We start from the raw sequence: 57,671 nt of genomic DNA, 5'->3' as shown, positions 1-57,671 counted from the left end.
CTGGCGAATGGCATTACTGGTGAAATTACCTACGTGGACGCAGGCTTCAACACGACGGTAGGGGCGGACTTAAGCTGAGGCAGCAGGCTTCATCAACACATCGATAGATAGGTATCGAAAGAATGCTCATCAAGTATCTGGCAATCGTAGGGCTCTTTTTTACTGCTATTGGAACTATCCTTCTTTGGCAGTCTAGCCCTGCTGGCTATAGTCCTGGTTCTTTTTGGCTTGATGAAGAAGCAACTAAAGAAGTTGTAAAGAACAACAATCATATGGCTCGTGGCCAAAAAATTGCCATTGTTCTCATTCTGGCCGGTAGTGCTTTGCAAATTCCGTCTGTAATTTATGGTTGAGCACATACCTAACATGGCGCTCAACTCGGACGCTCTTCATACCGCTTCACGGCATTTCGGGCGTCGGTTAGCTCTACGATAGGCTGTCCTGGCTGCGCAGGCTTAGATCAAAAGCCTAATTCAGCCAGGAGACGCTACCCGCTTATTCGGCAACCTTATCCAGACTCGCTGAACGTATCTCGATCTTGGCCTTGCTCTGTAAGCTAGCCAGATAGGCGGTAAAATCCGCCTGGGCTGTCAACTGTGACAGTTGGCCTTGCAAGGCTTTGATTTTGGCAGCATCCGCCGGAGGCGGCGCGATAACCCGAGTAACACGAGCCAGGGTGTAGCTGCCATCTGCGTCTTCAGCGCCAGCATATGCGGGGAAATTTTGTTCCGCTGCGCTGAATACCGGTTCAAGCAACGCCGGGGATAATCCAGTAGCTTGCTGCCGGGTAATAAGCTGAAATGCACTCCACTTCACGCCAGGTTCCTTACCTGCACGCAATTCCACCAAATTCTGCTTGCCTTGTTTTTCTGCCAGCGCAACTGCCTGGCTGCGCTTGAGTTGCTGCTCAATGGCAGCATGTACGGTATTCAGCGGCTGCAATGCGGCAGGTTTGTATTCAAGCAAGCGCGCTGACACCAATGTATTCGGAGAGACTTCAATCGCTTCAGTATTGCGCTTGTTTTTCAGCACGTCACCAGAAAACAGTGCTTGCAGCATTTTTGGATTGCCCAGCAATCCATTATTGCCACCTCCTTTACGGCTTATCCAGCCTGAATCCGTAATCTGTAATTTAAGCGCATCGGAAACCGGTTTGAGGCTGTCAGATTGTTCATAAACCCGATTGCTGAATGTCTCTGCCGCATCGGCAAAACGTTTACCGGCCTTTTGTTCTTGCAAGCTACGCTCTATTTCCGTTTTCACTTCTTCAAGACTGCGTGTGCGACCCGGCTTGATGCCAGTCAATTCGATGATGTGATAACCAAATTCGCTTAAAACCGGCTGGCTGATAGCACCATTACGCATTGCAAACGCAGCATCTGCAAAAGGCTTGACCATTGCTTTCCGTGAAAACCAGCCCAGATCGCCACCTTGCAAGGCAGAGCCCGTATCATTTGATTCGCGTTTGGCTATCTCGACAAAACTGGCAGGATTTGCTTTGACCTGCTGATATATGGCTTCGGCACGGGCCTTGGCCGCAGCGCGTTGTTGTACGCTATCGCTTGCTTTGACCGCAATCAGAATGTGACTGGCACGACGTTGCTCCGGCTCGCTATATTTCGCAAGATTCTGATCATAATATTGCTTGATTTCCGCATCACTGATCTTGATCTGACTGGCCAGGGCATCCTGCGACAGGACTACGTATTGGAAACGCGCCTGTTCCGGTAATGTGTAATCCGCCTTGTGAGCGTTATACCAGTTTTGTATATCCGCAGCGCCCACGTGAACCTGACCCAGAAATTGTTCAGGGGTGAGTTTAACCGTACTGATTTCGCGTTTTTGCTCATATGCCTGCAAGAAACGTGCGGCAACATTGGATGGAAAAATGGATGAAGCCTGGAAAACAGAGCGAACATCGTTAATCAACAGCTCCTGGCGCAGCTGATTTTCAAACTGACCGATACTCATACCCTGTTGGCGCAGAGCTTGTTCGTAACGAGTTTGCGAGAATTGCCCGTTTTCCTGAAACGCGGGCAGACTGCCAATGATCTTTGCCATTTCAGCATCCGTAACAACCATGCCTGCCTTGGTGGCAGCGTTGATAATCAAATGCTGATTAATGATGCCGTCCAGAATGGATTGACGAATTTTCGGATCATTAAACATGGCGGGATCATAGGCGGCTCCCATGGATGCACGCATTTCCTGCTGCTGTGATTTGAGCGCCCGGTCGAATTCCGGGCGCGTCACCTTGTAACCATCGACGCTGGCCAGCACATCGCCACCACCGGTATTATTAAAATAGGATTCCATTCCCCACAACATAAAGGGAATCGTAATCAGCGCCAATATCACTTTGGCTAGCCAGCCTTGTGCACGCTCACGAATTGCATCTAGCATAGTAGGTTATTGATCCCATTCAAACGAAAAAAGGCGAACTTGCGTTCGCCTTTCGTATTGGCGGAGTGGACGGGACTCGAACCCGCGACCCCCGGCGTGACAGGCCGGTATTCTAACCAACTGAACTACCACTCCAAATACCGGTATTGTCATAACTGGTGGGTGCTGAGGGGTTCGAACCCCCGACATTCGCCTTGTAAGGGCGACGCTCTACCAGCTGAGCTAAGCACCCGGAAAGGCGCTAGTTTACTGCATCTTTGAGCGCTTTTCCAGCACGGAATTTAGGAACTTTAGCCGCTTTGATTTTAATGGCTGCACCAGTACGCGGATTACGACCAGTGCGGGCAGCACGCTTACCAACATAGAAGGAGCCAAAACCAACCAGCGTCACCATGTCGCCTTTTTTTAATGCGACTTTAACTGCGTCAACAGCAGCATCCAATGCACGACCGGCTGCTGCCTTGGAAATGTCGGCAGATTCGGCGATAGCATCGATCAATTCGGATTTGTTCACGTGTGTCCCCTTTCTCATAGAGTTCAGCCACAGGAATGCCCTGCATCCGCTTTATAACAAGGCGGAAAACCAGATGTCAAGCGGCTTCCGGCCATTTCCCATAAAAAACCGCCCCGGAGGGCGGTAATTCATTACATCGGACAAAACAGGCTTAAATCAGTGCTTGGTAATCACCGCCACTTTGTCTGGCTCAACAGCAGCCGGTGCAGCTTCAGGTGGTGCCGGAATATCTGGCAACCCTTCCGGCATACGTTCAAGCGCCATATTCAACACTTGATCTATCCATTTCACCGGCTGAATATCCAGTTTATTCTTGATGTTTTCAGGAATATCCACCAGATCGCGCACATTCTCTTCAGGAATGAGGACAGTTTTAATCCCGCCACGATGAGCTGCCAGTAATTTTTCCTTCAATCCACCAATCGGCAGCACTTCGCCACGCAGCGTGATTTCACCAGTCATTGCTACACCTGCGCGCACCGGGATACCAGTCAATATCGATACTATGGCTGTACAAATGCCTACGCCTGCACTTGGACCATCCTTTGGCGTAGCACCTTCCGGCAAGTGGATGTGGATGTCATTCTTCTGGTAAAAATCCTGCGGAATACCCAGGACAGCAGAGCGACTACGTACTACCGACATTGCAGCCTGGATAGACTCCTGCATCACTTCGCCGAGTTGACCTGTCGTAATCACCTTGCCCTTACCAGGCAGTAGCACGCCCTCAATAGTAAGCAATTCGCCCCCTACCTCGGTCCATGCCAAACCAGTCACCTGACCAACCTGGTTATTTTTCTCTGCGACGCCGTAATTGAAACGGCGCACACCCAGATACTTATCCAGATTACGGGCTGTCACGCTGATTTTGCTGGCTTTGCCTTGTTTCATAAGCAACGCCTTGACGGCTTTGCGGCAAATTTTGGCAATATCACGATCAAGGCTGCGCACGCCGGATTCACGCGTGTAATAACGCACAATGTCACGCAATGCGCTCTCGGATATCGCAAATTCTTCAGGCTTGAGACCATTTGCCTTCATCTGTTTGTCTACCAGATAACGTTCAGCGATATTGACTTTTTCGTCCTCGGTGTAACCTGACAAGCGAATAATCTCCATACGATCCAGGAGTGGCGCGGGGATGTTCAAGGTATTTGCCGTCGCCACAAACATCACGTCGGAAAGATCGAATTCCACCTCAACATAGTGATCGGCAAAGGTGTGATTCTGTTCCGGATCCAGCACCTCAAGCAGCGCCGAGGAAGGGTCACCGCGGAAATCCTGCCCCATCTTGTCTACTTCATCAAGCAGAAACAGCGGGTTCCGCACACCTATCTTACTCATGCTTTGCAGTATCTTGCCCGGCATTGAACCAATATAGGTACGCCGGTGGCCACGAATTTCGGATTCATCACGCACGCCACCCAATGCCATGCGGATAAATTTGCGATTCGTTGCCTTCGCAATGGATTGGCCCAGAGAAGTTTTACCAACACCAGGTGGTCCAACAAGGCACAGAATGGGGCCTTTAAGCTTGTCCACGCGCTGCTGAACGGCCAGGTACTCGACAATGCGTTCCTTGACTTTATCCAGGCCGTAATGATCAAGGTCCAGAATCGCTTCTGCCTTTTTCAAGTCTTTGCTGATCTTGGTTTTTTTCTTCCATGGCAATCCCACCAGGGTTTCAATGTAGCTGCGCACAACTGTGGCTTCTGCAGACATGGGTGACATCAGCTTGAGTTTTTTGAGCTCTGACTCGGCTTTGGCGAGGCCTTCCTTGGACATGTGAGCTTCCTGGATACGCTTCTCGAGGTCTTCGAGGTCAGCTCCCTCCTCCATGTCACCAAGCTCTTTCTGGATTGCCTTGACCTGCTCATTCAGATAGTACTCGCGCTGGCTCTTCTCCATCTGGCGTTTGACACGCCCACGGATGCGCTTTTCCACCTGAAGGATGTCGATTTCACCCTCCATCAGACTCATCAGATGTTCGAGGCGGGCGCGCACCGGGAACATTTCCAGGATTTCCTGCTTCTGTTCCAGCTTCAGTGGAAGATGGGCCGCAATGGTATCCGCCAAGCGCCCGGCTTCGTCAATACCCACCAGCGAGGTGAGTATTTCAGGGGGAATTTTCTTGTTGAGTTTCACATACTGGTCGAACTGTGCAACCAGTGCGCGGCGCATTGCTTCTGCCTCGTTGTCTGCACTCGTATCATCGGCAGGCACCAGTTCGGCACGCCCGGCAAAATGGGTATCCACATCGGAATACTCGATAACATTGGCACGCTGATTACCTTCCACCAGTACTTTTACAGTACCGTCAGGTAATTTGAGCATTTGCAATATCGTGGCGACCGTACCGATAGTGTACAAATCATCCGGTGTCGGCTCATCCTTGGCAGCGGATTTTTGCGCTACCAGCAGGATGCTCTTGCCCGCTTCCATTGCTGTTTCCAACGCCTTGATCGATTTTGGCCGGCCAACAAACAAGGGAATAACCATGTGCGGGAAAACGACAACATCCCGCAATGGCAAGAGGGGAAGCGTTAATTCTTCGGAGTCTTGGAGTAAGGCCATGATGGTGTTTAACCTTATGTCAGTAAAAATAGACCAGGACACCAAATGCAGGGCGGCTCAAGCAAATTCAAGTCGCACTTGCACAGATGTGCCATAAGCGATTGAATTCATGCGTAAATATTTTACGCTCGGCAATCCAAAGATTGCCCTCGATAGTTCAGGAAGCTACTTTCGGTTGATCTGAATAAATGAGTAAAGGTTTGCCTTCACCAGTAATCACCGATTCATCCAGCACAACCTTGGTGACGTTATCCATGGAAGGGAGCTCGAACATGGTATCGAGTAGCGCATGCTCGATAATCGAACGCAGTCCACGTGCCCCGGTTTTACGCTCCAGCGCTCTTTTGGCAATCGCTGCCAGGGCGGTATCGCGAAACTCCAGCTCGGCACCCTCCATCTCGAACAATTTCGCATATTGCTTGGTCAGCGCATTTTTGGGCTGAGTCAGTATGGTAACCAGTGCTTCTTCATCCAACTCTTCAAGTGTAGCAACGACGGGCAAACGTCCGACGAATTCCGGAATCAGGCCGAACTTGATCAGGTCTTCCGGCTCTACATCGCGCAGCAGTTGTGAAATATTGCGACTGTTATCCTTGCTTTTGACTTCCGCACCAAAGCCGATGCCGCCTTTGGAAGAACGGTTTTGCACCACCTTTTCAAGGCCTGAAAAAGCTCCGCCGCAGATAAACAGGATGTTGCTGGTGTCAACCTGCACAAATTCCTGATTCGGATGTTTGCGGCCACCCTGAGGGGGGATCGAAGCGGTGGTTCCCTCAATCAGTTTCAGCAATGCCTGCTGTACACCTTCGCCGGATACGTCACGAGTAATTGATGGATTGTCGGATTTTCGTGAAATCTTGTCTATTTCATCAATGTAAACAATACCATTTTTTGCCTTCTCCACATCGTAGTCACACTTTTGCAGCAATTTCTGGATGATGTTTTCCACATCCTCGCCCACGTAGCCAGCTTCGGTCAGTGTTGTCGCATCGGCGATCACAAAAGGAACATTCAACAGCCGCGCCAGGGTTTGTGCCAACAGGGTTTTGCCCGAACCGGTGGGGCCGATCAGCAGAATATTGCTTTTAGCCAATTCCACTTCGTCCTTGCCACCAAGATGGCGCAGACGCTTGTAGTGGTTGTATACGGCCACAGAGAGAATACGTTTGGCTTTTTCCTGACCAATCACATATTCACCCAGAATTTCCCGAATCTCGCGGGGGGTGGGCAAATCGGATTTCCCGGACTTGCCGCCCTGCCCCTGCTGCACTTCTTCACGGATGATGTCGTTGCACAGATCCACGCACTCATCACAAATGAATACAGAAGGCCCTGCGATCAACTTGCGAACTTCGTGCTGACTTTTGCCGCAGAACGAGCAATAGAGCAGTTTTTCGCCGCTTCCTTTATCTGACATGAAACTCTCCGATGCTAAGCTGGCCGGCGTTAGCCGACGTTGTCCATGCGGCTGGTAATTACCTTGTCGACCAGGCCATATTTCACGGCATCTTCCGCACTCATGAAATTATCACGATCCGTGTCTTTCTCAATGACTTCTACAGGCTGCCCGGTATGATGAGCCATTAAGCCATTAAGCCTTGCCCGCAAATAAATAATTTCCTTGGCATGGATTTCAATATCCGAAGCCTGCCCCTGGAAACCGCCGCTGGGTTGATGAATCATCATGCGTGAATTGGGCAGGCAATAACGCTTGCTCTTGGCGCCTGCGGTAAGCAGGAACGCACCCATGCTTGCCGCTTGTCCCATGCACAAGGTACTCACATCGGGCTTGATGAACTGCATGGTGTCATACACAGACAACCCGGCCGACACTGACCCCCCGGGGGAATTGATATACAAATAGATATCCTTGTCCGGATTTTCCGATTCGAGGAACAGCAATTGCGCCACTACCAGATTGGCAGAGACTTCATTTACCGGGCCTACCAAAAACACTACGCGCTCTTTAAGCAGGCGCGAATAAATATCGTAGGCGCGTTCGCCCCGGCCGCTTTGTTCGACCACCATGGGTACCAGACCCAAGCCCTGCGGCTCCCAACTACGGCTTTCCATCATCCTGTTACGCCTTCCCCATCAATTCGTCGAAACTGATCGACTGGTCTTCAACCTGAACACGTTCAAGCGCCCATTCCACCACATTATTTTCCAACACCAGCGACTCGATCTCCTGCATGCGCTCGGGGTTTTGATGATGCCACTTTATCACTTCCTGTGGATCTTCGTAACTTTGCGCAAATTCCAGTATCAGTGTATTGATCTGCTCCGGCTTCGCCGTCAACCCATTAACGCGTACAGCTTCGGCAAGAATCAGTCCCAGGCTGACTCGCCTCATGGCCTGCTCAGTAAATATATCGGCAGGTAACGGCACATCATTAGGGTTAACATTCATTCCTCGTTCCTGCATGTCCTTGAGCGCATTTTGCATCAGGCGCTGAGTTTCCATATCCAGAAGCGATTTTGGCACCTCGATTTTTGTGCTGTCCAGGAAAGCCTGCATGACCTGCTCCTTGAGCCTGGCATGAATGCGGTTCTTGACTTCACGTTCCAGATTCGCGTGGATTTCGGCGCGCATTTTTTGCACATCACCATCGGCAACGCCCAGGCTGGTTGCGAACGCCGCATCCACTTCCGGTAATTGCGGTGCCGCAATATCCGTGACAGACACTTCGAACGCCGCTGTTTTTCCAGCCAGTTCCTTGGCCTGATAAGCTTCTGGAAAAGTCACGTCAAACGACTTGTTTTCACCCGCCTTCACATCAATCAGCGCGGCTTCGAACTCTGGCAGCGTGCGCCCCTCACCGAGCACGACGCGAAAACCCTTAGCCTCGCCGCCCTCAAAAACAGCACCATCTATTTTTCCGATATAGTCCAGGGTAACCAGATCGCCCGTCTGCGATGCCCGGTCTGCGGTATTGAATTGCACACGCTGTTTGCGTAACACTTCCAGCGTCTTGTCCACATCCGCATCGCCAACCGCCGCTACCGGGCGAGTAATCTTCGCGGCGCTGATATCGGCCAGGGTAATTTCGGGATAGACCTCGAAAGTGGCGGAAAATTCGATTGATCCTTTATCCGTCGCGTCAGTTTTTGGCTCGATACGCGGATAACCCGCCACTTTGAGCTGATGAGCCTGGATTGCTTCCATAAAACTTTTCTGCACCGCGTCGCCAAGCACCTCCTGATGAATCTGTCCACCGTATTGCTTGGTAACCAGGCTCATGGGTACTTTGCCACGGCGGAAACCATCCAGCTTGGTATTGCGGGCAATGTCGCGGAGGCGGTTACTGACCTCGGTTTCGATCTGTTGCATCGGTACGGCCAGGTTGATGCGACGTTCCAGGGTGCTGATTTGCTCGAGGTTGGCTTGCATTGGGGAAATCCTTACTGACTGATGAATAAGTTATAAATTCTGGTGCGAAAGGGGGGACTCGAACCCCCACACCTTGCGGCGCTGGAACCTAAATCCAGTGCGTCTACCAATTCCGCCACTTTCGCAAACCGCCAAGTGTAATATAATTGCGCCTTCGCTGTCAGCTTCTATGCCCAATAGCGCAATTTATCGATGCCACTGCTCGCCACCTTACATGTCTGTTGGTCATTACGAAAATTTTCCTGTAGCGTCAATATTGCTACCACGCCGCCTGCGCCGCCCGATTGCAGTCATTTACCGTTTTGCACGCAGCGCGGACGATATCGCCGATGAAGGCAATGCCACCCCTGAACAACGCCTGGCCGAGCTGGACACCTATCGTGCCGAACTAAACCGCATTGAAGTATATCAACCCACGCTTACCCCCTTTTTTAATCAACTGGAAGAGGTTATCCGCAACCATGCGCTGCCTTTGCAGCCATTCCGCGATCTGCTGGACGCGTTTTCGCAGGATGTAGTCAAAACCCGCTACGCCCATTTTGGCGAGGTAATGGAATATTGTAAAAAATCCGCCAATCCGGTAGGGCGCCTGATGCTGGCACTCTATGGCGAAACCGATACCCGTAGTCTGGCATATTCCGATGCCATCTGTTCCAGTCTGCAACTAATCAATTTTTTGCAGGATGTAGCCATTGATTACCAAAAAGACCGTATTTATCTGCCCCAGGACGAGATGCTGAAATACCAGGTGGATGAAACGCAAATTGCACGCCATGATACAGCCGGGCTATGGCAGCCATTCATGCTGATGCAGATCGAACGCACCCGTAAAATACTGCAAGGCGGCGCCCCCCTGGGTAAAGTCCTGAAGGGCCGTATCGGACTCGAGCTGCGCATGATTATCATGGGCGGAGCCACTATTCTGGAAAAATTGCATAAAACCCGTGGTGACATTTATACCCGGCGCCCCATATTAAATGCAGCCGATTGGCTCAATATGTTTTACCGTGCTGTACGCGCCAAATAGGACACGCCTTGGATCCCAACCAATACTGCCAGGACAAGGCCGCTGCCAGCGGCTCCAGTTTTTATTACAGCTTCCTGTTCCTGCCACCCCTCAAGCGCCGTGCCATCGTCGCGCTTTATGCCTTCTGCCGCGAAGTGGACGATATCGCCGATGAGTGTACCGACACTACCGTAGCACGTACCAAGCTGGCCTGGTGGCGCACCGAAGTGGCCGGCCTGTACCGCGGTGAACCTCATCACCCTGTCAGCCAAGCCTTGTCTCCAGTCATCAAGCAGTTCGACCTGCCGGCCGAGCAACTGCTGGAAATCATCGACGGCATGGAAATGGATTTGACTCAGCACCGGTATGCCGATTTCAAATCGTTACGGCTCTATTGCCACAGGGTAGCTGGGGTAGTGGGCGAACTGTCCGCAGTAATTTTCGGGCATACAGAACGTGCCACGCTGCGTTACGCAGCAGATCTGGGGCTGGCGTTTCAGCTCACCAACATTATTCGCGATGTAGGCGAAGACGCCCGCCGCAATCGTATTTATCTGCCCATGGATGAGCTGGAACAATTCAACGTGAGTGCCGCGGACATCCTCAACGCCCGCGAAACCGATAATTTTCGTCAATTGATGGAATTTCAGTACCAGCGTGCTCAACAATTCTATGAACAAGCCTTTGCCGCCCTGCCTCAGACAGATCGCAAGGCGCAGCGCACCGGGCTGGTGATGGCCGGTATCTATCGTACCCTGCTGGAGGAAATTCGCGGCGAGGGATTCAAGGTGCTTACTCAGCGCACGGCACTCACCCCGTTGCGCAAACTGTGGATCGCGTGGCGCACCTGGATGAAAACTTGACACGGCACGTCGCCATTATTGGCGGTGGTTACGCAGGCATGGCTGCTGCGGTGACCCTGGCACAGAACGGAATAAAAACAACCGTATTCGAAGCCGGCAAAACCCTGGGGGGGCGTGCGCGCCGGGTCATGCTGAATGATATCTGCCTGGATAACGGGCAGCACTTGCTGCTGGGGGCTTACAGCGAAACCTTGCGCCTGGTCGAACTGGTCGCACCGGCACAGACAGCGTGGTTGCGGCGTCCCCTGGAATTGCATATTCTGAACGGCTTGCGGCTTTCCGCACCTTACCTGCCTGCACCATTAAATACCCTGCTGGCATTACTGACCGCACGCGGCCTGGGCGCAAGTGAACGTTTTGCCGCCATCCGTTTCATGTTGTCGCAACGTCGCAAGCATTTTAAATTAAGGCGGGATATGCCGGTTGCGCAGTTGCTGAAGCTTCATGCCCAGCCACCGGCACTGATGGATAAGCTATGGGCACCCCTTTGTATCGCCGCGCTGAACACACCGGTTTCCATCGCTTCTGCGCAAATATTTCTCAATGTATTACGCGATAGCCTGACACGCCGGCGCAGCGATAGCGATCTGGTTTTTCCCGCACGCGATCTCACCGCCTTGTTTCCACAACCCGCTGCAGAGTTTGTACGCGCCCACGGCGGCAATGTCACTACCGGAAAAACTGTGGATGCGATTGAGAAAACCGCTGATGGCTTTTTTTTGCACGGTGATCATTTCAGCCACGTTATTTGCGCCGTGGCGCCCCATCAGGCATTGCGTCTGCTGGATGGTTTGGGAGGGCTGAATGGAACACGGACCCTGATCGAAGCTTTTCACTACCAACCGATCGCCACCGTATATTTACAATATCCGGCCGAAGTAAGCCTCGCCAAACCAATGTTGGGCCTCACAGGCGGCCTATCCCAATGGGTATTCGACCGGGGTATGACACACGGACAGCACGGCCTTTTAGCCGTGGTGATCAGTGCCGAAGGACACCATCGCAAACTGGATGCAGCCTTATTGGCGCAACAAGTGGATAGGGAATTACGCGGCGCGCTAGGCAAGTTACCCACACCGCATTGGCATAAAGTCGTTGTCGAAAAGCGCGCTACATATTCGTGTGACGCCGGTATAAAGCGTCCGACACAGATCACCGCACTCAAAAATTTTTTTTTGGCAGGGGATTACACTGCCAGCGAATATCCGGCCACACTCGAAGCTGCAATAAGAAGTGGCGTAAAATGTGCACAATTAATACTGGATCCAGCATGAAAAACTATAAAGCTCCCTCGGATTTATTGAAAGACCGCGTCATTCTGGTTACCGGCGCAGGCCAAGGCCTTGGACGTGAAGCCGCGCTTGCCTATGCAGCACATGGCGCTACCGTTATTCTGCATGGGCGCGACATACCCAAGCTTGAACAGGTATATGATGAAATCGAGGCAGCAGGCCATGCGCAAGCCGCCATTATTCCGCTGGATCTGAATGTTGCGGATGATCAGGCTTATGAAGGATTGGCCGGCTCAATCGGCATGCAACTCAAACGACTGGATGGTATCCTTCATAATGCTGCCATGTTTTACAGCGCTTGCCCGCTTGAACTGCAAACCACGGAGCAATGGCTCAACCTGATGCGTGTCAACCTGATTGCGCCCTTTGCGCTGACCCGTGCGTGTCTGCCGCTACTCAAACAGTCACCCAGCGCCTCGATCATCCTGACCGGCGAATCACACGGCCACCACCCGGCGGCTTACTGGGGTGGCTATGCGGTATCCAAAGCGGGCGTTGAACCTTTAACCCAGATATGGACCCAGGAATGGGAGATACTCTACCCGAACATGCGCATCAATACCTTGATCCCCGGACCGGTAGCCTCACCCAAACGCCGCCGGACCCATCCTGGTGAGGACCCGGACACGCTACCGCAAATGCCCGATCTGATGCCGGCATACCTGTATTTGATGGGTGCAGACAGTGCCGCGGTAAAAGGCCGGACAATCGAATTGAATAATGCCTGAAACACACGCCCAACTCGCCGATATGCCGCAGTTCAAACTGGGGCGCTATGAAATTGCTGCCGAAGTCGGCCACGGCGCGATGGGTACTGTTTACAAGGCGCATGACCCGCTGATCGAGCGTACCGTCGCACTCAAAACCATACGAATCGATCTTTCTCACCAGGCACACCAGTTATTCAAAGAGCGCTTCTACCGTGAAGCCAAGTCAGCAGGCCGCCTCAATCATCCCAACATCGTCACGATCTATGACGTCGGTGAAACCGACGGCAGTGCATACATTGCGATGGAGTATCTGGAAGGCGAGTCGCTCGACATGCTGCTCGATAACCACATCCGGCTGTCTATCGAGCGTATAGCACACATTACTTTGCAGATTGCCAATGGCCTCGCTTATGCACACCAGCATGGCGTCATTCATCGCGATATCAAACCCGCCAACATCATCCTGATGCGGAGCGGCAGAATCGTCAAAATTACCGATTTCGGCATTGCCCAGATTCCGACCAGCGAGCAGCTCGGCGAGGGGAGCCTGCTTGGGTCGCCCCGTTACATGTCACCTGAACAGGTCCAGGGCAAAGCGGTGGATGGCCGCAGCGATGTGTTCTCACTTGGAATCGTGTTGTACGAAATGCTTACCGGACACGCGCCGTTTACCGGCGACGACCTGGGTACCATTCTTTACAACATCATGAACTTCGAGCCCGCCTTTCCCAGCCGTGTAAGCAATAATGTGCCGGAGCCATTTGACCGCATTGTCATGCGCGCATTGGCAAAAAGACCTGCCGAACGGTATCAAACCGCGCGTGAGATGGCTGCCGATTTACGCGCATTACGCGGTGTTACAGCCACAGCTGTTGTCCAACCCATTACCGCTTCAGCAGACACGCTAGCAACACTGCAGCAGCAAACCAGGCATATCGATAAAGCCATGGTACGCACATTGCTGAGCATGTTCAGCATGGGAATCGCCATTGTAGCTGTACTGGCCATCATTGCACTGACTGTCAGTACGAATGATCATCCACCTCATGTCACACGTTACGTCAAATCAATCGTCACCGTGCCTGTGCCATCCACTTCAAGCAATCAACCGGCCGACGTCCAGAAACTCTTTTCAAAACTGGAAAATCCGCTTGAGTCTGCAAAAAAAAGACGACCCAATCATCTTGCCATTGCGAAGCTGGATAAAAAAATTCAGTCGCTTATTGCCAAGCGCGCGGAATTATTGACCAAATTTACCAAGCTTCACCCCGATGTGGTGATGGCCACCCACCAGATCAAACGTCTTGAAAAAGAAAAGCGCAAACTGGCGCAAGAAAATAGTTGATTCAACGCTGTCTATCCGTGCTCACGCAGATACGCCACCGCATCCTGCAAGCGCTCCACTCCGATAATCTCCATACCTGGAATTGCCTGACGCGGTTTGTTGGCCGCAGGCACGATCGCTCGGCTGAAGCCCAGCTTGGCGGCCTCTTTCAAGCGCTCCTGCCCACGCTGCACCGGGCGGATTTCTCCCGCCAGGCCAACCTCGCCAAACACTACAAGTTTATCCGGCATTGCCTTGTTTTTGAAGGATGAAACTATCGCCAACAACAGCGGTAAATCCGCTGCCGGCTCGTTGATACGCACCCCGCCCACGGCATTGATGAACACGTCCTGGTCGTAACACGCCAGTCCCGCATGGCGGTGCAGCACGGCCAGCAGCATCGCCAGCCGATTCTGTTCCAGCCCCACGCTCAACCGGCGCGGATTGGGCGACGGCGACGACTCCACCAGCGCCTGAATCTCCACCAGCAAGGGGCGCGTGCCCTCCTGGGTCACCATCACGCACGATCCGGGTACGTCGGCACTATGCCCGGACAGGAAAATCGCCGACGGGTTGGATACGCCTTTCAGCCCCTTGTCGGTCATCGCGAACACACCCAGTTCGTTCACCGCGCCGAAGCGGTTCTTGAACGCCCGCACCAGGCGGAACGCCGAACTGGTATCGCCCTCGAAATACAACACCGTATCGACGATGTGCTCCAGCACGCGCGGCCCGGCCAAGGCGCCTTCCTTGGTCACGTGGCCGACCAGAAAAATCACCGTACCGGTCTGCTTGGCATAGCGCGTCAACTGCGCCGCACACTCGCGCACCTGCGCCACCGAACCGGGTGCCGATTGCAGCGCCTCGGAATACACTGTCTGGATCGAATCGATCACCGCGATGAATGGCTTGTGCTGGTTGAGCGTGGCGAGAATTTTTTCAAGCTGGATTTCCGCCAGCAACTGCAGTCCGTCCGCGTCCAGTTGCAAACGGCTCGCGCGCAAGGCAATCTGCCGCGCCGATTCCTCGCCGCTCACATACAAGGTTTTATGCGCCGCGCTCATGCCGGACAGCGCCTGCAACAGCAGCGTCGATTTACCGATGCCAGGATCGCCGCCGATCAGCACCACCCCGCCCTTCACCACGCCGCCGCCCAGCACCCTGTCGAGTTCGCTGATACCGGTTGCGACGCGCTCGTCTTCGACTGCCTCCACCTCCGCCAGCGATACCACCTCGCTCACCACCGACAATGCGCTGTAACGCGACGGTGCAGCGGCCTCGGCGATGGTTTCCACCAGCGTGTTCCAGGCTTTGCAGGATGGGCATTGGCCTTGCCACTTGCTCAAGGTGTCGCCGCATTCGGTGCAGGAATAGAGAGTTTTTGCTTTAGCCATTGGGATTAGTCGTAACCGGTTTCGCGCTGCTGGCAACGCATCGAACATTATGCATCGGGGTTTTCCTGTCCAAGGTTCATCTCGATCGCGTCCCACTGCCTGTCCTTTAACATCACAAAGCGGCAGCGCCCGGCGGAAAGCCCGGCCCAAAGACCACCGATGATTCGATCATCTTCCGCATCGGTCCAGCGGTCAGCCCCCTTGTACTCGACAGCAAGCGTGACGTCGCCAGGCAACTTGCACAGAAAGTCGGGATAGAAACGGCCATTGGCTTTCTGTAGAAAAAAGGAACAGCCCTCACGCCGAACCAGATTGCGCACCCAGAACAGGATGCCCCCATTTTGTGCCTGCATATCCAGCCAGCAAGCGCAATCGAATTCCTCCTTGCTGTCGAAGTCACCCATGCGGCCGTAGAAGTGCTTGCGGAAATCGAAGCGGCCGAAGCGGCCGTCGTAGTCGCGGCTGGGCGCATAGGCCTGGGAATGGAATTCGAACACATACACATCGCTGACGGCCACACGCGCAGCCGCATCGTCACCAAACAGAATCTGCTGGAAGGCTTTGCCAATGGCCTGCTTGCGCAACTCGCGGATGCGCGCTTCGATCAGGTTGCGGATCATGAATTTCTGCAGATTGACGCGGGCCAGCGTGAAATCGTCCCGGCGCAGCAATTCGGTCAGCCAGGCGGCGACAAAGGCCTGTTTGGCTGCATGGGTGAGTGATGGCTCAGGCAGATTGCGGCATAGCCAGGTTGCCAGGCGTACCGCATCCCAATGCTCCGGCTGATAAGCCAGGCCCAGATCGCGTTGCAGTTCCGGCAGAAAGCGCGAAACCATTTTGCCGCTAGCGGCGTCCACATCGATCTCACCGCCCTCGGAGACTTTCAAGCCCGCACCCAGCGCGGCCATGTCGTCGGCGCCCGGCATCGCATCGTAGAGCGAGAGTTCACACGGGTATTCCAGCACTTCCATATCATCGAACAAAGCAAGCTCACCATGCATGCGCAGGGCGAGTTGCGGAATGCGGAAACGTTCGCCCAGTTCCGCCGGTGTCTGAAAGAATTCGATGGCCGTAGTGCGGCTGATTTCGGCTGCTTCCGCAATGGCCGCAGCGGCGGCCTCGGACGTAACCGACGCCGCTAGCACCGCTGTCTCGTCCTGGGTCAGTGGCGTACTGATGGTCAGCGTATTGAGCTTGCCATCCCAGCTCACCTTGTCGCGGAGGGACTTGGGCACGCGCTTGAGGTCGGGTTTTTCGGATAAGGTGATCGCCACCGGCCGCACCACCACGCGCCCGGCGTAGCCTTCCAGATCGAGCCGCGCCTGCTCGCGCCTGGCTGCCGTCACGAACTCGCTCACCTCGCGCCGTTCGAATCCCGCACCGGCCACCAGGCGGTCACGCAGTGCGCTTGCCGTTTCCGCAAAGTTGCGCGACACCACAAAGGCATAGGATTGATTGAGCGGGCGGCTTTCCCGATGGCGGGCGCCCGGCTGCCGCAGTACCCGCCCGAGCAACTGCTCGACCGAGGTAGCTGAATGCAGCGACGCCATGCTCACCAGAATGTAGGCGAACGGGCAATCCCAGCCCTCGGCCAGTGCCTTCTGGGTGATGACGAACTTCACCGGACAGGCCGGGTCGGCAATGCCCAGTTTGTAGTCGGCCTCGATTTTTTCCAGGCCTTTTTCCTCGCCCGTGGCGACCACGATTTCCTGCGCCGGAATGCGATGGTTGCTGATCAGCTCATTGCGCACCCGCTCGAAATCCAGCGTCTCCACGCCAGCCCGGCGTGGCTCGGCCTGAATCAGCACCAGCGGCCGCAGATAGGCCGCACCCGCGCGGCGCTCTTCATCGGCCAGTTTGTGCAGGGCGTCACGGCGGCCGATGGCATCGGCCAGGCACTGCTGCCAGTTCGGCTCGGTTTCCAGCACCACTGGCAGCTTGATCATTTCCTCCGCCTTCAACTCGGCGGCCGACACGCTGTGCAGCACATTGCTCGGCGTGCGCTCCAGGTCCGGCGTGGCGGTGAGTTCCATCACGCCACCGGGGCGAAAGCGCGCCAGCATGTCGAACGCCAGTTCGGTGCGGCTGTTATGCGCCTCATCGACCACCACGAACGGCCGCCGCAGGCGCAGCACGTTGACCAGTGAATACGGCGTGGTCTGCTCGGCGCCCTGGCCGTCCTTGAGCAATTCGCCGCGCTGCGCCGGTGCCAGGTTGTCGAAGTGATGCATCAGCGCGCCGCTGGACTGATACACCTTGCGGCACTCCTCATCTTCCACCTGAAACGCCTGCCGGGTGGCGACGATGATGGTGGTCGAAGTGTCCAGCGTGGCGCGGGTCACGCTCCTGGCTTCATCCAGGTCCAGCACCGTGATCGGGCCGGCCTCACGCAAGGCGATGTGATAGGGATGATGACGGTCGCGCAAGGCGCGCAGCGTCTGCTCGCGGATCGGCTTCGATGGCACCAGCCACAGGATGACGCTGTGCTCGCAGCGCAGCAGGTGCGTATTGACCAGCGCCACGCTTTTCGCCGCCAGCCAGGTTTTGCCGCCGCCGGTCGGCACGCGCAGGCAAAAGTACGGCATATCAGCCGGAAAGCCCGGCAGCGGGTTGTAAGCCAGGCCGCGCCCCCACAGCCGTTCGGTGGTGGCGGTAAAAGCAATCGACGGCGACGGCAGTTCGTGGCAGGCCTGGAAATAGGCTTGCACGCTTTCGAGCACTTGCGACTGGTAGGTTTTCGGGGCGAAGCCGGTCACGCCTTGTCACCATAATCAGCGGGCGGTTGCTGCGCATTAAGCCCGCCAATCCGTTGCACTTCGGGGATGAGATATTCCAGCTTGCCACCACGGCTAATCACGATCGCAGTGCCGGTCTGCATCGCCAGTTCGCGGGCACGTCTTGCTGCACGTTGCAGCGCCTGGAACGAACCGCGCAGGTCAGCATTTTTAGCTTCATCGAGAGAGCGCCTACTCATGTTTTTTCACTCCAATCCAGCAACACCGGCCGCTCGCCAGCATTGTCATACAGTACCCAAAAATCGACCGCAGGCGCATAACGGTGTGCAAAATTCTCTTGCCCCGCAACAAAACGACGGCGGATTACCGTTTCAGGCGTGTCCAGTTGCAGAAAAATCACCCCTACATGGTAACCGGCAAGCTGCCATTGTCGAATCAATCGAAGGTAACCACGTCCCGCCAAGGTTGTTTCAAACGCGAAACTGACACGTGCTGCGGCCAGTCGCACCAGCTCGTTCAGCATCAGCCGTGCGGCACGAAGCGCCGCTGTTTCAGGCGCAAAAGGCGCCAGCCCCGCAGCAATCAGATCAGCGTTAACGAACACCGGACAATGTGCCTCATTGAGCAAAAACTCACGCGCAAAGGTGGTTTTACCTGCGCCATTTGGCCCGGCGATGATGAGAACGCGCGGCTTGGTTTCCATCCCTACACCTCCAGCGCGTAAGGGGTCTGCTTGAAGGTGATGGCCTCGCGCGCGGCGCGTGCGCCCATGCGGTTGGCGGCGGCGTAAATCACTTTCGGGCCGTCGAACCTGGGCAACACGTCGAACACCGGGCCGGTCAGCACGTTGCCGCCGCCGACCGATTTATCCTTGAGGATGCCGTTATAGAGCAGGTAGATGGCGCGGCCCTCGTGCACGCCGAGCAAGGGCGACACCATCCCCCCGTCACCTGCGCCGTCTCCCCCCTTTGACAAAGGGGAGCTGGGGGGGATTTGAAAGCCCGTACCGGTCTCGGCGAACCAGACGAACTCGGCCAATTGAGCAAAACGCACATCGGGACGAATCTGGCCCTCGGCGGTGAACAGCGGTTCGCTGGACAGGCGGCAAAACTGGAAGCCGCCGCCCAAGCCTTCGACGGTATTGCTTTTGGCATTAGTGTAGCCCTTCGCTACGCGCTTGACGCGCTCGGCGGTGACGTTCCGCGCGATGTTGTCGTCCATCTCGACCAGGATGAAACGGCGGGTGCCCCCGTCCTCTACGTTTTGTTTCAGCACGGCGTGACCGGTGGTGCCGGAACCAGTGAAGCTGTCGAGGATGAGCGAGTCCTTGTCGGTGGCGATTTGCAGGATGCGCTGGATCAGGCGGGTAGGTTTTGGCGTGATAAACACATCGTCTGAAGTGTCGAATTCCACCAGTTCTAGTAGTTCTTTCTTGGCTTCTTGCGAGTGTCCGACCTCGTTGTAGAACCACATCGTTTGTGGGACTCGGCCATCTTTGACTTCGTGCAGGAAGCGTTTTGTTTGCGGAATGGCACTACCGTCCTTTCCCCACCAAATACGGTTATCCAGATTTAGCTCATCAAAACGTTCTCTTGAAATCGTCCAGTAGCGTCCTTTCGGTGGCGCGTCAATCACTCGGCCTGATGGTGATTTAACGGAGTATGTTCCGCCCGAGTAGTAATTTCGCGCTGACAGATCGCTGGTTTTCCAGACCCCACGCGGGTCCTTGTCTGGGTTCTTGTACGCAGCATCCTGTTCTTCTGTTCGTGGGAGAAGATTCGGCTTCCAAATTTCAGCTTTGGCTGCGTAGATAATTACATAGTCATGATCTTCTGAAAGGTGTCGAGCAGAATTCTTGGGCGAATAAACTTTCTGCCAGAGCACCGTGGCAATAAAGTTCTTTGCCCCAAAAATCTCATCCATCAACAGCCGTAGTGACGCCACTTCGTTGTCGTCGATGGAAATAAAAATCGCTCCGTCCTCACGCAAAAACTGCCGCAGCAGCACCAGCCGCGGATACATCATGCACAGCCAGCGGTCGTGACGGTCCAGTGTCTCGCCTTCCTTGCCCACCGTTTCGCCCAGCCATTTGCGAATCTCCGGGCTGTTGACGTTGTCGTTGTAGGCCCAACCTTCGTTGCCGGTGTTGTACGGCGGGTCGATGTAGATGCACTTCACTTGCCCGGCGTAGCGCGGCAGTAGAGCCTTGAGCGCATGCAGGTTGTCGCCCTGCACGATCAGGTTACCGCTGCCGGCATCGCCGCAGGACAGCTCCGGCACCGGCTCCAGCAGGCGGAACGGCACATCCTTGTGGTGTTTGACGACGGCTTCCTTGCCGATCCAGTTGAGTGTGGGCATGATACTTTCTGTTCTTGTATTGGCTGCTGTGCCAAGGCGATGCGCTGATACGCAGCCGCGCGTCGTGCTATGCAGGAATCCGGTTTGAATCGGCAAAACCGATCATGTCGTCAAGGTAAAACCGCCAGGCGCGTTCAGACATGGACAGCCTCATTTTCGATGTAAGGTCGCAATTCCGGGCGCAGGGCCTTGTCAGATCACCAGATCTACCGGACATCCCATCAAGTCTTCCAGATAAAACTGCACGCCAAAATAACGCGCGGACGTCGCCGGGCCATCAAACGCAACCAGCACATCGACATCGCTATCGGTGCGCGCCGCATCTCGTACGGTGGATCCGAACAAAGCCAGGTCAGTCACCCCGAAGCGCCTCATCAATTCGGATTTGTGTAGAGTCAGCAATTGCAAAGCCTGAGTGCGATTCATAGCTTCTCCCGAGCGCGGTTGAATTGGATGCCTTGCACTGTATCAGGCCGGAAACACGCCGGTCGATAGATACCTGTCGCCGCGGTCACACACGATGGAAACGATCACGGCATTTTCCACCTGCTTCGACAACTCCAGTGCCGCGCACAGCGCACCGCCGGAGGATACGCCGCCGAAGATGCCCTCCTCGCGCGCCAGGCGCCGGGTGGTTTCTTCGGCGTCGTGCTGGCCGACGTAGATCATCCGGTCGATGCGCGAGAAATCGCAGATTTTCGGCAGATAGGCCTCCGGCCATTTGCGGATGCCGGGGATTTGCGCGCCGTCCTTGGGCTGCACGCCGACCACCTGGATCGCCGGGTTTTGCTCTTTCAGATAGCGCGAGGTACCCATGATGGTGCCGGTAGTGCCCATGCTGCTGACGAAATGAGTGATGCTGCCTTCGGTATCGCGCCAGATTTCCGGGCCGGTGCCTTCATAGTGCGCGAGCGGGTTGTCCGGATTGGAAAACTGGTCGAGGATGATGCCTTGCCCTGCCGCCTGCATTGCGTTGGCGAGGTCGATGGAGGCTTCCATGCTACCTGCTTTCGGCGTCAGCACGATTTCGGCACCGAAGGCGCGCATGGTCTGGCGCCGCTCGATGGACAGGTGCTCGGGCATGACCAGGATCATCTTGTAACCGCGCATGGCAGCGGCCATCGCCAGCGCGATACCGGTATTACCGCTGGTGGCTTCGATCAGGGTGTCGCCGGGCTTGATCTCGCCGCGGGCTTCGGCGTGCCGGATCATGAACAGCGCCGGACGGTCTTTCACCGAACCGGCCGGATTGTTGCCCTCCAGCTTGACCAGAATGGTGTTGCTGGTTGCGCCCGGCATGCGTTTCAGCCGCACCAATGGCGTGTTGCCGACGAAGTCTTCGATGGTTTTAAAGTGCGGCATGGCTACATCCCCTGTTTGGCGCGCAACACCTCGACATAACGCGCCGTGCCCTGTTCCACGGTCAGCAACGGTGCGTCGTAGCCGGCCTCGCGCAGCGCGGAGATATCGGCCTGGGTAAAGCTCTGGTATTTGCCCTTGAGCGCTTCGGGAAAATCCATGTATTCGATGATGCCCTGGGCTTGCAGGGTTGCCAGATCCAGCGGCGCTTCGTTGGCATGGGCGCGGCAGGTATTAATCACGGCCACGGCAACATCATTGAAAGTCTGGCTGCGGCCGGTGCCGAGATTGAATATGCCAGATTGGCCGGGGTGATCGAGAAACCACAGGTTGACCTTGACCACGTCTTCGATGGACACAAAATCACGGCGCTGCTCGCCATTGGCGTAGCCGTCGCAACCTTCGAACAGCTTGACCTTGCCGTTGGCCTGATACTGGTTGAAAAAGTGAAACGCCACCGAAGCCATGCGCCCCTTGTGCTGTTCGCGCGGGCCGTACACGTTGAAATAGCGAAACCCGGCAATCTGCGCCGTTTTATCGTGCCACATGCGGCGTACTGCCTGATCGAACAGGAACTTGGAATAGCCGTAGACGTTGAGCGGCGATTCATGCGCGCGCTGTTCGCTGAATATGCTACCGGCGCCATAGACCGAGGCGGATGAGGCATACAGAAAAGCCGCGTCGGTTTCCTGGCAGAAATTAAGCAGGTCCAGCGAATAGCGATAGTTGTTCTCCATCATGTAACGGCCATCGGTTTCCATGGTGTCGGAACATGCGCCTTCGTGGAATATCGCGGCGACTTCTCCGTCCAGCCCGTTCGAGTGGATGAGCTCAAGAAACTCGCGCTTGTCGAGGTAATCCGCGATTTCGCAGTCGGTAAGATTCCTGAATTTGTCCGCTTTGGTGAGGTTATCCACCGCGATGATGTCGGTGATACCGCGCTCGTTCAGCGCTTTGACAATGTTTGCGCCGATAAAGCCGGCTGCGCCCGTCACTACGTAATACATGCTTATTCCTTGTCTTCGATGAATAGTTCTTGCGGGAGCACCACGGCTGTGCCTAGTTTACCCACCACAATACCCGCGGCCCGGTTGGCCCAGGTAACGGATGCCTCCAGTGTCTGACCGGCTGCCAGCATCACCCCGAGCGTGGCAATCACGGTATCACCCGCTCCACTCACGTCAAACACTTCCTGGGCTTCGGTAGGCTGGTGAAATACGCCCGTAGCGGTAAACAGGGTCATGCCCTCTTCGCTGCGTGTAACCAGCAGGCCTTTCAGGTTCAGTTCCAGCCGCAATGCTTCGGCCTTGGCGCGGAATTCGTTCTCGTTTTTCCAGCTTCCCGCCACGTCGCGGAATTCGCTGCGGTTGGGGGTAAGCAGAGTCGCGTTGCGGTAGCGCGCATAGTCGTCGCCTTTGGGATCGACCAGTACAGGAATGCCGCGCGCATTGGCGGCAGCAATCATGGCTTCAATGTGAGTCAGGCCGCCCTTGCCATAATCGGACAAAATCACCAGCGCGTAATCCGCCAGCATGGCATGGAAGCGCTCCAGCTTGTCGGACAACACGGCATCACTGGGTGGCGTTTCGAAATCAATACGCAGTAATTGCTGCTGACGACCGATAACACGCAGCTTGATGATGGTTGCCAACGTGACATCCTGATGCAGGCTGGCGTGAATGCCATCTTCCTGCAACAGACGGGCAACAGCCGCACCGGCTTCGTCGTCGCCGACAACGGATAACAGGGTGCTGTTTGCACCCAGCGCTGCGGCATTGCGGGCGACGTTGGCGGCACCGCCGAGGCGCTCCTCCTGCCGGTTGATCTTGACCACCGGCACCGGCGCTTCGGGCGAAATCCGCGCCACATCGCCGAACCAGTAGCGGTCCAGCATGACATCGCCCACTACCAGGATGCGCGCATCCGTCAATAGCGGAGCCGGTTTCATTGGCGGCCGATGGCAAGATATTCAAAACCGGCCGCGCGCATGGTAGCCGGCTCATACAGATTGCGGCCATCGAAAATCAGCGGTGTCTTCAGAGCGGCTTTCACCGCATTGAAATCGGGGCTGCGGAACACTTTCCACTCAGTGACGATCGCCAGCGCATCCGCATCCTGCAAGGCATCCATGGGGTTATCCACCAGTTGCAATTGCGGGTGATCGCCATAAATACGATGCGTTTCATGGGCAGCAGCCGGATCATGCGCCACCACTTTGGCACCACGCTCCCACAAACCTTCCATCAGTACACGACTGGGCGCTTCGCGCATGTCATCGGTGTTGGGCTTGAATGACAATCCCCAGACAGCAAAAGTCTTGCCTTTCAAATCATTGCCAAAACGCGCAATGATTTTGTCCAGCAGTACGCGTTTTTGCGCATCGTTGGCGGTTTCCACCGCATCGATGACGTGCATCGGCGCGCCGTATTCATCCGCAGTACGGCGCAACGCCTGCACGTCTTTGGGGAAGCACGAACCGCCGTAGCCGCAACCGGGATAGAGGAAGTGATAGCCAATGCGCGGGTCGGAGCCGATGCCGTGACGCACGTTTTCGATGTCCGCACCGAGTTTTTCCGCCAGATTGGCGAGCTCGTTCATGAACGAAATGCGCGTCGCCAGCATCGCATTGGCCGCATATTTGGTCAGCTCAGCGGAGCGGATATCCATGCTGATGAGGCGTTCGCGGTTGCGCTGAAACGGCCCGTACAAGGTACGCAACAGCTGTGTAGCATGCTCGTTGTCGGTACCGATGACGATGCGGTCCGGGCGCATGAAGTCCTCTACCGCGGCACCTTCCTTGAGGAATTCCGGATTGGAAGCAACGCCGAATTCCAGTTTGACCGCGCGCCGGTCGAGCTCTTCCTGCAATGCCGCACGCACCTTGTCGGCAGTACCAACTGGAACAGTGGATTTATCCACCACCAGTTTGTATTCAGTCATGTATTTACCGATGTTGCGCGCCGCCGCGACCACATACTGCAGGTCGGCGGAGCCATCCTCGTCCGGCGGCGTGCCCACCGCAATGAACTGGATCGCACCGTGATGCACTGCGGCTTCGACATCGGTGGTAAAACGCAAACGGCCGGCAGCCACGTTGCGCTTGACCATGTCCTCCAGACCGGGCTCATAAATGGGAATGCCGCCGTCCTGCAGGATGGCAATTTTTTTGGCGTCCACATCCAGGCACAGCACGTCGTTGCCGACTTCGGCCAGACAGGTTCCACTGACCAGGCCGACATAGCCTGTTCCAATGACTGTTATTTTCATGTGTTCTCCTCGTTAGATATTTCGGTGTAGATGTCCTGCAAAGCCTTGAGCGGGTCCGTCGCCTGGGTAATCGGCCGGCCGATTACCAGATAATCCGAGCCTGCAGCCAGTGCTGCGGCGGGCGTCATGACGCGCTGCTGATCTCCCGATGCGGCCATGGCCGGGCGTATGCCGGGTGTGACCAGACAAAAAGCCTGCCCGATGCTGTGCTTAAGCAGGCTGGCCTCCTGCGCTGAACAGACCACACCGTCCAGCCCGGCTGCATGGGTCAAGGATGCCAGACGCAATACGGCCTCTTTTGGGTTACCGGCTAGACCAATCTCCTGCATATCCTGTTCATTCATGCTGGTGAGGAGCGTCACTGCAATCAGCAGCGGGCGCTGGGCCGACTCCCCGAGCGCTTCACGTGCGGTGCGCATCATGGTGCTGCCGCCCAGCGCATGCACGTTCATCATCCACACGCCGAGGCTTGCCGCGGCCTTGCAGGCAAGCGCCACAGTGGTGGGGATATCATGGAACTTGAGGTCAAGAAACACCGCAAATCCTTTGTTGGCAAGCAATTCCACCAGCCTGGGACCTGCCGCGGTGAATAATTGTTTGCCGACCTTGAGACGGCATAGCTGTGGGTCGAGTTGGGCGACCAGCGCCATGGCGCTGCCGGCATCCGGATAATCCAGCGCCACAATAATTTTTGGATCGTTCATTCTTCCCTTTTCTGCGGCGGGAAACTATCCCAGCTGCCACATGCCGGACAATGCCAAAAAAAGCTGCGTGCCTTGAAACCGCATTTTTCGCATTGATACATGGACTGGCGCTGACTGTAGTTGTACACCAAGCTCTTGATGATTTGCAGATCCTGACGGCGCTCGGCCGGAGCGTCCAGCAACTCGGCCTCCAGATAACGATCCAGACCTCGCAGGCTCGGACTACGGCGTAATTCCTCCTGAGCCAATTGGTAGGCAGCTTCCGCACCGTGAATTTTAAGGGTGCCGGCGAAAACCGCGTTGAAGAGCTCGAATGTACGATGCCGGGCCAGGGCCGCGCGCAACCATGCCAACCCTTCCTCTTCACGCCCCAATATGCGGTAGCAATCCATCAGCCGATCGGTAATCAACGTCAAATATGCGCCGCTCTGGGCCTCCACCCGTTTCCACAGCGCAATGGCTGCTTCATGCGCCCCGCTCGCGGCTTCAATTTCGCCCAACAGCATATTGGCACGTACGCAATTACGGTTAACTGCCAGCGCCTCTTCAAGATACTTGCGCCCGGCTTCGGGATGGCCATGAACGTTTTCAATGGTGGCGAGTTCGCAAAAATAATGCGCAATTTCGACGTGATACGGTTTGCTGGAAATCGGCGCGAGTTCGCGTGCCGCAGCGATGGCCTTGTGCCAATCCTTCACCTGTACGTAAATTTCCAGCAGGAATTGACGTGCCTCGGCAGCGTACGCCGTTTGTTCCATCTGATTAAAAATTTGCTCGGCGCGATCGATGATTCCGGCCTTGAGATAATCCTGTCCCAACTCGGACAGCGCCTTGAGTTTTTGCTCATCCGGCAAGTCATCGCGCTCGACCAGATTATGGTGCATGCGTATGGCGCGTTCCACCTCGCCGCGCTTCCGAAACAGCCCTCCCAGCGCAAAGTGCAAATCCACGGTGTCGCTATCCACTCTGACCACTTCAATAAACGCTTCGATGGCCTTATCGGGCTGCTCGTTGAGGAGATAATTAAGCCCCTTGAAATAGGAGGCAGGCAGACTGCGCGATTCGCTCATCGCGTGGCGAATATCCACCCGCGCAGCGAGCCATCCCAAACCAAAAAACAGCGGCAAGGCCAGTAGCCACCAAAGTTCAAATTCCATTATTATTTTGCATCCACTTGATTTTCCTGCATTTCATCAGGCAAAGTGATCTGTGTCGTCGCCACCAGCTTGCGCAAATGCATCAGTTCGCGGCGCTGCCGAAGCAGATAACCCATGCATGCTGCAACACCGACCACTGCCCCGCCTACAAAAAACATCAATATGATCAGCACCAGGGGCGCCTGCCATTCATAGCCGAGATAATAGGCCAGGGTAACGACTTCACTGTTCTTTACTGCAAACCCAAGCAACAGGATAAACAAAAAAAACTTCAATACCCACCCAAGATAACGCATCAATCACTCCCGCTCGCCGGTAATGCCCGATTTTAACCTTTGCGCACTGCTTAGAACATAAAAAAACGGCATGTCTTGCGACATGCCGTTTTTTTGAGCCCGGTATAAATCATCAAAGCCGGGTTTACGATTCACACACGAACTCTTGAAACTACCAACTCATTCCTACTTGCAATCCACGCGTTCACGCAGTTCCTTCCCGGCCTTGAAGTGAGGCACATACTTCTCCGGCACCGCTACCTTCTCACCGGTTTTAGGGTTACGTCCCAAACGTGGGGGGCGATAGTTCAGGCTAAAACTGCCAAACCCGCGGATTTCAATCCGCTCCCCTTCAGCGAGACTCTTGGAAACTGCATCCAGTATGGTCTTGACCGCCAGTTCAGCGTCGGTAACGACCAACTGGGGATAGCGTGCAGCTAGCCGCACAATCAACTCCGACTTGGTCATGAACTCGCCTTTCAGGATTCGAGGTTTTTATTATCAAGCTTGGCTTTCAACAACGCTCCCAGGCTTGTCGTTCCCGTACTTGCGGATTGGTCACCCGCCAGTTTTTGCATTGCCTCGGTCTGCTCAACGTTGTCCTTGGCCTTCACCGAAAGATTGATACTGCGGTTCTTGCGGTCGACATTGATGATCATTGCTTCAACTTCGTCGCCATCCTTGAGGTGGGTACGAATATCTTCAACGCGATCTCGCGACAATTCGGAAGCACGCAGATAACCTTCGATTTCTTCGCCCAGCTGAATCACGGCACCTTTGGCATCCATTGATTTCACTGTGCCTTTGACCATGCTGCCCTTGTCAAAGGTGGAGACATAATTGTTGAAAGGATCGCCTTCCATCTGTTTCACGCCCAGCGAAATCCGCTCGCGCTCAACATCGATGGCCAGCACCATGGCTTCAACTTCATCACCCTTCTTGAAGTTGTGCACAGCCTCTTCGCCCGGTTGGCTCCAGGACAGGTCTGACAAGTGCACCAGGCCATCAATACCGCCAGGCAAACCAATGAATACACCAAAATCGGTAATCGATTTGATCTGACCGCTGACCTTGTCGCCCTTCTTGTGATTCATTTCGAAATCATCCCAAGGGTTGGACTTGCACTGCTTCATGCCCAGGGAAATACGGCGACGTTCCTCGTCTATCTCAAGCACCATCACTTCCACTTCATCGCCCAGCTGCACGACTTTGGAAGGATGCACGTTCTTGTTGGTCCAATCCATTTCGGAGACGTGTACCAGACCTTCAATACCCGGCTCGATTTCCACGAACGCGCCATAGTCGGTCAGGTTGGCCACTTTGCCGAACATGCGGGTGCCGGTTGGATAGCGGCGTGACAGGCCCATCCACGGGTCGTCGCCGAGCTGCTTGATACCCAGCGAAACGCGGTTTTTCTCTTGATCGAACTTGAGAATCTTGGCTTCCACTTCGTCGCCCACCTGCACCACTTCGGACGGATGCTTGACACGGCGCCAGGCCATGTCGGTGATGTGCAGCAGGCCGTCGATGCCGCCCAGATCCACGAACGCGCCGTAGTCGGTGATGTTTTTGACCACGCCCTTGACGATGGCGCCTTCCTTGAGACTGTCCATCAACACCTGGCGATCGGCACCCATGCTCTGCTCCAGCACGGCACGACGCGATACCACCACGTTGTTGCGCTTGCGATCGAGCTTGATGACCTTGAATTCCATTTCCTTGTTTTCGTACGGTGCTGTGTCCTTGACCGGGCGGATATCCACCAGCGAACCGGGCAGGAAGGCACGAATGCCGTTCACCATCACCGTCAGGCCACCCTTGACCTTGCCATTGACCATGCCGGTGACGATTTCGCCGTCTTCCATGGATTTCTCCAGGCTGATCCAGGCGGCCAGACGTTTGGCCTTGTCGCGCGACAGCTTGGTCGAACCATAGCCGTCTTCGAGCATTTCAATGGCCACGCTGACGAAATCGCCTATCGCGACTTCCAGTTCACCGTGGTCATCACGGAATTCTTCAGTAGCAATCAGGCTTTCGGATTTCAGCCCGGCGTTTACGGTGACGAAATTATCGTCAATCGCCACGACTTCGGCGGTAATGACTTCGCCCGCGCGCAATTCCTGGCGCGTCAAGCTCTCTTCAAAGAGGGCGGCAAAGCTTTCGAAACTGGGTTCGGTGGTAGATGAAGAAGCAGTAGACATCATGAAAAGTAAAGGCCTAAAAATCCGCGATAAGATGCGGGGTTAATTTTAAATAAAATCCGTACCCGACGTCGGGTTCAGACACCTTGCCCGGACTGCCTTGCCTGATAGCTAGCCAGCACCCTGGCGACCGCCTGGTCGATAGTCAGGTGCGTGGTTTCCAGCAGGGTGGCATCCGCGCCTTGCTTGAGTGGAGCGATACTGCGCGCCGCATCGCGTGCGTCGCGCTCGCGTAATTCCTCGAGCAAGTTTGTAAGATTAGCACTGAATCCTTTTTCCATCAACTGCTTATAGCGGCGCTGCGCGCGTTCTTCAGCACTGGCTGTCAGAAATATTTTAACCGCAGCATCGGGAAATACGACCGAACCCATATCCCGCCCATCGGTCACCAGGCCAGGCGCCTGGCGGAAAGCGCGCTGGCGCTCCAGCAAAGCCGCGCGTACCACAGGCAATGCAGCTACCTTGGATGCCCCATTACCAATCATTTCCGTGCGCAACTCATCGCTTACCCGCTCTTCATCCAGCCATATTTCATTTTCTTCAAAACGCGCATTCAGATTGCGTGCGAGTTGAGCCAGTGCAGGCTCGTCATCCAGTGCAATTCCATGTTTTTGCGCTGCAAGCGCAGTCAGACGGTATAACGCTCCGCTATCCAGATAATGGAACCCCAGAGTACGCGCAACCAGCGCCGCGACCGTCCCTTTACCGGAAGCGGACGGTCCATCAATCGCAATCACCGGAATGTCGGCATTCCCGGTAATTGAAGCAAACGCATCAAAATATCCCGGAAACGTTTTGTTCACACATTTCGGATCGTTAATCCGTATTTTCACGCCGCCCAGCGTCACCAGCGAGAAACACATCGCCATGCGGTGGTCGTCGTAAGTATCGATGGTTGCGGCCTGCAACTGTGCCGGCGGCGTCACCCGCAGAAAATCCGCTCCTTCCTCGACAGTGGCGCCCACTTTGCGCAATTCCGTCGCCATGGCGTAAATACGGTCTGTCTCCTTCACCCGCCAGCTGCCGATATTGCGCAGGGTGGTCGGCCCATGAGCGAACAGTGCCACCACAGCAATGGTCATCGCGGCGTCGGGGATGTGATTGAAATCAGCATCGATGCCATGTAGACGGCCCTGAGCGGAAACCTCTACCCAGTTTTCACCTATCGTAATGCTGGCGCCCATCTGCTGCAGCCCCTCCGCAAAGCGAATGTCACCCTGAATGCTGGCGCTGCCTACGCCCTCCACCCGAACCGGACCGCCGCCGATGGCACCCGCAGCGAGAAAATAGGAGGCCGAGGAGGCGTCGCCTTCCACATAAATCGTACCCGGACTACGATAAGTCTGGCCTGCCGGCACGCTGAAAGCCTGCCAGCCATCACGCTCAACCTCAACGCCGTAGCGACGCATCAAGTTCAGCGTGATCTCGATGTAAGGTCTGGAAATCAGCTCGCCAATAACTCGGATGGTGATGGCCTTGCCGGTAAGCGGGACAGCCAGTAACAAGCCGGTCAAAAACTGGCTGGATACATTACCGCGCACCGTCACTTCATGGGTATTCGACAACTGCGCAGGCGTAATTTTTAATGGCGGAAAGTCGGGATTCTCAAGATAGTCGATCTGCGCCCCGAGCTGGCGCAAGGCATCGACCAGATCACCAATGGGCCGTTCGTGCATGCGCGGCACACCACGCAGCGTGTAATCGCCGCCGGACAGTGCCAGCGCCGCAGTAAGCGAACGGAATGCAGTACCTGCATTACCCAGCGACAGCACGGCCTGTTTGACCGGAAACGCCCCGCCTGCACCCTGTATGACATAGTCTTGTGTGTCTTCGTGGTACGTCCAGCCCACCCCCAGACTGGACAGCGCATTCAGCATCACCCGTGTATCGTCGGAATCCAGCAGGTTCTTCACAACAGTGCTGCCTTGCGCAAGCGCCGACAGCAGCAGAATGCGGTTGGAAATGCTTTTCGAACCAGGTAGCTGAATATGGCCCTGGGCACGAATCAACGGAGAGAGGTCAAGAAAATCCATTATCAATTTATGTGAAGATTGTTCGAGTAAAACGATACGGCGTAATTATTTCCCGGGCCAGCGCACACGCGCTGTTTGCGCGCGCTTGAACATTGCCTCCAGCGCGGCGGCATCTTCTGTCGCCAGCATCTCGCGCAGATGCTCCAGACTGGCCTGGTACTGCTCAATTTCCGTTAACAATGCCGGCCGGTTCGCCAACGCGATGTCGCGCCACATTTCCGGGCTGCTGGCCGCAATACGGGTAAAGTCGCGAAAACCACTGGCAGCGAAGTCGAATAACATGTCGGCATTCCCGCGGCGGGCAATCATGTCCACCAGCGTATAAGCCAGCAGATGCGGCAAATGGCTGACTGTGGCAAAGATGGCATCGTGCTCCGCGAATGACATTTCGCTCAGTTTGGCGCCGCACGCTTGCCAGAGCGCGCGCACTTTTGCTACTGCGGTCTTATCCGATTGCGGTAATGGCGTGAGGATGACATTTTTGCCTTGGTATAAATCCGCGCGTGCAGCCGGGGCACCACAGGTTTCCGCCCCGGCAATGGGATGACCCGGCACACAATTTTTCAAATGCGCAGCAAGATGCACCTGCATCAATTCAGCCACGTTTTGCTTGGTACTACCGGCATCGGTAATAATCGTTGCAGCCCCCATATGCGGCGCGATTTCCCGCATCAAGGCAGCCATTTGACCAACCGGCACCGCGAGCAGCACAACATCCGTACCTTGCATGGCTTCGGCTGTCGTCGTGGCGATGCGGTCGATGATACCCAGCTTGAGTGCTGTATCAAGATTAGCGCGGCTCCGCCCTACGCCAACCACTTCGCCCACCGACGCTGCCTGTTTCAACGCCAGCGCAACCGAACCGCCGATCAGACCGACGCCGAATATGGCGAGTTTGTGGATGCGTGTGGTCATTGTCTAGACTGTGCTGGAAAACATGTTAGCTACGGGGCTAGAGATTCGCAAACGAAGCACCGTGCTCTCTGTGCCCCACAACTCCACATTTAAATATCCCGGCCCAACACCTGAGCAATCCCCTTGATCTCGCCCATCAGGTTTTTCAGTTCATCCGGGTTCAATGCCTGATCGGCATCGCACCAGGCTTCGCAGGGTTTGGGGTGCATTTCCACCAGCAAGCCGTCGGCACCGGCGGCGATGGCCGCACGCGACAATGCCGGCACCATCCACGCCTTGCCGCCCGCATGCGAAGGATCGACAATCACCGGAAAATGCGTTTCTTTTTTCAATACCGGGATAGCCGTCACATCCAGCATGTTGCGATAGTAGGTCTCGAAACTACGCACACCGCGCTCACAGAAAATGATGTTATGGTTGCCGCCCGCAGCAATGTATTCCGCCGCCATCAGCCATTCTGAAACCGTCGCCGACATACCGCGCTTGAGGATGACCGGCTTGCGGGTACGCCCCACTTCTTTCAATAGGTCGAAATTTTGCATACTGCGGGTACCGATCTGAATCACGTCGACATCCCATTCCAGAAAGGTGTCGAGCATGCGGATATCCATCAGTTCGGTAACGATGGGAAGGCCTTGCGCATCGGCCGCCTTGCGGAACATTTCCAGGCCTTCCACACCCTTGCCCTGAAAGGCATAGGGGCTGGTGCGTGGTTTGAATGCGCCACCACGCATCAGGTGACACCCGGCTGCCTTGACGAATTTGGCAGCGTCGTCCATCTGCTGTTGCGTTTCCACCGAGCATGGACCGCCTATCACCTGAATCGTATTGCCACCGAGTTTGATGCCCTTGATATCGATGACGCTATTCTCCTTGTGCCACTCGCGCGCCACAATCTTGTAGGGTTTGACGATATGCATGGACTGCTCCACGCCCGGCAGTGCGTCAATCAGTTCCTTATCGATGCTGCGCTCGTCACCGATGGCACCGATGATCGTGCGTTCCACGCCGCGCGAGATATTGGTATCACAGCCATACTCCCTGATTTTTTTTACTACGCCTTCAATCTGGGTTTCGGTAGCCTCGGGGCTCATTACAACGATCATGCTTGCTCCTTAAGAGCGCTTTCCAGCGCCTGCAAAAATTGAGTGTTTTCAGCGGCCAGACCAATGCTGACGCGCAGGTATTCAGGCATCGCGTAATTGCCGATGGGCCGTACGATCACGCCTTTTTCCAGCAAGCGCCGGTACATATCAGCTGCATTGCCGATGCGAATAGCCAGAAAATTACCAAACGATGGAATGTACTCCAGGCCCAACAGCAGCAATCCCTGGATAATCTGGCGCATGCCGAGCTGATTTAATGCATAGCTACGCGCGATGAAATCAGTATCGTCGAGCGCCGCAGTCGCCGCAACCAGCGCCAGGCTATTGACATTGAACGGCTGGCGGACACGGTTCATCATATCCGCCACCATAGGACTGGTAAGTGCATAGCCTACGCGCAAACCGGCCAGGCCGTAAGCCTTGGAGAAAGTGCGGCTCACCACCAGATTCGGAAAGCGCTGCAGCCAGGCCAAGGCATCGGACTGCTGCTGCGGCGGCAGATATTCTCCGTAGGCCTCGTCCAGCACAACAATGACACGCTCCGGCACGCGCTGCAGGAAAGCCCGCAATGCCTCATTGGACAGCCAGGTGCCGGTAGGGTTGTTGGGATTGGCAATGAACATCACTCGCGTATCGGCACGAATCGCATCCAGCATGGCATCCAGATCATGACCGAAATCATGCGCCGCAGTTTCTATGCCCTCGGCGCCGACAGCCTGGGTAGCCAGTGCATAGATTGCGAAAGCATGCCTGGAAAATATCGCCGAGGCTCCGGGTGCCAGGAATGCGCGTGCTACCTGTTCGAGTATATCGTTGGAGCCATTGCCCAGCACGATCTGTTCCGCCGGGATAGCCAATTTGCGCGTCAGAGCGGCTTTCAATTCAAAACCGCTGCCATCCGGGTACAACGCGATGCCGGTAAGCGCATTTTCAATGGCTGTCAGCGCCCTGGGGCTGGGACCAAGCGGGTTTTCATTGGATGCCAGTTTCACGATATCGCGCTCGGCCAGACCGAGTTCACGTGCAACTTCAGCAATGGGCTTGCCGGGCTGATACGGCGCAATGGCGCGCACGTATGGCGGGGACAGATCACACAGATTCATTATTACGGCCTACAAAACGCCTACCGGGTAGGCTCCAAGAACTTTCAAAAACGCGGCTTTATCCTGTAATTCAGCCAATGCGGCAGCGACCCGCGGTTCATCGCGGTGACCTTCCAGGTCAATAAAAAACACATATTCCCACAAACCGGAACGGGCTGGACGCGATTCAAATTTAGTCATTGATACGCCATGACGCGCCAGCGGTTGCAATAATTCCACAACCGCACCGGGTCGATTGTGTGCTGACATCAGCAAGGAAGTCTTGTCTTGTCCGGAAGGTGTCGCATCGTGTTGGCCAATGACAAGAAAACGCGTGGTGTTATCGGGTTCATCCTCAATATTTTCAGCCAGCTTCTGCAACCCGTACAACTCGGCTGCCGCATCCCCAGCAATGGCCAGTACTGCCGAATCCTCTGCTGCCATGCGTGCCGCCTGGGCATTACTCGCGACGGGGATACACTGCACATTGGGCAGATGCTTGTTCAGCCACTCATGACACTGCGCCAAAGACTGGCTATGCGAGTACAGCGCCGAAACGCCATCCAGCCCCGGCTGTTTACGCAAAAGATGCTGATGGATGCGTAACGCTACCTCGCCACAGATTTTCAACGAGGTGTCCTGCAGTAAATCCAGCGTGCGGCTGATGGCGCCTTCAGTCGAATTTTCCACCGGCACGACGCCGTAATCCGCATTGCCTGAAGCAACATCACGAAATACATCATCGATCGAGAGACACGGTGCAGCGGCAGCGGCATGGCCAAATTGTTTCTGGGCGGCAGCCTGACTGAATGTGCCCAAGGGACCCAGAAATGCAATTGACAGGGGCTTTTCCAGCGCCAGACAGGCCGACATGATTTCGCGGAACAGGCGTGCTGCCGTTTCGTCTGACAAGGGGCCGGGGTTGATTTCCTTGATACGGCGCAGCACCTGAGCTTCGCGTTCAGGCCTGTATACCGTCCCGTTTTTCAGACGGCCGATAGTTTGCGCATGAGCGGCACGCTGGTTGACAAGCTTGAGGATTTCGACATCCAGCGCATCAATTTCGGTGCGAATTTTTTGCAAATCTTCAGCCATGACTAAACAGCGGGTAAATAGCGCACAGCCAGCACGCCCGTGATGGCACACAATTCCTTTACTACCGAATCGGGAACGATGCTGTCCACGTCCACCAGGGTGTAGGCCATTTCACCTCTGGATTTGTTGACCATGGTATGAATATTGAGTCCGGCATTCGCCATCGCGGTGGAAATCTGGCCCAGCATGTTAGGCACATTGGTATTGGCAATCGCCACGCGATAGGCCGATTCACGCGGCATCTCCACATTGGGAAAGTTAACGGCATTAAGGATGTTGCCGTTTTCCAGATAATCGGTCAGCTGCTCGGCCACCATCACCGCGCAGTTCTCCTCGGCCTCGCCGGTCGAGGCGCCCAGGTGCGGCAGGCACACCACGCCAGGCTGGTTTTGCAATGCATTGGCAGGAAAGTCATTGAGGTAAGCACGCAGTTGGCCGGATTTCAGGCCGGCCAGCGCGGCGCCATTGTCCACAATACCTTCGCGGGCGAAGTTGAGCAGTACCGTACCCGGCTGCATCAGGGCGATGCGCTCGGCATTGATCAGGTTACGCGTGGCATCCAGCAGCGGAACATGCAGCGTAATAAAATCGGCGGCCTTCACCACTTCTTCCACGCTATTGGCTTTTTTGACCTGGGCAGGCAGGCGCCAGGCGGCCTCAACCGTAATGGCCGGATCAAAACCGATGACTTTCATGCCGAGCTTGATGGCGGCATCGGCCACCAGCGAGCCAATCGCTCCCAGCCCGATTACCCCGAGGGTGCGGCCTGGCAACTCGGTGCCGGCAAAGTTTTTCTTGCCTGCCTCGGTCGCCTTGTGCATTTCTTCGTCGCTGCCGCTGAGTGTTTCCACAAACCGGATTGCCGGCATCAGGTTGCGCGCACCCATCAGCATGCCCGCGATGACCAACTCCTTGACCGCATTGGCATTGGCGCCTGGGGCATTGAATACGGGGACACCGCGTTCGGACAGTTTTTTCACCGGGATGTTATTGGTGCCGGCACCCGCACGACCAATCGCCAGCACCGAGGCCGGGATATCCATCTCGTGCATGTTGGCAGAGCGCACCAGAATCGCATCGGCTTGCATCACATCGCTGCCCACGGTATAGCTTGCGGGCAGGCGCGCCAGTCCCTGCCTGGAAATGGCGTTCAGGATTTGGACTTGAAAAGTCTTAGCCATTTTTCTGTTCGAAAGCCTTCATGTAATTGACCAACACAGTTACACCCTCGATCGGCATGGCGTTGTAGATGGAAGCGCGCATGCCGCCCACCGAGCGATGGCCCTTTAACTGCAGCAGACCATGCTCCTTGGCGCCCTTGAGAAAGGCTTCGTCCAGTGCAGCGTCTTTCAGCGTGAACGGAATATTCATGCGTGAACGATTGTCGCGCGCCACCGGGCTGGTGTAAAAATCGGTCGCATCGAGATAACCGTAGAGCAAATCGGCTTTGGCAATATTGTGTTTTTCCATCTCGGCCAGCCCGCCTTCACGTTTCAGCAACTGGAATACCAGCCCGGCGATATACATCGCGTAAGTCGGCGGCGTGTTGTACATGGAGTCGTTGTCGGCATGGGTCTTGTAGTCGAACATGGTGGGCGTCCCCGCCACGGTCTGGCCGATCAGGTCGTCGCGCACAATGACGATGGTCAATCCGGCCGGTCCGATGTTTTTCTGCGCACCGGCGTAAATCAGGCCAAATTGGCTCACGTCGATGGGGCGCGACAATATGGTGGACGACATATCCGCCACCAGCGGCACATTGCCGGTTTTCGGCGTCCAGAAAATTTCCACGCCGCCGATGGTTTCATTCGGCGTGTAATGTACAAAGGCCGCATTCGGGTCGAGCTTCCACGCATCCTGGGCAGGCGCATAGTTGAAGTTCCTGTCTTCGCTGCTCGCCACTACGTTCACCGTCCCGTAACGTTTGGCTTCCTTGATGGCTTTTTTCGACCATTCGCCGGTATTAAGGTAATCCATGCCGGTTTTACCGCGCAACAGGTTCATCGGTACCATGGCAAACTGCGAAGACGCACCACCCTGCAGGAACAGTACCTTGTAGTTGGCCGGAATGCCCATCAACTCGCGCAAGTCGGCTTCCATCCGGGCAGCAATGCCCATGAATTCCTTGCCGCGATGGCTCATTTCCATCACCGACATGCCGCTGCCGTGCCAATCCACCAATTCGTCGCGGGCTTGTTCGAGTACGGCTTTAGGCAATACCGCAGGGCCGGCACTGAAGTTATAAATATTACTCATTATCAATACCTTAAGATTTATTGTTAATTTACAATATTAATTACACTTCTTCATCGTCTTCACTTTCATCTTCGCGTTCCAGTACGCGCTGCACACCAATCAACTTTTGCTTGTCGTCGAGATTGATCAGTGTAACGCCCTGAGTCGCGCGCCCCATTTCGCGCATTTCATTGACCCGGGTACGGATCAGCACGCCGCCATTGGTAATCAGCATGATCTCGTCGTCCGGTTCGACCAGCGTGGCAGCAACCATACGGCCGTTGCGTGGCGTGGTCTGGATCGCGATCATGCCTTGCGTACCACGGCCATGACGGGTGTATTCCGCAATATTGGTGCGTTTGCCATAACCGTTTTCAGTAGCGGTCAGTACCGACTGCTGCTCGTTTTCTGCTACCAGCAAGGAAATGACCTTCTGCCCTGGCGCAAGTTTCATTCCGCGTACGCCACGTGCGCCGCGCCCCATCACGCGCACGTCGTTCTCGTCGAAACGCACCGCTTTGCCACCATCCGAAAACAGCATGACGTCGTGATTACCTTCAGTGAGGGCAACCCCAACCAGATAATCACCCTCGTCCAGCCCTACCGCGATGATGCCGGCGCGACGCGGATTGGAGAAATCGGACAACGCGGTCTTCTTGACTACGCCATGGGCAGTGGCCATGAATACAAAACGGTTATCCGTGAATTCCCGTACCGGCAGGATGGCATTGATGTTCTCGCCTTCCGACAGCGACAACAGATTGACGATAGGTTTGCCGCGCGAGATGCGGCTGCCCTGCGGCACTTCGTAAACCTTGACCCAATATACCTTGCCGAAATCGGAGAAGCACAGGATGTAATCGTGGCTGTTGGCGATGAACAGACGCTCGATGAAATCGTCTTCCTTGGTTGGCGCAGCCTGCTTGCCACGGCCGCCGCGCTTTTGTGCACTGTAATCGGCCAGCGGTTGCGACTTCATGTAACCACCGTGCGACAGCGTCACCACCATGTCCTGCGGCGTAATCAGGTCTTCCACACTCAAATCCTGCGCGTAGACAACGATCTCGGAGCGACGCTTGTCGCCGAATTGCTGCTTCACCAGGCCGATTTCCTCGACGATGATGGCGGTAATGCGCTCGGGCCTGGCGAGAATGTCAAGCAGGTCGGCGATTTTGGTAACCACCTCTTTGTATTCGGTGAGTATCTTGTCCTGCTCCAGTCCGGTCAGGCGTTGCAGGCGCAATTCCAGAATGGCTTGCGCTTGCGCGTCGGACAGCCGGTAGCCGTCTTTGGAGAAACCGAATTCGATCGCCAGCCCCTCGGGGCGAAAGGCGTTGACGTCATCCACTGCACGGGACAGCATTTCCTCGACCAGTTGCGAACGCCATGTTTTGGCCATCAGGCCTTCCTTGGCCACGGCCGGCGTTGGCGCAGCCTTGATCAAGGCGATGATTTCATCCACATTGGACAGCGCTACCGCCAGACCTTCCAGGATATGGCCGCGTTCACGCGCTTTTTTCAGCTCGAAAACAGTACGCCGTGTAACCACCTCGCGGCGGTGGCGCAGGAAAGCCACCAGCATCTGCTTCAGGTTCAACAGGCGCGGCTGGTTGTCCACCAGCGCCACCATGTTCATGCCGAAGCTGTCCTGCATCTGCGTGTGCTTGTACAGATTGTTCAGCACCACCTCGGGCACTTCGCCGCGCTTCAGCTCGATCACCACACGCATGCCGGATTTGTCCGACTCGTCGCGCAGATCCGAGATGCCCTCCATTTTCTTTTCGCGCACCAGCTCGCCGATCTTGATCAGCAGGTTGGCCTTGTTCACCTGATAGGGCAGCTCGTCGATGATAATGGAATGGCGATTGGCGCCCTTGTCCAGGTCTTCGAAATGGGTGCGCGCGCGGATCACCACGCGGCCACGCCCGGTGCGGTAGCCTTCGCGCACGCCAACCAGCCCGTAAATGATGCCGGCGGTGGGGAAATCCGGCGCCTTGATGATATCGATCAGCGCTTCGATATCGGTTTCCGGATTCTCCAGCAAAGTGAGGCAGGCATCGCACACATCGGTCAGATTGTGCGGCGGAATGTTGGTCGCCATGCCTACCGCGATACCGGACGAGCCGTTGATCAGCAGATTGGGAATCTTGGCCGGCAGAATCAGCGGCTCGTGTTCGGAACCGTCATAGTTCGGGCCGAAATTGACCGTTTCCTTGTCGAGATCTGCGAGCAGCTCATGGGCGATCCTGGACATGCGGATTTCGGTATAACGCATGGCCGCCGCATTATCGCCGTCCACCGAGCCGAAGTTGCCCTGGCCGTCGATCAGCGGATAGCGCAAGGAAAAGTCCTGCGCCATGCGCACGATGGTGTCGTACACGGCGGTATCGCCGTGCGGATGGTATTTACCGATCACATCGCCGACGATACGCGCCGACTTCTTGTAGGCCTTGTTCCAATCGTTGGACAACTCGTGCATGGCAAACAGCACGCGGCGGTGCACAGGCTTCAATCCGTCACGCACATCGGGCAGTGCACGCCCCACAATCACGCTCATTGCGTAATCAAGGTAGGAGCGGCGCATTTCCTCTTCGAGGCTGACGGGAAGCGTTTCTTTAGCGAAAGATTCCATTGATCGGTCTGTTTTTATAGGAGAAAGGAAACCCCGCGATTCTAGCATGCGCAGCGCACCCGGCAAAATTGGCGCTCGCCATCCTTGTCAGGCGGCAGACCTGCCTTTATAGTGCGGCGAACCTGCCCAATTACAGAATCATGCCCGAAACTCCCGCTCATCCTGTCGAAACACTTATCGAAGCCCGCTGGGTCATCCCGGTTGAACCGTCCGGCACTGTGCTCACCGATCACAGCGTGGCGGTGGATGGTGGCCGCATTGTCGCCATTCTGCCCACGGAAGAAGCACGCCGCCGTTTTGTGGCACAGCGCTACTACCGGCTCACCGACCATGCGTTGATCCCGGGCCTGATCAACCTGCACACGCATGCGGCGATGACGCTGTTGCGCGGCTACTCCGACGACCTGCCGCTGATGGAATGGCTGAAAGGTCACATCTGGCCTGCAGAAAATCGCCATATGTCCCCCGATTTCGTGCGCGACGGCGCGCGCATCGCCTGCGCCGAAATGCTGCGCGGCGGCACCACTTGCTTTAACGATATGTACTTTTTCCCGGAAGCGGTGGCGGAGGCGGCGCTGGACGCGGGAATGCGCGCCGCTATCGGGCTGATCGTGATTGATTTCCCGACCGCTTATGCGGGCGATTCCGACGACTACCTCAACAAAGGTTTCGCACTGCGCGACCGCCTGCGCGATGAATTATTGCTGTCGTTTACCCTCGCTCCGCACGCACCCTATACCGTGGGCGATAAAACCTTCGAAAAGATCGCCACCTTCGCCAGCCAGCTGGATTTGCCGGTGCATATCCATCTGCACGAAACCGAGGACGAAATCCGCCAGAGCCTGACCCAGCATAATCTGCGTCCGCTGGCACGGCTGCATAACCTCGGTCTGCTTGGCCCCGGCCTGATCGCCGTGCATGGCGTACACCTGACTCCGGATGAACAAAGCCTGCTGGCCGCACACGGCTGTCACGTAGCGCATTGTCCGGCCTCCAATCTCAAACTGGCCAGCGGGTTTGCACCGATCGCGGCGCTGGCCGGGCATGGCGTCAATATCGGCATCGGCACTGACGGGGCGGCCAGCAACAACAAACTCGATATGTTCGACGAGATGCGGCTCACTGCCCTGCTCGCTAAAGCCGTAAGTGGTGACGCGGCCGCGATACCCGCCCATACTGCGTTGCAGATGGCCACACTGAACGGCGCATGTGCCCTGGGCCTGGACGACCGTATCGGCTCCCTCACGCCCGGTAAATTGGCTGATATCGTGGCAGTGGATCTATCCGGCATTGAAAACCAACCGTGTTTCGATCCCGTCTCCACGCTGGTATACGCTGCCGGACGCGAGCAAGTCAGCCATGTCTGGGTAAATGGCGAGTTGCGCCTCGACAACCGCCAGCTCACCAGCCTGGACGAACGGGAACTTAAGCTCGCCGCCAGCGTCTGGCAATCACGGATCACGCACTGAAAGAGAACAATATGAGCAACGCCGACCAACTGGAACTCGACAAATTCAGCGCACTTGCCCACAAATGGTGGGACCCCAACAGCGAATTCAAACCCCTGCACGAAATCAATCCGCTGCGTCTGGACTACATTGACCGTCTGGCCGGCCTGGATGGCAAGGCCGTTCTGGATGTAGGCTGCGGCGGCGGCATTCTGTCCGAAAGTATGACCGGGCGTGGCGCCGCCGTCACCGGCATCGATCTGGCGGAAAAATCGCTTAAAGTCGCCAAACTGCATCTACTTGAATCCGGAGCCAGCGTCGACTATCGATGCATCCCGGTGGAAACGCTGGCCGCCGCACAACCCGCCAGTTTTGATGTGGTGACCTGCATGGAAATGCTCGAACACGTTCCCAATCCGGAATCCGTGGTGCGCGCCTGTGCCGAGCTGGTCAAGCCCGGCGGCTGGGTGTTCTTTTCCACCCTGAATCGCAACCCGAGAAGCTATTTGTTCGCCATCATCGGGGCGGAATACGTCCTCAATTTACTGCCGCGCGGCACCCACGATTACGCCCGCTTCATCAAGCCATCCGAGCTGTCGCGCTTTGCGCGCAGCGCCGGGCTGGCAGTAAACGACCTCATCGGCATGACCTACAATCCGCTAACCAAGGTCTACAAGCTGGAACACGATACCAAAGTCAACTACACCATCGCCTGCCGCCGCCATGGTTAATGCTGTCCTGTTCGACCTCGACGGTACGCTGGTCGATACCGCACCTGATCTCGGCTATGCGCTCAACCAGCAGCGTCAGATGCATGGCCTGCCGGAAATGCCGCTGGAACTGATCCGCCCTTACGCCTCGCACGGCACCGTTGGCTTGCTGCAAATCGGCTTTGCCATCAGCCCCGATCATCCGGCATTTCAGGACCTGCGCGCCGAATATCTGGAACTCTACGAACAAAATCTCAATCAGTTCAGCGCCCTGTTCCCCGGCATGATGGAACTCCTCGACGAACTGGAAATGCGCGGCCTGCCTTGGGGTATCGTCACCAACAAGCCCACGCGTTTCACCGATCCGTTGCTTGCTCAAATGGGGCTGGATGACCGCGCTGCCAGCGTCATCAGCGGCGATACTTGCGCGTATTCCAAGCCCCATCCCGAACCGCTGCTGGCCGCCTGCCGCGAAATCGGCGTCCTGCCTGCGACATGCGTATACATCGGCGACGCCGAACGCGATATCGAAGCCGCCCATGCCTCCGGCATGCCTGCACTGGTCGCCGAATACGGCTACATCGGCCCGCAAGACGACCCGCTGGAATGGGGTGCAGACGGCTTCATCCAATCGCCCACCGCACTGCTCGAATATCTGGGCTACTGATTGGTGTACAATTCAACCCATTGGTGCTTGAATTTTGCAGCGCTGGCACCATTTGCAGCAACAGCAGCAAAGCAGTAAACCCGGGGGCGACCTGGCTTCGACGTGGGTTGCAAAGCAGAACAGGGCATACCGAGGACGGACTACCTCGTAAATACAATCCGATCGTTTATAACTGCAAACGACGAAACTTACGCTCTGGCCGCTTAATTGCGCCAGACCCTACACCAGCTAGCATACGAGTTGGGCCAGGCAACTGGCAGTAGGGTAATCTCAGTATGATCGCCTTGTTCAGGGTTGCTTTGGACAAGGTTAAAACCAAGGCAACTCGCTGGCTTCCAGCCTGTTCGGTGGGCGTGAAGCAGGTTAAAACCAAATTACCGGACTAAGTATGTAGAACTGTCTGTAGAGTGCTTGCGGACGGGGGTTCGATCCCCCCCGCCTCCACCAATAACAAAACCCCAACCGTTCTCGGTTGGGGTTTTTTCTTGCCTGATCGCGCCGGTTCCCGCGTACTCGTGCGTGTTTCCTGCGAACGCCTGCGGACTTCGCCAGCCGCCCTTACTGGCCGTTCCGGGCCACATTCCACTCTCTCCTGGCCATTCCTCGCTCCGGCATCGCTCTCCTAAATAGGCCCGGAGTCCGCAAAGTCCGCGATTGCCACCAATTACAGATCAATGGGTTACGCGCGGACGAATCAAGCGGTTGGAATGTAGCATCGGGTAGCAAAGGAAACTGTTTCTGTTGTGTTTTGTCGGTAGATATTGACAACTACCGACGTAATGCAACATCATGGCGGCATGGAAACTTCGCATCAGACCATTCTGGATCTCGCCGCCCAGCGCGGCCTAATACGCCCGCGCGATCTTGATGCGCTGGGGCTGCCCAGTGTCGCCCTCACACGGCTGGTTCGGCAGGGCCTGCTCACCCGTGTGGGCCGCGGTCTGTATGCGCGTCCTGATCGCAGCGTATCCGAGCATGGCACGCTGGCCCAGGTGGCACGCAAACACCCGCAAGCCATCGTCTGCCTGCTGTCAGCACTGCGGGTGCACGACCTCACCACGCAGTCGCCATTCGAGGTCTGGCTCGCTATTCCCAACAAGGCTCGTGCACCGAAGATGGATTACCCGCCCCTGCGCATTGTGCGCTTCTCGGGTGCTGCGCTGACCGATGGCGTCGAAGAGCACCAGATCGATGGCGTGTCCGTGCGCGTGACCAACGTTGCTCGCACCGTGGCCGATTGCTTCAAGTTTCGCAACAAAATCGGCCTCGATGTGGCGATGGAAGCGTTGCAGGAGGCTTGGCGAGCCAAGCGTGTGAGCATGGACGAACTCTGGCGCTATGCCACGCTTTGCCGCGTGGCCAATGTGATGCGCCCCTACATGGAAAGCCTGTCATGAACCAGCGCAACACCTTGCTCTCGGCGCACGCCCGCGAGGTCCAGCAGGAAATGTGCAGTCCAAGAAGGATGAAGAATGACTAAAAAACCTACGCGACCAGAGCAAGTGGTCTTTGCAGATCTGGCTGCGATTTGCTGCCAGCCTGGCTACGTGCATGCAGTAGCCCACATCTGCTTCCGTGACAACGTGATCCTCCACGCAGGTGACATGAAGGAAGCCGACATGAGGAAAATGTTCTCTCCCTCACGGCTCATCCGAACGGAGATCAATACTTTGCTCGGCTTGATGCTTAAGGCCGATATCGACTGGACATTGCCTGCGCCGAGGGCACTGCAGGAATATATGGACGCAACGGAGAAACTCCTTGAGGAGCTACACCATTGTCTGTCCGGGGAATTTTGGTCAGGTCTAACCAAGGAAGCAGTGGAAAGTGGCTTCAACCCGTTCGAGCGGGGCGAGGTGTTGCGAGAGCCGATTTTCTATAGCGGTGAGGCTGCCTACATCTTTCAATACCTTGACCTAGCAACTCGTAAATATGCAGCCGATTCGCAATGGCTGCAAGCAAACCGTGGCTTCACCATCGATCACGCTACACGTGTCGCGAAAGCTGTCGTAGGTGTCCATTCCGACCGCTTTGGCTCTATTCGTGATCGCATGCGAAATCAGCATCCTGACGAATGGACAATGCTCCCTCTTTTCGCCTTCACTGCCGATGAGATTGCAGCAAAGGCGAATCTTGCCACCGATATCGTGGAGCGAGTACTTGGGGCATTTGAATTGCCATCAACAGAGCGCAACGCAGGATTCAACGCGCTGCACGACTTCAACGTGATCACGGCTATGCCCCTACTGCGGACGCCGAGCGGAGAGTTCTTGTCACTGCAGACCTACTCATTGGCCGAAGCGATATACGAAGCGCCCCATCATTGGATGTATCAAGACGAGGCATATCGCCCAACACTCTCGAAGAACAGAGGCGACTTCACTGAAGATTTTGTAGCCGAGCGACTCGGTTTGGTTTTTGGGAAGGATCGTGTGCATTTGAATGTGGATATCTCCAAGACCAAGGCAGCAAAGGTATCCGACGTAGACGTGCTTGTCGTTTGGGGCAATCGGGCCATCATCGTGCAGGCAAAATCAAAGCGCCTCACGCTTGAGTCGAGAAAAGGAAATGATCAGGTTATCCGCAGCGATTTCAAGAAGGCGGTACAGGTTGCCTATGACCAAGGTGCCGCTTGCGCTAAAAGTTTGATCGAAAGGGACTGCAGGTTCGTCGCAGCTGATGGGCACGAGGTCGCACTGCCGGATGACATCAGGGAGATTTACATCTTTTGTGTCGTCAGTGATCACTACCCAGCCTTGAGCTTTCAGGCGAAGCAATTCCTGAAAACAGAATCCATTGATCGGGTACAAGCGCCGTTGATTATGGATGTGTTTGCTGTGGATGCCATGACCGAAATGCTTCAGTCCCCCCTGCAGTTTCTCAGCTATGTGAACCGACGAGCCAACTACGCTGAGCAACTCATGGCGTCGCAGGAACTAACAATTCTTGGTTATCACTTGACGAAGAATCTATGGGTGCAGCCTGACGTTAACCTGATGCATCTGTGCGATGACTTTTCGGCAGAGCTAGATATTGCAATGGCGGTAAGGCGAGCTGGCGTGCAAGGGGCAGCAACACCCGATGGCGTCCTGACTCGATTTGGAAAGACGACAGTTGGGCGAGTAGTGAAGGAAATAGAAGCTCGACCAGAGCCTGCAACTATTGATCTCGGCTTCCTACTCCTAGCTATGAGCGAGCAGGCTGTGACGGAAATGAGTCGTGCCGTAGACAAATTGGCTGCTCGGACTCGTGCTGATGGCAAGGCTCATGACCTCACGTTCGGGTTTAAGGAAGGCTCAGGCATTACCTTCCACTGCACTGATGAGCCATCAAACGTGGCAGGCCCTCGATTGGAGTCCTATTGCACGCTCCGCAAATATAGGGAGAGGGCCTCGCAGTGGTTTGGTCTCTGCATGTCCTCAACGGGACCAGACGTACGATTCGGAGTTTCTCTGGTCTTCCCGTGGAATCAAGATGAGCAGATGGATGAGAAAACCAAAGATATGAAGGAGCCAGCTCCGATCGACCAAGCTCTTCAGAAACTGATGATTGGGCGAAGTCGAGCGAGCAAGATTGGCCGTAACGATCCCTGTCCATGCGGCAGCGGGCGTAAATACAAGAGATGCTGCCTAAATTAACTGCGCTCAACGCGTAGAAGTCTCGCCCGCTGCTCATCCCACAGCGCAGGCGGCTCCACCGCCAGATCAAACAGAGTGATGTGGTTCGGCAGTGCATCGTCGAGAATGGCGGCCACGATGTCGGGTGCCAGCGTAGTCAGGTTGACCATGCGGTGTTGGCGCCGGTTGAATAATGATCAAATAGACACGTTTGTACCGGTTGCGGGTTGACCAGGTAATCCACGCACCCTGCTGAATATTTCCCGATCAGGAAATATTTGAGTAATCGCGCCCTTACATGGAAAAATGTTACCGATCGGGAAATACAGCTTGCGCATAGTCCGGTTGTGGTTGATAATTTCCCGAACGGGAAACTACGAAACCACGACATCCATACGATAACCTCAACAATTCCATGACATCCATACGATCACCTCAACAACTCGGCGATGCACTTCGTGCCGCTCGCAAGCAGCTCGGGCTGACACAGCCCCAGTTGGCCCTCGCGGCAGGGGTTGGTGTGCGCTTCATCGTCGACCTTGAAGCGGGCAAGCCCACCTTGCGACTGGAAAACGTGCTGCGGGTCATTGATGCCCTGGGTGGAGAGATCCAGTTGAGCGGATTGCCATCCATTGCGGCAGACGATCAACGTGAAGGTGGCAACCATGGCGCATGAGCTGGTAGTCTGGCTTTTTACCGATCATGTCGGCACCCTGGCGCTGGTCGACGGACGACTGAACTTTTGCTACGCACCCGGCTGGCTATCGCGTCCAGACGCCATTGCCTTGTCCGCCTCGCTGCCCCTGCAAGCAGAGCCGTTCGACGATCGCAAAACTCGCCCCTTCTTTGCCGGTCTGCTGCCAGAGGGGCAGATGCGCCGCCTGATCGCGCAGCAGTTCCAGGTTTCGGGCCAGAACGACTTTGCACTGCTGGACCACATCGGTGGCGAATGCGCCGGGGCCGTGACGTTCCTTGAGCCGGGGCAGGCTTTGCCTTTATCCACACACAACGATGACGTTCAATGGCTGAGCGACGAGGAAGTCATTGCCGTCCTGGATGAATTGCCGCGTCGCCCCATGCTGGCGGGCAAAGACGGCTTGCGGCTTTCCTTGGCGGGCGCCCAGGACAAACTCCCGGTGGTGTTCGATGGTGCCCGCATTGGGCTGCCCCTCAATGGCACGCCCAGTTCCCACATCTTGAAGCCCGCCATTCACGCTGTTGAAGACAGTGTGATCAACGAAGGATTTTGCATGGCACTGGCTGAGGCCATGCAGCTCAAGCCGGCAAAGTCAAAAGTTCACGTCGTCCTGGATCGCCCATTCCTGCTGGTTGAGCGCTACGACCGACTTATCAATGCCCAAGGGCACCGGCAACGCCTTCATCAAGAGGATTTCTGCCAGGCGCTTGGCGTGGTGCCTGAAATGAAATACCAAAACGAAGGTGGCCCCGATCTGGCCCAATGCTTTGATCTGGTGCGCCGTGCGACGCGCCCCAGTGCGCCGCATATCCTGCGTCTGCTCGACTACGTGATCTTCAATGCGCTGATCGGCAATCATGATGCACACGCCAAGAATTTCTCACTGCTTTACTCCGGCAAGACACCCGTTCTGGCACCGTTCTACGACACGCTGTCGACAGCAGTGTATCCAACACTGACGCCGAAGATGGCGATGAAAATCGGCAGCAAGTACAAGTTCAGCGAAGTCCAGGCACAGCACTGGGGTCAGTTTTCAGAAAGCGTTGGGCTTACCAAGGCGCAGGCCAAGAGGCGAATTCTGGAGTTGGCAAAGTCACTGCCAGCCACGGCGCGCAAGCTCCAATCTGACCATGGGCAAAGCTTTGCTGGCAATGCCGTGGTTGAGCGAATCAATGCCTTGATTGAACAACGCTGTTCTCTGACGATTCGGCGGCTCACCGACCCCGCCGCCGGAAATGAAGCGGTCGCCGAACCATCTGCCTGAGCCACCGGACGACCGCGCGTTCCGTTAAATCTGTGGAACTGGCAACGCTGGAATGGGTGCCTGGTTCAATCGCAACCGCCTGTTGGAGCCCATCGGGTATATACCGGCTGCAGAAGCGGAGGCAAACTACTATAGGCAAATCGCCGAAGAGATCAATTCCGGGGTTTTAACTTAAACCAAATAGCCTCCACGAAACCCGGGGCGATTCAAGGTCAAGCCGGTGGCTGATGGTGGTTAAGCGCCTACGACGCGTGAAGTGATGCAATCTGGACAAATGAAAGACTTCTTTAATTGTTGTCTAGCTTATTAAAGAATGTTTTAATATTGCGATGCTTTATCAAAGAGAGCTTTGAATGACTCGTTCCACCGGTACTTACGCGATTTCGACGACTCTAGGCGAGCCGGTACGGGCGTTCGTGCCTCATCCGTTGCCACCGGCTGACCCGGTCCTGGCCCCTACCTTTTTGCTAACCTCAATCGTCAGGCAGAACTTGCGCTCGCGCGTCTGGCGGGTGTGTCCGGGTTGGTTCCGTCAGTGGACTGGCTGTTGTAACAGCGCCATCCGCAAGGAAGCCCTGCTCACGTCGCAGATTGAGGGCACGCAGGCCACGCTGACCGACTTGTTCGATAAAGAAGCGGGCTTCAAGGTGAGCAACACCGACGATGTGGAGGAGGTGACGAACTACCTCCGTGCTTTCCGCTGGGTTCAAGAACAATTGCGTGATCCAAAAGGACTGCCCATCAGTGTGCGGTTGCTTTGCGACGCCCATCGGCTGCTGCTTGACGGCGCTCGAGGCGCTGGCAAACAGCCTGGGGAACTGCGCCGATCGCAAAACTGGATCGGTGGCACACGGCCCGGCAATGCCGTTTTTGTGCCACCACCGCCCGAGCGCGTATCCGAATTGCTGGCCGACATGGAGCGGTTCATTCACGACACCGCGACGGATTTGCCGCCCATGATCAAGGTGGCGCTCATCCACGCGCAGTTTGAAACCATCCATCCCTTCCTTGACGGCAACGGACGTATCGGCCGCCTGCTGATCGCGGCTCTGTTCGAACATTGGGGATTGCTGTCAGAGCCGTTGATATACCTCAGCGGCTACCTGAAGCAGCATCAGGCCGAGTACTACCGTCGCTTGTCGGCCATCCGTACAGACGGCGATTGGGAGTCCTGGGTGACATTCTTTCTGGAGGGGGTGGCAAGCGCCGCCGGTGATGCGGAGAAGAACATCATTGAAGTTGCCAATCTTGTTGCCGCTGACCGCAGACGCTTATTGCAGTCATCCAGGGCAGGCCCGGCAAGCTACCGGCTGTTCGAGATGCTACCGATGATGCCGCGCTTCACCATCGAACGCGTTCGCCAGCAATTGGATACCAGCTTCCCCACCGCGACGGCTGCCGTGAAGGTGCTGGAGGACCTGGGCATCGTGACGGAGATGACCGGGCAGAAGAAGAACCGCAGCTACAGCTACCAAGCCTACGTTGAACTGCTCTCCCGGTGACGAGTACCCACCAACCCGCAGCAGCCCGCACCAGTGCTCATAAGCTCGGGAGGCCAGTCAGCACATGGTCAACCGTCCGCCACCAATAACAAAACCCCAACTGTTTCCTGGTTGGGGTTTTTTCTTGCCTGTTCGCTTCAGTTTCCGCGTGTTCGCGGGGTGTTCTGTGAAAGCCTATGGACCAGGCATCTGGCCACATTGTCCACTCGGAAAACTATTCGGGCAGTTCATTCAACTCATAGCTGGTACTACGCCCACCTGCCGCAGACTTGCGCAATACGCCATGCGCCAGCAATTCATTGATGTCGCGCAAGGCCGTATCCGGTGAACATTTGGCAATGGCCGCCCACTTACTGCTATTCAGCTTGCCGTCAAAGCCATCCAGCAAGCAATTGAGCAGTTTCACTTGCCGCTCGTTCAACGGCATGGTGGCCCAGCGCTGCCAGAAGCGTGTCTTGGCAAGCACAGCATCCAGTGTGTGCTGCGCGGTATTGACTGCCGTCGCCAGATTTTCCAGAAACCACTTGAGCCACAGCGTCACATCCAGCGAACCTTTTTGGGTATGTTCCAGAATGCCATAGTACTCACGGCGTACCCGCTGGATCTGCGCCGATAGACTATAAAAACGCTGCGGACTGCCATCGGCACGCGCCAGCAACAGATCACCGATCGCCCGGGCGATACGGCCATTGCCATCGTCGAACGGGTGCAGGGTGACAAACCACAGGTGACCAAGCCCCGCTTTCAGGATAGGGTGATCAGGCGTGCTGGTGTTGACCCACTCGACAAAGCGCGTCATCTCCGCTTCCAGATTATGCGCCGGTGGTGCCTCGAAATGGACCTGTTGGCGGCCGATTGGGCCGGACACCACCTGCATGGGGCCGCTGGCATCATCGCGAAATGCACCGGCGCGAATTCGGGCCAACCCACTATAGCCGGTAGGAAACAAGGCGGCATGCCAGCCAAATAGTCGATCCTTTGTCAGCGCCGCGTCACAACGTGCAGTCGCGTCCAGCACCATTTCGACCACGCCTTCAACATGGCGATCCACTGGCGCTACCGCCCCGATGTTGACGCCAAGGCGGCGGGCAATGGAAGAACGAACTGACCCGGCATCGAGTCGCTCGCCTTCGATTTCGCTGGTCTTGATCACGTCTTCCGTCAACGCCGCCAGACTGGCCTGATCCCGCAAGGCCATGCCGACATCGGCCAAACGGCCGAGCAGCAGACCCTGTGCACGACTGACGTTGGCCAATGGCCCAGCCAAGGAAGCCAGGTCGTAGTGCCAGCTCGGCCAATCACTGGCCTGCCAGATGTAAGTGTAATCGCCGCTATTCATGCGGAGATTATGGGACTCATTCTCCGCAAAGGCAAGTTATTCACCGCATTATGTGCGGAGAATGATCGGACGATTTTCCGCAGAAATCGTCATGAGGACGCGGGTTCAGTTGCCAGACCCGGAATCGAACCGATGCGGATGTTGAACGACATAGCCATCGCTGAAAACCGGTTGGAAATGGTAGAACTCAAGTCTGTAGGGACCGATTTTCGCCACTTTCCGCAGTGGTGCGTTCCACAGTTAAGGCGCTGAGTTTGCGCGGTTGGGTTTTTGTTGTCCCGTCCGCAACAGGATTGCTCATCGGGCGACTTGTTAGTGAATGCTCATAATCAAAAATCCCAGCTTTGTAAACATATCGTGCAGGACGTGTTAAAAAAAAATGCATTTCTTATACAAGTTGTTCGGGAATCGAGAAGATTCAGCCAAAGTTCCGCTCACATTGGTCATTGGTGAACTTGGCCCAAACTGAATTTCCACAACTGATGCTCCCCGATTGCGCGACACTGGATACACTGCAATTCTATTTTCAGCGTGCCCTCGTTACAGCGACACGGCCCGATGAGGACTTGATTGCACATCTGGCCGCTTCACCTCAAGACGATTTAATTTGAATCTGAGCCCGATCCTCGTTGGAAACAACCTTTTAGATTTGCCGGCAGCTTGGTCTCTTCAAAGAAATCTCTTCGTCGAAAAATTCACGGAACGTGATTACGTTTGTCTTGCCGTTGTAACAAGTTTCCTTCGATTTTTTCAGAGACTCAGGAACAACCAGATGAATTCCCTGATTATTCATGTCATCTATAGCCGCCGAAGATACACGATCATCGACGGTTGCCAGGAACAGTGCGCAGTTGAATTTCTCCATTGTCACCTGCTTCCAGCGCTCACGAAGGGTGGTTTTTGCCGAGAGCACCATCGCTTCTTCGAACGTCCTTTTTTTTGCCTTCAAAACCACAAGGCTAGGCAGCACAAAATCCGGGCGGCGACCTCCCGTTACAGCTTGTTCTTCAAAAGCAATCCGGCCATCACGAAGAAGCCTTGAGATGTGTTGTTCAAAGGAACGTCCCGCACGCGATTTTCGGTGCTGGCTTGCGCTCAAGAAAGTTGCGTCCAAATCGGGAAATCCACGCACGACTGAAGAAACAATATCTGTCCCACCAATGGTGATGATTCGGATTTAGTAGATATCGAAATTGGGGGAGAGTGAATAATCCCACTTAGTTACGGCTTGGAATGTTTTAATCAAACTCGACAAAGCGCCAAATAGTGGTAAAGATTTTCTTTCATCTTCACTCGCCGCTCGTAGTACTACAAACTCATGCAGAGCATGATCGTCACAATTAGGGCCACCAAACTCCCAAAGTACTTGGTACAAGACTGGAATACCGACCTGCTCTGCAACGAAGTATGTATCCGATTCCAAACAGGCGCGTAATACCGCAATGTCGTTTTGCGATGGAACGCCTGACAGAAGAATTTCTCCCCAAGCTTTATAGTTTGATGCGTCGCGATAAAGGTACTCAACAACGCAACACTCTCTTGGAGTGTCACTCGGTATCCCCGCCTGCTTTTCCGTGAGTTGCATTGGGGCTATTTCCTGTTGTCCACGAAGAGTTCTTTCCTATGCCAAGCGATAAACTCTGCTTGCGGTGCGAAGCGTTCTGGCTGCTCAATCGTGCGGCCATTTAACGGTCGCAGAAATTCTATGATGAAAGTCTCGTTCTTCCGTATTAATTCCTCCGAGACAACGATCTTGAAATCATCGGTAAGCGTTATCAGCCCTTTGTCAAAAGCCCTGTCATGAATCGCCGAGAGGCACAGGCCATTACTTGGATTTAGGCGATTCATCTTGTCTTTGCTCCACGGCACAATGTGACTGGCAACCAATAGGCGCGGCTCTGACAGGCCAGACATGCAGCAACGCCCGCGATAGCTACTGAGTACAGTACGGCGGAAAAAATGCTGCTTGATTCTCTGTGTTGTTAGAACTTGCCGGGTTTCTCCAGTGAAATCTTCTGGCAATAACTCATCGCTTTCCAACTCCAAATCCTCCACAATATTTTTGTCGAGTTGCTGCCGGAGCAGCTGGCACTCCACGGCCAACCTTTCCCAATCCGAGTGGAATTCAGTCCATACCTCGCGATCCAACGCCGAGGCATTTCCCAAGCCAGCTCGTCCCGTACTCGTAATGGCTGGATCAAGGCTGGCGATATTCAGCATCTTCATAGCAACCGCATCAGATGTACGGCCGACAACCTTTGCCAATGCAATTATTTCCGGATTGCGTCCGTGAATTCGTCCATACGGGAGCTGACAATACAAGTGGAAAGCTAACTTAATTTGCTCCTTTGTCCAAAGCCCTGTAGCCATGATGTCTTTCGGCGATACCACGGTAGCAACCATGTCTGCCGACTCCTTGGGGAAAATTAATGAAGTCATGAGTTTAGCAGTTGCTTCCACCATCGGGACGACAGCTGCTTGGGAAAACTGCATGTAAGCCCGCGTATCCGATACCGGAATTCTGAACGAATCCGGGAAGCCCATCAGCCGTGCACATTCGCGTGGCGTCAGGCGCCGTGGATTAGTGTCCTCTCCCTGATAGACGAGGATTTCTGAACCATCCTTGTAGTAACGCGCAGACAGGGTACGAGTGACGCTGTCGGGAGTGACCAAACCGAAACCGAAGCCATTACCCTTGGCTCGGTGCTTTGCTGCATAGCCTTGCAAATAGGCCCATAGCTTGTCGGTAAGCGTGTATTTGGGATCAGCCTGCTGCCCTGCGTGGTTGAAAAACCGATCCCCGTCCCACGGTAAATTCGGTTCGCTGCCATTGGTCTTGTGCAGAATTTCGCGTAATGTGCGCCTGCCTTTCGCGGGCAACGGCAAGGCATCAAAATCAAAGTTGGTGGGTTCGCGAAAGCCGACAATGAGGATGCGCTCGCGATGCTGCGGCACGAAATGCGCGCCGTCTAACACACGGTAATGAATGTGGTAGCCCAGTTCCTCGGTTAACGTGCGTTTAATCACATCAAAGGTTCGTCCTTTATCGTGCGAGACAAGGTTTTTGACATTTTCCAGCAGAAAGGCGCGCGGTTGCTTCTCTTCGATGATGCGGGCGACATCGAAGAACAGGGTGCCTTGCGTTTCGCAGGCGAAGCCATGTGCTTTGCCGAGCGCATTTTTTTTGCTGACCCCGGCAATGGAAAACGGCTGGCAGGGAAAGCCTGCCAGCAGGACATCGTGATCGGGAATATCCGCTGCTGCTACTTGGGTGATGTCTCCATTGATCTGGTGTCCGCCGGGGAAATTGTCAGCATAGGTTTTCTGCGCGTAACTATCCCATTCGCTGGTGAACACGCAGCGACCGCCCAAACTCTCGAAGGCCATGCGGATACCACCAATGCCGGCAAAAAGGTCAATGAATTTGAATGGAGCATCATCGGATAACGGCAACTCCAGCGGGAGGAGACGTTGCAAGCCGAATGCGTAATGAGCGGGCACTGACTGCTCAACTACCCAACGCCGCACGGTGCGGGCATCTACGCCCAAATGACGGGCAATCTCGGCTTGTTTATGGGTTTTAAGCGCTGCGGAGAGATAGCTTGTCGCGATGTCCCGGTTGGGACCGGTGTGGAGGACTGTAGCCATGACTCGCTCCATATCTGGGAATAATAGCGGACATTATGCCCGTAATTTTCCCTTTTAGAAGCCATTTCAAGAAAAAACGATTATCTGCATGAGACGCGACTGGCAAACAGACGGTTGCTTTACTGAATTACCCACAGTTGAAGCGATCAGGCTATTCACGGTTTTCATCAGCTACCGTCACTACATTGTGCTTCTACTCACGGCAAATAATCAGAGCCAAGCTATTGACCAGCCTGTTCTTACCCGTTCACGCCAATTCACCCATACTGAAAACATAAAATTTCAAATTTGCATGGCTCGAAACCCGTTTAGCTCACTCCCGAAGAAATACAAATCACGCTGACAATAAACCGTGGTATATCTTTCGATTGCGCCGGATTGTGGCTGCCGGGATCAATAAAGAAGACATTCTGCTCAGTTATGTGCCACCCCAACCGGCACCGCAAAAATCCTGAAAACCGGCGTTTGGCAGGAAGAATGCCATGCGTCAGGCAAAACGCTTTTGCAGATAGTGAATAATGTCGGAAGACTCGTACATCCACTGACTATTGCCTTTGTCATCGGTAATTTTCAGACAGGGCACCTTGGCTCGACCACCACCCTGCAACAGAGCTTCGCGGTGTTGTGGCTGTTTTTGCGCATCCAGCAAGGCGACATCCAGCGATAAACGGTTCATTTCGCGCCGCACCTTGATGCAGAACGGACAAGTCTTGAATTGATACAGCGCCAGATTTTTGCATTGCTGGTCGATCTGCTGTTGTGCCTCGGGCAAGCGGACGATGCCCTTCGGTGTGGTTGCTTTTTCCCACAGCAGCATGAAAGGAGTCAGTACGATTCGTAGTGTCCTGAAAAAAATTCTGAAAATACTTTTCATTAAAAATACCCGCGTTATTGTTGGCAGTAAGGACAGTGAACAAGATGCCACGATGGCTCATCAGGCCACACCCGGACTCTCCAGACGGCCCGGAAAATCAGAATGGTTCCGCGGAAGACCAAACTTCATGCCCATGGTGGGCAGATAAAACAACAGCCGCACACGGGATAGTCTCCGTGCACGGCTAAGTGTGTGCTAATCAATGCGCCTCGCGTTGTGCCAGTGCACGCGCCTCATGGCTATGATCCGCCGCCAGCAGCATGTACACACCGGGCACGACAAACAGGGTAAACAAGGTGCCTATCGACAAGCCGCTGGCAATCACCAGCCCCATGTTGAAGCGGCTGACCGCGCCTGCACCGCTGGCCATGATGAGTGGCACGACACCCAGCACCATTGCTGCCGTGGTCATCAGTATCGGACGCAGGCGCAAGCTGGCGGCCTTCTCGATGGCTTCGCGCTTGCTGGCACCCATACGCTGCAAGTTATTGGCAAATTCCACGATCAGGATACCGTGCTTGGAAATCAGGCCTATCAGCGTCACCAGACCGACTTCAGTGTAGATGTTAAGGGTGGCGTGACCTATCCCGAGATTGATGAAAATCAGCGCACCGGCAATCGACATCGGCACTGATACCAGAATGATGACTGGATCACGGAAACTTTCGAACTGTGCCGCCAGCGCCAGAAAAATAATCACAATGGCGAAGAAGAAAGTAAGCAGCAGACCGCCCGATTCCTGCACGAACTGGCGCGAAGGTCCGGAGTAGTCAAAGCTATAGCCAGCCGGCAAGGTTTGCTGAGCCAGTGTTTTCAAGCGTTGCAGTGCCTGGCCTTGTGAAATGGTCGGGAATGCCACGCCCTGGATGGTGGCCATGTTTTGCTGCTGGAAATGGTTAATGGTTTCCGGCTGGGTACTGGTTTCCAGATGCGCAACGGTGGATAAAGGCACCATCTTTCCGCTGGCAGTACGCAGGTAATACTGCTTGAGCTGGTCGGCATTCAGGCGGTATTGCTGCGCAACCTGCGGTATGACTTTGTAGGCGCGGCCGCCAAGCTCGAAATAATTCACATAGCCGCCGCCCAGCATGGCGGATAAGGCCGAACCAATATCCTGCATATTCAAACCGAGTTGTGACGCCATATTGCGGTCAATCACCACGGTTGTTTGTGGTAGATCGATACGCAGGTCGGTCTGCAGAAAGATGAATTCCCCGGTTTTCTGCGCAGCTTGCAGGAACTGCTGCGCTACATCATTGAGCTGGGAGAACGGTTCGGTC

General features: G+C 55.4%; 52 protein-coding genes, 3 tRNA genes, 1 other RNA gene and 1 pseudogene (2 of these 57 cut by a window edge). 17 read left to right on the top strand and 40 right to left on the bottom strand.

Annotation, left to right across the window (positions count from 1 at the left end; all coding sequences use genetic code 11):
* Positions 1–78, top strand: the final stretch of a protein-coding gene (gene fabI / locus ACYCZJ_RS03285; RefSeq protein WP_461552793.1) for an enoyl-ACP reductase FabI. Its footprint begins 708 nt before the window's first position; 78 of the gene's 786 nt are visible here — the last part of the coding sequence; the start codon falls outside the window, past its left edge; the stop codon is at positions 76–78.
* Between the two features lie 44 nt (positions 79–122).
* Positions 123–353 carry a hypothetical protein gene (locus tag ACYCZJ_RS03280; RefSeq protein ID WP_461552792.1) on the top strand — a complete coding sequence of 77 codons (231 nt, stop codon included), beginning with the start codon at positions 123–125 and terminating at the stop codon, positions 351–353.
* Positions 354–495: 142 nt separating this feature from the next.
* Here ACYCZJ_RS03280 and ACYCZJ_RS03275 read toward each other — a convergent pair whose 3' ends face one another.
* From ACYCZJ_RS03275 to ACYCZJ_RS03235, 9 genes are all read right to left on the bottom strand, one after another.
* Positions 496–2,403, bottom strand: coding sequence for a SurA N-terminal domain-containing protein (locus ACYCZJ_RS03275; RefSeq protein ID WP_461552791.1), 1,908 nt, complete (start codon positions 2,401–2,403; stop codon positions 496–498).
* Positions 2,404–2,461: 58 nt separating this feature from the next.
* Positions 2,462–2,538, bottom strand: a tRNA-Asp gene (locus tag ACYCZJ_RS03270).
* 21 nt (positions 2,539–2,559) lie between these two features.
* A tRNA-Val gene (locus ACYCZJ_RS03265) sits at positions 2,560–2,635 on the bottom strand.
* A 9-nt stretch (positions 2,636–2,644) separates the two neighbouring features.
* A complete protein-coding gene (locus ACYCZJ_RS03260) occupies positions 2,645–2,917 on the bottom strand; it encodes an HU family DNA-binding protein (RefSeq protein WP_147072812.1) in 273 nt (90 codons plus the stop codon).
* A 156-nt stretch (positions 2,918–3,073) separates the two neighbouring features.
* Positions 3,074–5,491, bottom strand: coding sequence for an endopeptidase La (gene lon, locus ACYCZJ_RS03255; RefSeq protein ID WP_461552790.1), 2,418 nt, complete (start codon positions 5,489–5,491; stop codon positions 3,074–3,076).
* Positions 5,492–5,648: 157 nt separating this feature from the next.
* Complete coding sequence (gene clpX, locus ACYCZJ_RS03250) at positions 5,649–6,908, bottom strand: ATP-dependent Clp protease ATP-binding subunit ClpX (protein ID WP_461552789.1); 1,260 nt, start codon at positions 6,906–6,908, stop codon at positions 5,649–5,651.
* A gap of 29 nt (positions 6,909–6,937) precedes the next feature.
* Positions 6,938–7,567: an ATP-dependent Clp endopeptidase proteolytic subunit ClpP gene (gene clpP, locus ACYCZJ_RS03245; protein ID WP_461552788.1), complete on the bottom strand. Its 630-nt coding sequence runs from the start codon at positions 7,565–7,567 to the stop codon at positions 6,938–6,940.
* Between the two features lie 4 nt (positions 7,568–7,571).
* Positions 7,572–8,882 carry a trigger factor gene (gene tig / locus ACYCZJ_RS03240; RefSeq protein WP_461552787.1) on the bottom strand — a complete coding sequence of 437 codons (1,311 nt, stop codon included), beginning with the start codon at positions 8,880–8,882 and terminating at the stop codon, positions 7,572–7,574.
* 40 nt (positions 8,883–8,922) lie between these two features.
* Positions 8,923–9,007 (bottom strand) — tRNA-Leu (locus tag ACYCZJ_RS03235).
* A gap of 44 nt (positions 9,008–9,051) precedes the next feature.
* Between ACYCZJ_RS03235 and hpnC the strand changes: the two genes are divergently transcribed.
* The 5 genes from hpnC to ACYCZJ_RS03210 are packed head-to-tail and all read left to right on the top strand — an operon-like array spanning position 9,052 to position 14,098.
* Complete coding sequence (gene hpnC / locus ACYCZJ_RS03230) at positions 9,052–9,909, top strand: squalene synthase HpnC (RefSeq protein ID WP_461552786.1); 858 nt, start codon at positions 9,052–9,054, stop codon at positions 9,907–9,909.
* An 8-nt stretch (positions 9,910–9,917) separates the two neighbouring features.
* Positions 9,918–10,751: a presqualene diphosphate synthase HpnD gene (gene hpnD, locus ACYCZJ_RS03225; RefSeq protein WP_461552785.1), complete on the top strand. Its 834-nt coding sequence runs from the start codon at positions 9,918–9,920 to the stop codon at positions 10,749–10,751.
* Positions 10,748–12,025, top strand: a complete 1,278-nt coding sequence (gene hpnE / locus ACYCZJ_RS03220; protein ID WP_461552784.1) for a hydroxysqualene dehydroxylase HpnE — start codon at positions 10,748–10,750, stop codon at positions 12,023–12,025. Before hpnD ends, hpnE begins: the two co-directional genes overlap by 4 nt.
* A complete protein-coding gene (locus ACYCZJ_RS03215) occupies positions 12,022–12,771 on the top strand; it encodes a YciK family oxidoreductase (protein ID WP_461552783.1) in 750 nt (249 codons plus the stop codon). Before hpnE ends, ACYCZJ_RS03215 begins: the two co-directional genes overlap by 4 nt.
* Positions 12,764–14,098, top strand: a complete 1,335-nt coding sequence (locus ACYCZJ_RS03210; RefSeq protein WP_461552782.1) for a serine/threonine-protein kinase — start codon at positions 12,764–12,766, stop codon at positions 14,096–14,098. The genes ACYCZJ_RS03215 and ACYCZJ_RS03210 overlap by 8 nt, the downstream gene beginning before the upstream one ends.
* 11 nt (positions 14,099–14,109) lie before the next feature.
* On the opposite strand, the gene radA is transcribed toward ACYCZJ_RS03210, so the two are convergent.
* The 24 genes from radA to gyrA form a co-directional block, all read right to left on the bottom strand.
* The gene (gene radA / locus ACYCZJ_RS03205; protein WP_461552781.1) at positions 14,110–15,471 is read right to left on the bottom strand and encodes a DNA repair protein RadA; all 1,362 of its coding nucleotides are present in this window, start codon (positions 15,469–15,471) and stop codon (positions 14,110–14,112) included.
* A 47-nt stretch (positions 15,472–15,518) separates the two neighbouring features.
* Positions 15,519–18,227, bottom strand: a complete 2,709-nt coding sequence (locus ACYCZJ_RS03200) for a DEAD/DEAH box helicase (protein ID WP_461552780.1) — start codon at positions 18,225–18,227, stop codon at positions 15,519–15,521.
* Entirely contained in the window at positions 18,224–18,445 is a 222-nt protein-coding gene (locus ACYCZJ_RS03195) for a hypothetical protein (RefSeq protein ID WP_461552779.1), read from the bottom strand. The genes ACYCZJ_RS03200 and ACYCZJ_RS03195 overlap by 4 nt, the downstream gene beginning before the upstream one ends.
* Positions 18,442–18,909: an AAA family ATPase gene (locus ACYCZJ_RS03190; protein WP_461552778.1), complete on the bottom strand. Its 468-nt coding sequence runs from the start codon at positions 18,907–18,909 to the stop codon at positions 18,442–18,444. Before ACYCZJ_RS03190 ends, ACYCZJ_RS03195 begins: the two co-directional genes overlap by 4 nt.
* Positions 18,910–18,911: 2 nt before the next feature.
* Positions 18,912–20,564 carry a site-specific DNA-methyltransferase gene (locus ACYCZJ_RS03185; RefSeq protein WP_461552777.1) on the bottom strand — a complete coding sequence of 551 codons (1,653 nt, stop codon included), beginning with the start codon at positions 20,562–20,564 and terminating at the stop codon, positions 18,912–18,914.
* Positions 20,565–20,756: 192 nt separating this feature from the next.
* Positions 20,757–20,990, bottom strand: a complete 234-nt coding sequence (locus tag ACYCZJ_RS03180; RefSeq protein WP_461552776.1) for a nucleotidyltransferase family protein — start codon at positions 20,988–20,990, stop codon at positions 20,757–20,759.
* Positions 20,991–21,032: 42 nt separating this feature from the next.
* Positions 21,033–21,926, bottom strand: coding sequence for a cysteine synthase CysM (cysM, locus tag ACYCZJ_RS03175; RefSeq protein ID WP_461552775.1), 894 nt, complete (start codon positions 21,924–21,926; stop codon positions 21,033–21,035).
* A 2-nt stretch (positions 21,927–21,928) separates the two neighbouring features.
* Complete coding sequence (gene rfaD / locus ACYCZJ_RS03170) at positions 21,929–22,930, bottom strand: ADP-glyceromanno-heptose 6-epimerase (RefSeq protein ID WP_461552774.1); 1,002 nt, start codon at positions 22,928–22,930, stop codon at positions 21,929–21,931.
* 2 nt (positions 22,931–22,932) lie between these two features.
* Complete coding sequence (rfaE1, locus tag ACYCZJ_RS03165) at positions 22,933–23,871, bottom strand: D-glycero-beta-D-manno-heptose-7-phosphate kinase (RefSeq protein WP_461552773.1); 939 nt, start codon at positions 23,869–23,871, stop codon at positions 22,933–22,935.
* The gene (locus tag ACYCZJ_RS03160; RefSeq protein WP_461552772.1) at positions 23,868–25,190 is read right to left on the bottom strand and encodes a UDP-glucose dehydrogenase family protein; all 1,323 of its coding nucleotides are present in this window, start codon (positions 25,188–25,190) and stop codon (positions 23,868–23,870) included. Before ACYCZJ_RS03160 ends, rfaE1 begins: the two co-directional genes overlap by 4 nt.
* Entirely contained in the window at positions 25,187–25,894 is a 708-nt protein-coding gene (gene pyrF / locus ACYCZJ_RS03155) for an orotidine-5'-phosphate decarboxylase (protein WP_461552771.1), read from the bottom strand. The genes ACYCZJ_RS03160 and pyrF overlap by 4 nt, the downstream gene beginning before the upstream one ends.
* Positions 25,891–27,051, bottom strand: coding sequence for a lipopolysaccharide assembly protein LapB (lapB, locus tag ACYCZJ_RS03150; protein WP_461552770.1), 1,161 nt, complete (start codon positions 27,049–27,051; stop codon positions 25,891–25,893). Before lapB ends, pyrF begins: the two co-directional genes overlap by 4 nt.
* A gap of 2 nt (positions 27,052–27,053) precedes the next feature.
* On the bottom strand, positions 27,054–27,347 hold the full coding sequence (locus tag ACYCZJ_RS03145; RefSeq protein ID WP_461552769.1) for a lipopolysaccharide assembly protein LapA domain-containing protein: 294 nt from the start codon (positions 27,345–27,347) through the stop codon (positions 27,054–27,056).
* Between the two features lie 3 nt (positions 27,348–27,350).
* Positions 27,351–27,482 (bottom strand): hypothetical protein, encoded by a 132-nt coding sequence (locus tag ACYCZJ_RS03140; protein ID WP_461552768.1) that lies wholly within the window; start codon positions 27,480–27,482, stop codon positions 27,351–27,353.
* Positions 27,483–27,512: 30 nt separating this feature from the next.
* Positions 27,513–27,794 (bottom strand): integration host factor subunit beta, encoded by a 282-nt coding sequence (locus ACYCZJ_RS03135; RefSeq protein WP_461552767.1) that lies wholly within the window; start codon positions 27,792–27,794, stop codon positions 27,513–27,515.
* A gap of 11 nt (positions 27,795–27,805) precedes the next feature.
* A complete protein-coding gene (rpsA, locus tag ACYCZJ_RS03130) occupies positions 27,806–29,527 on the bottom strand; it encodes a 30S ribosomal protein S1 (RefSeq protein WP_461552889.1) in 1,722 nt (573 codons plus the stop codon).
* 77 nt (positions 29,528–29,604) lie between these two features.
* The gene (locus ACYCZJ_RS03125) at positions 29,605–31,560 is read right to left on the bottom strand and encodes a bifunctional 3-phosphoshikimate 1-carboxyvinyltransferase/cytidylate kinase (protein ID WP_461552766.1); all 1,956 of its coding nucleotides are present in this window, start codon (positions 31,558–31,560) and stop codon (positions 29,605–29,607) included.
* Positions 31,561–31,605: 45 nt separating this feature from the next.
* Positions 31,606–32,475, bottom strand: coding sequence for a prephenate dehydrogenase (locus ACYCZJ_RS03120; protein ID WP_461552765.1), 870 nt, complete (start codon positions 32,473–32,475; stop codon positions 31,606–31,608).
* 89 nt (positions 32,476–32,564) lie between these two features.
* Positions 32,565–33,581 (bottom strand): 3-deoxy-7-phosphoheptulonate synthase, encoded by a 1,017-nt coding sequence (aroF, locus tag ACYCZJ_RS03115; RefSeq protein ID WP_461552764.1) that lies wholly within the window; start codon positions 33,579–33,581, stop codon positions 32,565–32,567.
* A complete protein-coding gene (gene hisC, locus ACYCZJ_RS03110) occupies positions 33,578–34,684 on the bottom strand; it encodes a histidinol-phosphate transaminase (RefSeq protein ID WP_461552763.1) in 1,107 nt (368 codons plus the stop codon). Before hisC ends, aroF begins: the two co-directional genes overlap by 4 nt.
* A 9-nt stretch (positions 34,685–34,693) precedes the next feature.
* Positions 34,694–35,758 (bottom strand): prephenate dehydratase, encoded by a 1,065-nt coding sequence (gene pheA / locus ACYCZJ_RS03105; protein WP_461552762.1) that lies wholly within the window; start codon positions 35,756–35,758, stop codon positions 34,694–34,696.
* Positions 35,759–35,760: 2 nt separating this feature from the next.
* The gene (locus ACYCZJ_RS03100) at positions 35,761–36,939 is read right to left on the bottom strand and encodes a phosphoglycerate dehydrogenase (protein ID WP_461552761.1); all 1,179 of its coding nucleotides are present in this window, start codon (positions 36,937–36,939) and stop codon (positions 35,761–35,763) included.
* Positions 36,932–38,014: a 3-phosphoserine/phosphohydroxythreonine transaminase gene (serC, locus tag ACYCZJ_RS03095; RefSeq protein ID WP_461552760.1), complete on the bottom strand. Its 1,083-nt coding sequence runs from the start codon at positions 38,012–38,014 to the stop codon at positions 36,932–36,934. Before serC ends, ACYCZJ_RS03100 begins: the two co-directional genes overlap by 8 nt.
* Positions 38,015–38,054: 40 nt before the next feature.
* Positions 38,055–40,625, bottom strand: a complete 2,571-nt coding sequence (gene gyrA, locus ACYCZJ_RS03090; RefSeq protein ID WP_461552759.1) for a DNA gyrase subunit A — start codon at positions 40,623–40,625, stop codon at positions 38,055–38,057.
* Positions 40,626–40,765: 140 nt separating this feature from the next.
* Here gyrA and ACYCZJ_RS03085 point away from each other — a divergent pair, with 140 nt between their 5' ends.
* The 6 genes from ACYCZJ_RS03085 to ACYCZJ_RS03060 all read left to right on the top strand — a co-directional run bounded on the left by ACYCZJ_RS03085 (position 40,766) and on the right by ACYCZJ_RS03060 (position 47,088).
* On the top strand, positions 40,766–42,094 hold the full coding sequence (locus ACYCZJ_RS03085) for a TRZ/ATZ family hydrolase (RefSeq protein ID WP_461552758.1): 1,329 nt from the start codon (positions 40,766–40,768) through the stop codon (positions 42,092–42,094).
* Between the two features lie 11 nt (positions 42,095–42,105).
* Entirely contained in the window at positions 42,106–42,804 is a 699-nt protein-coding gene (gene ubiG, locus ACYCZJ_RS03080; protein ID WP_461552757.1) for a bifunctional 2-polyprenyl-6-hydroxyphenol methylase/3-demethylubiquinol 3-O-methyltransferase UbiG, read from the top strand.
* Positions 42,797–43,450, top strand: a complete 654-nt coding sequence (gph, locus tag ACYCZJ_RS03075) for a phosphoglycolate phosphatase (protein WP_461552756.1) — start codon at positions 42,797–42,799, stop codon at positions 43,448–43,450. The genes ubiG and gph overlap by 8 nt, the downstream gene beginning before the upstream one ends.
* A gap of 82 nt (positions 43,451–43,532) precedes the next feature.
* Positions 43,533–43,897, top strand: a transfer-messenger RNA (tmRNA) gene (gene ssrA, locus ACYCZJ_RS03070).
* Positions 43,898–44,247: 350 nt separating this feature from the next.
* Positions 44,248–44,847: a type IV toxin-antitoxin system AbiEi family antitoxin domain-containing protein gene (locus ACYCZJ_RS03065; RefSeq protein WP_461552755.1), complete on the top strand. Its 600-nt coding sequence runs from the start codon at positions 44,248–44,250 to the stop codon at positions 44,845–44,847.
* 75 nt (positions 44,848–44,922) lie between these two features.
* Complete coding sequence (locus ACYCZJ_RS03060; protein WP_461552754.1) at positions 44,923–47,088, top strand: YecA family protein; 2,166 nt, start codon at positions 44,923–44,925, stop codon at positions 47,086–47,088.
* On the opposite strand, the gene ACYCZJ_RS03055 is transcribed toward ACYCZJ_RS03060, so the two are convergent.
* Positions 47,085–47,237, bottom strand: a complete 153-nt coding sequence (locus ACYCZJ_RS03055) for a hypothetical protein (protein WP_461552753.1) — start codon at positions 47,235–47,237, stop codon at positions 47,085–47,087. The two genes, ACYCZJ_RS03060 and ACYCZJ_RS03055, sit on opposite strands and share 4 nt — an antisense overlap.
* Positions 47,238–47,482: 245 nt before the next feature.
* Here ACYCZJ_RS03055 and ACYCZJ_RS03050 point away from each other — a divergent pair, with 245 nt between their 5' ends.
* The 4 genes and pseudogenes from ACYCZJ_RS03050 (at position 47,483) to ACYCZJ_RS03035 (ending at position 50,530) form a co-directional block, all read left to right on the top strand.
* The gene (locus tag ACYCZJ_RS03050) at positions 47,483–47,743 is read left to right on the top strand and encodes a helix-turn-helix transcriptional regulator (RefSeq protein ID WP_461552752.1); all 261 of its coding nucleotides are present in this window, start codon (positions 47,483–47,485) and stop codon (positions 47,741–47,743) included.
* The gene (locus ACYCZJ_RS03045) at positions 47,733–49,028 is read left to right on the top strand and encodes a HipA domain-containing protein (protein WP_461552751.1); all 1,296 of its coding nucleotides are present in this window, start codon (positions 47,733–47,735) and stop codon (positions 49,026–49,028) included. Before ACYCZJ_RS03050 ends, ACYCZJ_RS03045 begins: the two co-directional genes overlap by 11 nt.
* Before the next feature lie 29 nt (positions 49,029–49,057).
* Positions 49,058–49,203 (top strand): annotated as a pseudogene (locus ACYCZJ_RS03040) (IS3 family transposase); the annotation flags it as partial.
* A gap of 178 nt (positions 49,204–49,381) precedes the next feature.
* Complete coding sequence (locus ACYCZJ_RS03035; RefSeq protein ID WP_461552750.1) at positions 49,382–50,530, top strand: Fic family protein; 1,149 nt, start codon at positions 49,382–49,384, stop codon at positions 50,528–50,530.
* A 214-nt stretch (positions 50,531–50,744) separates the two neighbouring features.
* Here ACYCZJ_RS03035 and ACYCZJ_RS03030 read toward each other — a convergent pair whose 3' ends face one another.
* The 6 genes from ACYCZJ_RS03030 to ACYCZJ_RS03005 form a co-directional block, all read right to left on the bottom strand.
* Positions 50,745–51,869: a Fic family protein gene (locus ACYCZJ_RS03030; protein ID WP_461552749.1), complete on the bottom strand. Its 1,125-nt coding sequence runs from the start codon at positions 51,867–51,869 to the stop codon at positions 50,745–50,747.
* Positions 51,870–52,512: 643 nt separating this feature from the next.
* A complete protein-coding gene (locus ACYCZJ_RS03025) occupies positions 52,513–52,983 on the bottom strand; it encodes a type II restriction endonuclease (protein ID WP_461552748.1) in 471 nt (156 codons plus the stop codon).
* Positions 52,984–53,046: 63 nt separating this feature from the next.
* The gene (locus tag ACYCZJ_RS03020) at positions 53,047–53,454 is read right to left on the bottom strand and encodes a hypothetical protein (protein ID WP_461552747.1); all 408 of its coding nucleotides are present in this window, start codon (positions 53,452–53,454) and stop codon (positions 53,047–53,049) included.
* Between the two features lie 5 nt (positions 53,455–53,459).
* Positions 53,460–55,517: a DNA (cytosine-5-)-methyltransferase gene (gene dcm / locus ACYCZJ_RS03015; RefSeq protein ID WP_461552746.1), complete on the bottom strand. Its 2,058-nt coding sequence runs from the start codon at positions 55,515–55,517 to the stop codon at positions 53,460–53,462.
* A 487-nt stretch (positions 55,518–56,004) separates the two neighbouring features.
* Positions 56,005–56,391, bottom strand: a complete 387-nt coding sequence (locus ACYCZJ_RS03010) for a glutathione S-transferase N-terminal domain-containing protein (RefSeq protein WP_461552745.1) — start codon at positions 56,389–56,391, stop codon at positions 56,005–56,007.
* Between the two features lie 199 nt (positions 56,392–56,590).
* Positions 56,591–57,671 carry the 3' portion of an efflux RND transporter permease subunit gene (locus ACYCZJ_RS03005; protein WP_461552744.1) on the bottom strand. 2,006 nt of this gene lie beyond the right edge of the window, so 1,081 of the gene's 3,087 nt are visible here — the last part of the coding sequence; its start codon lies beyond the right edge, outside the window; its stop codon occupies positions 56,591–56,593.

It is taken from the genome of Sulfuriferula sp. (assembly GCF_054605375.1).
Note: the sequence above shows the minus strand (reverse complement) of the source record. Positions and strands in the feature narration are given on the sequence as shown.

Coding starts and splice junctions, on each gene's coding strand:
- ACYCZJ_RS03280 (WP_461552792.1), top strand. CDS start 123: ATGCTCATCAAGTATCTGGCAATCGTAGGGCTCTTTTTTACTGCTATT.
- ACYCZJ_RS03275 (WP_461552791.1), bottom strand. CDS start 2,403: ATGCTAGATGCAATTCGTGAGCGTGCACAAGGCTGGCTAGCCAAAGTG.
- lon (WP_461552790.1), bottom strand. CDS start 5,491: ATGGCCTTACTCCAAGACTCCGAAGAATTAACGCTTCCCCTCTTGCCA.
- clpX (WP_461552789.1), bottom strand. CDS start 6,908: ATGTCAGATAAAGGAAGCGGCGAAAAACTGCTCTATTGCTCGTTCTGC.
- clpP (WP_461552788.1), bottom strand. CDS start 7,567: ATGATGGAAAGCCGTAGTTGGGAGCCGCAGGGCTTGGGTCTGGTACCC.
- tig (WP_461552787.1), bottom strand. CDS start 8,882: ATGCAAGCCAACCTCGAGCAAATCAGCACCCTGGAACGTCGCATCAAC.
- hpnC (WP_461552786.1), top strand. CDS start 9,052: ATGCCCAATAGCGCAATTTATCGATGCCACTGCTCGCCACCTTACATG.
- ACYCZJ_RS03215 (WP_461552783.1), top strand. CDS start 12,022: ATGAAAAACTATAAAGCTCCCTCGGATTTATTGAAAGACCGCGTCATT.
- ACYCZJ_RS03210 (WP_461552782.1), top strand. CDS start 12,764: ATGCCTGAAACACACGCCCAACTCGCCGATATGCCGCAGTTCAAACTG.
- radA (WP_461552781.1), bottom strand. CDS start 15,471: ATGGCTAAAGCAAAAACTCTCTATTCCTGCACCGAATGCGGCGACACC.
- ACYCZJ_RS03195 (WP_461552779.1), bottom strand. CDS start 18,445: ATGAGTAGGCGCTCTCTCGATGAAGCTAAAAATGCTGACCTGCGCGGT.
- ACYCZJ_RS03190 (WP_461552778.1), bottom strand. CDS start 18,909: ATGGAAACCAAGCCGCGCGTTCTCATCATCGCCGGGCCAAATGGCGCA.
- ACYCZJ_RS03185 (WP_461552777.1), bottom strand. CDS start 20,564: ATGCCCACACTCAACTGGATCGGCAAGGAAGCCGTCGTCAAACACCAC.
- ACYCZJ_RS03180 (WP_461552776.1), bottom strand. CDS start 20,990: ATGAATCGCACTCAGGCTTTGCAATTGCTGACTCTACACAAATCCGAA.
- cysM (WP_461552775.1), bottom strand. CDS start 21,926: ATGCCGCACTTTAAAACCATCGAAGACTTCGTCGGCAACACGCCATTG.
- rfaD (WP_461552774.1), bottom strand. CDS start 22,930: ATGTATTACGTAGTGACGGGCGCAGCCGGCTTTATCGGCGCAAACATT.
- rfaE1 (WP_461552773.1), bottom strand. CDS start 23,871: ATGAAACCGGCTCCGCTATTGACGGATGCGCGCATCCTGGTAGTGGGC.
- ACYCZJ_RS03160 (WP_461552772.1), bottom strand. CDS start 25,190: ATGAAAATAACAGTCATTGGAACAGGCTATGTCGGCCTGGTCAGTGGA.
- pyrF (WP_461552771.1), bottom strand. CDS start 25,894: ATGAACGATCCAAAAATTATTGTGGCGCTGGATTATCCGGATGCCGGC.
- lapB (WP_461552770.1), bottom strand. CDS start 27,051: ATGGAATTTGAACTTTGGTGGCTACTGGCCTTGCCGCTGTTTTTTGGT.
- ACYCZJ_RS03145 (WP_461552769.1), bottom strand. CDS start 27,347: ATGCGTTATCTTGGGTGGGTATTGAAGTTTTTTTTGTTTATCCTGTTG.
- ACYCZJ_RS03135 (WP_461552767.1), bottom strand. CDS start 27,794: ATGACCAAGTCGGAGTTGATTGTGCGGCTAGCTGCACGCTATCCCCAG.
- rpsA (WP_461552889.1), bottom strand. CDS start 29,527: ATGTCTACTGCTTCTTCATCTACCACCGAACCCAGTTTCGAAAGCTTT.
- ACYCZJ_RS03125 (WP_461552766.1), bottom strand. CDS start 31,560: ATGGATTTTCTTGACCTCTCTCCGTTGATTCGTGCCCAGGGCCATATT.
- ACYCZJ_RS03120 (WP_461552765.1), bottom strand. CDS start 32,475: ATGACCACACGCATCCACAAACTCGCCATATTCGGCGTCGGTCTGATC.
- aroF (WP_461552764.1), bottom strand. CDS start 33,581: ATGATCGTTGTAATGAGCCCCGAGGCTACCGAAACCCAGATTGAAGGC.
- hisC (WP_461552763.1), bottom strand. CDS start 34,684: ATGAATCTGTGTGATCTGTCCCCGCCATACGTGCGCGCCATTGCGCCG.
- pheA (WP_461552762.1), bottom strand. CDS start 35,758: ATGGCTGAAGATTTGCAAAAAATTCGCACCGAAATTGATGCGCTGGAT.
- ACYCZJ_RS03100 (WP_461552761.1), bottom strand. CDS start 36,939: ATGGCTAAGACTTTTCAAGTCCAAATCCTGAACGCCATTTCCAGGCAG.
- serC (WP_461552760.1), bottom strand. CDS start 38,014: ATGAGTAATATTTATAACTTCAGTGCCGGCCCTGCGGTATTGCCTAAA.
- gyrA (WP_461552759.1), bottom strand. CDS start 40,625: ATGGAATCTTTCGCTAAAGAAACGCTTCCCGTCAGCCTCGAAGAGGAA.
- ACYCZJ_RS03085 (WP_461552758.1), top strand. CDS start 40,766: ATGCCCGAAACTCCCGCTCATCCTGTCGAAACACTTATCGAAGCCCGC.
- ubiG (WP_461552757.1), top strand. CDS start 42,106: ATGAGCAACGCCGACCAACTGGAACTCGACAAATTCAGCGCACTTGCC.
- gph (WP_461552756.1), top strand. CDS start 42,797: ATGGTTAATGCTGTCCTGTTCGACCTCGACGGTACGCTGGTCGATACC.
- ACYCZJ_RS03065 (WP_461552755.1), top strand. CDS start 44,248: ATGGAAACTTCGCATCAGACCATTCTGGATCTCGCCGCCCAGCGCGGC.
- ACYCZJ_RS03060 (WP_461552754.1), top strand. CDS start 44,923: ATGACTAAAAAACCTACGCGACCAGAGCAAGTGGTCTTTGCAGATCTG.
- ACYCZJ_RS03055 (WP_461552753.1), bottom strand. CDS start 47,237: ATGGTCAACCTGACTACGCTGGCACCCGACATCGTGGCCGCCATTCTC.
- ACYCZJ_RS03050 (WP_461552752.1), top strand. CDS start 47,483: ATGACATCCATACGATCACCTCAACAACTCGGCGATGCACTTCGTGCC.
- ACYCZJ_RS03045 (WP_461552751.1), top strand. CDS start 47,733: ATGGCGCATGAGCTGGTAGTCTGGCTTTTTACCGATCATGTCGGCACC.
- ACYCZJ_RS03035 (WP_461552750.1), top strand. CDS start 49,382: ATGACTCGTTCCACCGGTACTTACGCGATTTCGACGACTCTAGGCGAG.
- ACYCZJ_RS03030 (WP_461552749.1), bottom strand. CDS start 51,869: ATGAATAGCGGCGATTACACTTACATCTGGCAGGCCAGTGATTGGCCG.
- ACYCZJ_RS03020 (WP_461552747.1), bottom strand. CDS start 53,454: ATGCAACTCACGGAAAAGCAGGCGGGGATACCGAGTGACACTCCAAGA.
- dcm (WP_461552746.1), bottom strand. CDS start 55,517: ATGGCTACAGTCCTCCACACCGGTCCCAACCGGGACATCGCGACAAGC.
- ACYCZJ_RS03010 (WP_461552745.1), bottom strand. CDS start 56,391: ATGAAAAGTATTTTCAGAATTTTTTTCAGGACACTACGAATCGTACTG.